Annotated in this window: 53 protein-coding genes and 1 tRNA gene; 47 read left to right on the top strand and 7 right to left on the bottom strand. The window is 65.2% G+C overall.

From position 1 onward, the window contains the following. The first annotated feature begins 15 nt into the window (after positions 1-15). The 27 genes from AB0305_RS10110 (at position 16) to tatC (ending at position 24,731) form a co-directional block, all read left to right on the top strand. Positions 16-4,293, top strand: a complete 4,278-nt coding sequence (locus AB0305_RS10110) for a glutamate synthase-related protein (protein WP_366172792.1) — start codon at positions 16-18, stop codon at positions 4,291-4,293. 142 nt (positions 4,294-4,435) lie between these two features. Beyond that, complete coding sequence (locus tag AB0305_RS10105) at positions 4,436-5,899, top strand: glutamate synthase subunit beta (RefSeq protein WP_366172790.1); 1,464 nt, start codon at positions 4,436-4,438, stop codon at positions 5,897-5,899. A 155-nt stretch (positions 5,900-6,054) separates the two neighbouring features. Continuing rightward, entirely contained in the window at positions 6,055-7,086 is a 1,032-nt protein-coding gene (locus tag AB0305_RS10100) for a tripartite tricarboxylate transporter substrate binding protein (protein WP_366172788.1), read from the top strand. 232 nt (positions 7,087-7,318) lie between these two features. Beyond that, positions 7,319-8,152: an ABC transporter ATP-binding protein gene (locus tag AB0305_RS10095; RefSeq protein WP_366172786.1), complete on the top strand. Its 834-nt coding sequence runs from the start codon at positions 7,319-7,321 to the stop codon at positions 8,150-8,152. Then, on the top strand, positions 8,149-8,916 hold the full coding sequence (gene mlaE / locus AB0305_RS10090) for a lipid asymmetry maintenance ABC transporter permease subunit MlaE (RefSeq protein ID WP_366172784.1): 768 nt from the start codon (positions 8,149-8,151) through the stop codon (positions 8,914-8,916). The genes AB0305_RS10095 and mlaE overlap by 4 nt, the downstream gene beginning before the upstream one ends. 38 nt (positions 8,917-8,954) lie before the next feature. Further along, a complete protein-coding gene (gene mlaD, locus AB0305_RS10085; RefSeq protein WP_366172782.1) occupies positions 8,955-9,479 on the top strand; it encodes an outer membrane lipid asymmetry maintenance protein MlaD in 525 nt (174 codons plus the stop codon). A gap of 3 nt (positions 9,480-9,482) precedes the next feature. Then, complete coding sequence (locus tag AB0305_RS10080) at positions 9,483-10,286, top strand: VacJ family lipoprotein (RefSeq protein WP_366172780.1); 804 nt, start codon at positions 9,483-9,485, stop codon at positions 10,284-10,286. Between the two features lie 155 nt (positions 10,287-10,441). Beyond that, on the top strand, positions 10,442-11,077 hold the full coding sequence (locus AB0305_RS10075) for a phospholipid-binding protein MlaC (RefSeq protein ID WP_366172778.1): 636 nt from the start codon (positions 10,442-10,444) through the stop codon (positions 11,075-11,077). A 74-nt stretch (positions 11,078-11,151) separates the two neighbouring features. After that, positions 11,152-11,466, top strand: a complete 315-nt coding sequence (locus tag AB0305_RS10070) for an STAS domain-containing protein (protein ID WP_366172776.1) — start codon at positions 11,152-11,154, stop codon at positions 11,464-11,466. Between the two features lie 218 nt (positions 11,467-11,684). Continuing rightward, a complete protein-coding gene (locus AB0305_RS10065) occupies positions 11,685-12,641 on the top strand; it encodes an ABC transporter ATP-binding protein (protein WP_366172774.1) in 957 nt (318 codons plus the stop codon). Then, a complete protein-coding gene (locus AB0305_RS10060) occupies positions 12,638-13,426 on the top strand; it encodes an ABC transporter permease (protein ID WP_039598747.1) in 789 nt (262 codons plus the stop codon). Before AB0305_RS10065 ends, AB0305_RS10060 begins: the two co-directional genes overlap by 4 nt. A 58-nt stretch (positions 13,427-13,484) precedes the next feature. Next, a complete protein-coding gene (locus AB0305_RS10055) occupies positions 13,485-13,721 on the top strand; it encodes a BolA family protein (protein ID WP_021197529.1) in 237 nt (78 codons plus the stop codon). Between the two features lie 110 nt (positions 13,722-13,831). After that, on the top strand, positions 13,832-15,097 hold the full coding sequence (gene murA, locus AB0305_RS10050; protein ID WP_366172796.1) for a UDP-N-acetylglucosamine 1-carboxyvinyltransferase: 1,266 nt from the start codon (positions 13,832-13,834) through the stop codon (positions 15,095-15,097). A 14-nt stretch (positions 15,098-15,111) separates the two neighbouring features. Further along, positions 15,112-15,801, top strand: coding sequence for an ATP phosphoribosyltransferase (gene hisG, locus AB0305_RS10045; protein ID WP_366172771.1), 690 nt, complete (start codon positions 15,112-15,114; stop codon positions 15,799-15,801). After that, positions 15,798-17,123, top strand: a complete 1,326-nt coding sequence (gene hisD / locus AB0305_RS10040) for a histidinol dehydrogenase (protein WP_366172769.1) — start codon at positions 15,798-15,800, stop codon at positions 17,121-17,123. Before hisG ends, hisD begins: the two co-directional genes overlap by 4 nt. 16 nt (positions 17,124-17,139) lie before the next feature. After that, on the top strand, positions 17,140-18,264 hold the full coding sequence (gene hisC / locus AB0305_RS10035; RefSeq protein ID WP_366172767.1) for a histidinol-phosphate transaminase: 1,125 nt from the start codon (positions 17,140-17,142) through the stop codon (positions 18,262-18,264). Further along, complete coding sequence (gene hisB, locus AB0305_RS10030) at positions 18,261-18,863, top strand: imidazoleglycerol-phosphate dehydratase HisB (RefSeq protein WP_366172765.1); 603 nt, start codon at positions 18,261-18,263, stop codon at positions 18,861-18,863. The genes hisC and hisB overlap by 4 nt, the downstream gene beginning before the upstream one ends. A gap of 55 nt (positions 18,864-18,918) precedes the next feature. Next, positions 18,919-19,542, top strand: a complete 624-nt coding sequence (locus AB0305_RS10025) for a MarC family protein (RefSeq protein WP_366172763.1) — start codon at positions 18,919-18,921, stop codon at positions 19,540-19,542. Between the two features lie 11 nt (positions 19,543-19,553). Next, positions 19,554-20,207, top strand: coding sequence for an imidazole glycerol phosphate synthase subunit HisH (gene hisH, locus AB0305_RS10020; protein ID WP_366172761.1), 654 nt, complete (start codon positions 19,554-19,556; stop codon positions 20,205-20,207). A 74-nt stretch (positions 20,208-20,281) separates the two neighbouring features. Beyond that, on the top strand, positions 20,282-21,025 hold the full coding sequence (gene hisA, locus AB0305_RS10015; RefSeq protein WP_004634607.1) for a 1-(5-phosphoribosyl)-5-[(5-phosphoribosylamino)methylideneamino]imidazole-4-carboxamide isomerase: 744 nt from the start codon (positions 20,282-20,284) through the stop codon (positions 21,023-21,025). 34 nt (positions 21,026-21,059) lie between these two features. Next, positions 21,060-21,833 (top strand): imidazole glycerol phosphate synthase subunit HisF, encoded by a 774-nt coding sequence (gene hisF / locus AB0305_RS10010; protein ID WP_366172794.1) that lies wholly within the window; start codon positions 21,060-21,062, stop codon positions 21,831-21,833. Positions 21,834-21,835: 2 nt separating this feature from the next. Continuing rightward, positions 21,836-22,258 (top strand): phosphoribosyl-AMP cyclohydrolase, encoded by a 423-nt coding sequence (gene hisI, locus AB0305_RS10005; RefSeq protein ID WP_366172758.1) that lies wholly within the window; start codon positions 21,836-21,838, stop codon positions 22,256-22,258. After that, the gene (locus AB0305_RS10000) at positions 22,251-22,625 is read left to right on the top strand and encodes a phosphoribosyl-ATP diphosphatase (RefSeq protein WP_169340178.1); all 375 of its coding nucleotides are present in this window, start codon (positions 22,251-22,253) and stop codon (positions 22,623-22,625) included. Before hisI ends, AB0305_RS10000 begins: the two co-directional genes overlap by 8 nt. 30 nt (positions 22,626-22,655) lie before the next feature. Next, the gene (locus AB0305_RS09995; RefSeq protein ID WP_366172756.1) at positions 22,656-23,027 is read left to right on the top strand and encodes a hypothetical protein; all 372 of its coding nucleotides are present in this window, start codon (positions 22,656-22,658) and stop codon (positions 23,025-23,027) included. Positions 23,028-23,090: 63 nt separating this feature from the next. Next, a complete protein-coding gene (gene tatA / locus AB0305_RS09990) occupies positions 23,091-23,342 on the top strand; it encodes a Sec-independent protein translocase subunit TatA (RefSeq protein ID WP_366172754.1) in 252 nt (83 codons plus the stop codon). A 20-nt stretch (positions 23,343-23,362) separates the two neighbouring features. Then, positions 23,363-23,878 carry a Sec-independent protein translocase protein TatB gene (gene tatB / locus AB0305_RS09985; protein WP_366172752.1) on the top strand — a complete coding sequence of 172 codons (516 nt, stop codon included), beginning with the start codon at positions 23,363-23,365 and terminating at the stop codon, positions 23,876-23,878. A gap of 52 nt (positions 23,879-23,930) precedes the next feature. After that, entirely contained in the window at positions 23,931-24,731 is an 801-nt protein-coding gene (gene tatC, locus AB0305_RS09980; protein ID WP_366172750.1) for a twin-arginine translocase subunit TatC, read from the top strand. 68 nt (positions 24,732-24,799) lie between these two features. Here the strand turns inward: tatC and AB0305_RS09975 are convergent, their stop codons facing one another. From AB0305_RS09975 to AB0305_RS09955, 5 genes are all read right to left on the bottom strand, one after another. Beyond that, entirely contained in the window at positions 24,800-25,876 is a 1,077-nt protein-coding gene (locus AB0305_RS09975) for an ABC transporter ATP-binding protein (RefSeq protein WP_366172748.1), read from the bottom strand. After that, complete coding sequence (locus tag AB0305_RS09970; protein WP_366172746.1) at positions 25,869-27,587, bottom strand: iron ABC transporter permease; 1,719 nt, start codon at positions 27,585-27,587, stop codon at positions 25,869-25,871. Before AB0305_RS09970 ends, AB0305_RS09975 begins: the two co-directional genes overlap by 8 nt. A gap of 180 nt (positions 27,588-27,767) precedes the next feature. Further along, positions 27,768-28,883: an ABC transporter substrate-binding protein gene (locus tag AB0305_RS09965; RefSeq protein ID WP_366172744.1), complete on the bottom strand. Its 1,116-nt coding sequence runs from the start codon at positions 28,881-28,883 to the stop codon at positions 27,768-27,770. Positions 28,884-28,998: 115 nt separating this feature from the next. Further along, positions 28,999-30,507 carry a sensor histidine kinase gene (locus tag AB0305_RS09960; protein ID WP_366172742.1) on the bottom strand — a complete coding sequence of 503 codons (1,509 nt, stop codon included), beginning with the start codon at positions 30,505-30,507 and terminating at the stop codon, positions 28,999-29,001. Further along, entirely contained in the window at positions 30,504-31,217 is a 714-nt protein-coding gene (locus AB0305_RS09955; RefSeq protein WP_366172740.1) for a response regulator, read from the bottom strand. The genes AB0305_RS09960 and AB0305_RS09955 overlap by 4 nt, the downstream gene beginning before the upstream one ends. Positions 31,218-31,312: 95 nt before the next feature. Between AB0305_RS09955 and AB0305_RS09950 the strand changes: the two genes are divergently transcribed. Together AB0305_RS09950 and AB0305_RS09945 are read left to right on the top strand one after the other, a co-directional pair. Then, positions 31,313-32,467, top strand: a complete 1,155-nt coding sequence (locus AB0305_RS09950) for an ABC transporter substrate-binding protein (RefSeq protein ID WP_366172738.1) — start codon at positions 31,313-31,315, stop codon at positions 32,465-32,467. A gap of 331 nt (positions 32,468-32,798) precedes the next feature. Next, on the top strand, positions 32,799-33,905 hold the full coding sequence (locus AB0305_RS09945) for a porin (RefSeq protein WP_366172736.1): 1,107 nt from the start codon (positions 32,799-32,801) through the stop codon (positions 33,903-33,905). Between the two features lie 420 nt (positions 33,906-34,325). Here the strand turns inward: AB0305_RS09945 and AB0305_RS09940 are convergent, their stop codons facing one another. Further along, the gene (locus tag AB0305_RS09940; RefSeq protein WP_366172734.1) at positions 34,326-35,537 is read right to left on the bottom strand and encodes a Do family serine endopeptidase; all 1,212 of its coding nucleotides are present in this window, start codon (positions 35,535-35,537) and stop codon (positions 34,326-34,328) included. 19 nt (positions 35,538-35,556) lie between these two features. Here AB0305_RS09940 and AB0305_RS09935 point away from each other — a divergent pair, with 19 nt between their 5' ends. Continuing rightward, entirely contained in the window at positions 35,557-36,303 is a 747-nt protein-coding gene (locus AB0305_RS09935; RefSeq protein ID WP_366172732.1) for a Nif3-like dinuclear metal center hexameric protein, read from the top strand. A 12-nt stretch (positions 36,304-36,315) separates the two neighbouring features. Here the strand turns inward: AB0305_RS09935 and mscL are convergent, their stop codons facing one another. Next, positions 36,316-36,747 (bottom strand): large conductance mechanosensitive channel protein MscL, encoded by a 432-nt coding sequence (gene mscL / locus AB0305_RS09930; protein ID WP_366172730.1) that lies wholly within the window; start codon positions 36,745-36,747, stop codon positions 36,316-36,318. A 253-nt stretch (positions 36,748-37,000) separates the two neighbouring features. On the opposite strand from mscL, the gene petA reads away from it, so the two are divergent. The 17 genes from petA to AB0305_RS09845 form a co-directional block, all read left to right on the top strand. Further along, positions 37,001-37,609 (top strand): ubiquinol-cytochrome c reductase iron-sulfur subunit, encoded by a 609-nt coding sequence (gene petA, locus AB0305_RS09925; protein WP_366172728.1) that lies wholly within the window; start codon positions 37,001-37,003, stop codon positions 37,607-37,609. 2 nt (positions 37,610-37,611) lie between these two features. Next, a complete protein-coding gene (locus AB0305_RS09920) occupies positions 37,612-39,012 on the top strand; it encodes a cytochrome bc complex cytochrome b subunit (protein ID WP_366172726.1) in 1,401 nt (466 codons plus the stop codon). 38 nt (positions 39,013-39,050) lie between these two features. After that, complete coding sequence (locus AB0305_RS09915) at positions 39,051-39,794, top strand: cytochrome c1 (RefSeq protein ID WP_366172724.1); 744 nt, start codon at positions 39,051-39,053, stop codon at positions 39,792-39,794. Between the two features lie 149 nt (positions 39,795-39,943). Beyond that, a complete protein-coding gene (locus AB0305_RS09910; protein WP_004634649.1) occupies positions 39,944-40,555 on the top strand; it encodes a glutathione S-transferase N-terminal domain-containing protein in 612 nt (203 codons plus the stop codon). Positions 40,556-40,624: 69 nt separating this feature from the next. Next, the gene (locus tag AB0305_RS09905) at positions 40,625-41,122 is read left to right on the top strand and encodes a ClpXP protease specificity-enhancing factor (RefSeq protein WP_366172721.1); all 498 of its coding nucleotides are present in this window, start codon (positions 40,625-40,627) and stop codon (positions 41,120-41,122) included. A gap of 29 nt (positions 41,123-41,151) precedes the next feature. Continuing rightward, positions 41,152-41,227: transfer RNA gene (locus AB0305_RS09900), tRNA-Thr, on the top strand. Between the two features lie 637 nt (positions 41,228-41,864). Then, a complete protein-coding gene (locus AB0305_RS09895; RefSeq protein ID WP_366172719.1) occupies positions 41,865-42,479 on the top strand; it encodes an acyl-homoserine-lactone synthase in 615 nt (204 codons plus the stop codon). Positions 42,480-42,543: 64 nt separating this feature from the next. Further along, positions 42,544-44,667: an AMP-binding protein gene (locus tag AB0305_RS09890; protein ID WP_366172717.1), complete on the top strand. Its 2,124-nt coding sequence runs from the start codon at positions 42,544-42,546 to the stop codon at positions 44,665-44,667. Beyond that, on the top strand, positions 44,654-44,932 hold the full coding sequence (locus AB0305_RS09885) for an acyl carrier protein (protein WP_366172715.1): 279 nt from the start codon (positions 44,654-44,656) through the stop codon (positions 44,930-44,932). The genes AB0305_RS09890 and AB0305_RS09885 overlap by 14 nt, the downstream gene beginning before the upstream one ends. Then, positions 44,929-46,023 (top strand): Rieske 2Fe-2S domain-containing protein, encoded by a 1,095-nt coding sequence (locus AB0305_RS09880; RefSeq protein WP_366172713.1) that lies wholly within the window; start codon positions 44,929-44,931, stop codon positions 46,021-46,023. Before AB0305_RS09885 ends, AB0305_RS09880 begins: the two co-directional genes overlap by 4 nt. 27 nt (positions 46,024-46,050) lie before the next feature. After that, the gene (locus AB0305_RS09875; RefSeq protein ID WP_366172712.1) at positions 46,051-47,646 is read left to right on the top strand and encodes an aminotransferase class I/II-fold pyridoxal phosphate-dependent enzyme; all 1,596 of its coding nucleotides are present in this window, start codon (positions 46,051-46,053) and stop codon (positions 47,644-47,646) included. Then, complete coding sequence (locus AB0305_RS09870) at positions 47,643-49,304, top strand: amino acid adenylation domain-containing protein (RefSeq protein ID WP_366172710.1); 1,662 nt, start codon at positions 47,643-47,645, stop codon at positions 49,302-49,304. The genes AB0305_RS09875 and AB0305_RS09870 overlap by 4 nt, the downstream gene beginning before the upstream one ends. After that, a complete protein-coding gene (locus AB0305_RS09865) occupies positions 49,301-51,772 on the top strand; it encodes a polyketide synthase (protein WP_366172708.1) in 2,472 nt (823 codons plus the stop codon). The genes AB0305_RS09870 and AB0305_RS09865 overlap by 4 nt, the downstream gene beginning before the upstream one ends. Positions 51,773-51,782: 10 nt before the next feature. Beyond that, on the top strand, positions 51,783-52,958 hold the full coding sequence (locus AB0305_RS09860) for an acyl-CoA dehydrogenase family protein (protein ID WP_366172706.1): 1,176 nt from the start codon (positions 51,783-51,785) through the stop codon (positions 52,956-52,958). Beyond that, entirely contained in the window at positions 52,955-55,798 is a 2,844-nt protein-coding gene (locus AB0305_RS09855; protein WP_366172704.1) for an aminotransferase class III-fold pyridoxal phosphate-dependent enzyme, read from the top strand. Before AB0305_RS09860 ends, AB0305_RS09855 begins: the two co-directional genes overlap by 4 nt. Then, positions 55,795-56,961 carry a nitroreductase family protein gene (locus AB0305_RS09850; RefSeq protein ID WP_366172702.1) on the top strand — a complete coding sequence of 389 codons (1,167 nt, stop codon included), beginning with the start codon at positions 55,795-55,797 and terminating at the stop codon, positions 56,959-56,961. The genes AB0305_RS09855 and AB0305_RS09850 overlap by 4 nt, the downstream gene beginning before the upstream one ends. Positions 56,962-56,972: 11 nt before the next feature. After that, the coding region (locus tag AB0305_RS09845; protein ID WP_366172700.1) for a hypothetical protein at positions 56,973-57,212 on the top strand (240 nt) is incomplete at its 3' end.

Below are 57,212 nucleotides of genomic sequence, written 5' to 3'. Positions count from 1 at the left end.
CCGATGTCGCCCTCGGTGCAGAAGACCGAGCCGGTGATCCGCCAGATCTTCATCGGGCGTGGCCGCGACATCATGACTACCGATGCGCTGGAGCGGAAGCTGTACGTGATCCGCAAGACCGCCAGTCACGCCATCCAGGCGCTCAAGCTCAAGCACGGCAAGGAATACTTCGTGCCGTCGATGTCGGCGCGCACGATCGTCTACAAGGGCCTGCTGCTGTGCGAACAGGTTGGCCGCTACTACCAAGACCTGGCGGACCCGCGCACGGTGTCGGCGCTGGCGCTGGTGCACCAGCGTTTCTCGACCAACACGTTCCCCGCCTGGGAGCTGGCGCACCCGTACCGCATGGTCGCGCACAACGGCGAAATCAACACCGTCAAGGGCAACGTCAACTGGATCAACGCCCGCACGGGCGGCATCTCGTCGCCGGTGCTGGGCGATGACCTGCCCAAGCTCTGGCCGCTGATCTATCCGGGCCAATCGGATACGGCATCGTTCGACAACTGCCTCGAACTGCTGACGATGGCCGGCTATCCGCTGGCCCAGGCGATGATGATGATGATTCCGGAAGCGTGGGAACAGCACACGCTGATGGATGACAACCGTCGCGCCTTCTACGAATACCACGCCGCGATGATGGAGCCGTGGGACGGCCCCGCCGCCATCTGCTTTACCGATGGCCGCCAGATCGGCGCGACGCTCGACCGTAACGGCCTGCGCCCCGCGCGCTACTACGTGACCGACGACGACATGGTCGTGATGGCTTCGGAAGCCGGCGTGCTGCCGATCCCCGAGTCGCGCATCGTCAAGAAGTGGCGCCTGCAGCCGGGCAAGATGTTCCTGATCGACATGGAGCAGGGCCGCATCATCGACGACAAGGAGCTCAAGGACAACCTGGCCAACGCCAAGCCGTACAAGAGCTGGATCGACGCCGTGCGCATCAAGCTCGACGAGCTGGACGCCAAGCCCGAAGACGTGGCTGCCGAGACCAAGCCGGCCGCCAAGCTGCTGGATCGCCAGCAGTCGTTCGGCTACACCCAGGAAGACGTCAAGTTCCTGATGGCGCCGATGGCTGCCAACGGCGAAGAAGCCGCCGGCTCGATGGGCAACGACAGCCCGCTGGCCGTGCTGTCCTCCAAGAACAAGACGCTCTACAACTACTTCAAGCAGCTGTTCGCGCAGGTCACGAACCCGCCGATCGACCCGATCCGCGAAAACGTGGTGATGTCGCTCGTCTCGTTCATCGGGCCGAAGCCGAACCTGCTCGAGTTGAACAACATCAACCCGCCGATGCGCTTGGAAGTCAGCCAGCCCGTGCTGGACTTCAAGGACATGGCGAAGATCCGCAACATCGAGCACTACACCGGCGGCAAGTTCATGGCTTACGAGCTGAACATCTGCTACCCGGTGGCCTGGGGCAAGGAGGGCATCGAAGCGCGCCTGGCCTCGCTGTGCGCCGAGGCTGTGGATGCGGTCAAGTCGGGCTACAACATCCTGATCGTGTCGGACCGTGCGGTCGACGAGAAGCAGGCGGCCATTCCGGCACTGCTGGCCACGTCCGCCATCCACCATCACCTGGTGGAGAAGGGTCTGCGCACGAGCACCGGTCTGGTGGTCGAAACCGGTTCCGCACGTGAAGTGCACCACTTCGCGCTGCTGGCGGGCTACGGTGCCGAAGCCGTGCACCCCTACCTGGCGATGGAAACGCTGGCCGAGCTGGCCCCGGGCCTGGGCGTGACGCCTGAAAAGGCGGTCTACAACTTCACCAAGGCGATCGGCAAGGGCCTGCACAAGGTGATGTCCAAGATGGGCATCTCGACGTACATGTCGTACACCGGCGCGCAGATCTTCGAGGCGATCGGCCTGTCGCGCGAGCTGGTGGACAAGTACTTCCACGGCACCGCGTCGAACGTGGGCGGCATCGGCATCTTCGAAGTGGCCGAAGAAGCCCTGCGCCTGCACCGCGACGCCTTTGGCGATGCGCCGGTGCTGGCCAACATGCTGGACGCCGGCGGTGAATACGCCTACCGCGTCCGCGGCGAAGAGCACATGTGGACCCCGGATTCGATCGCCAAGCTGCAACATGCCACGCGCGCGAATTCGTACCAGACGTACAAGGAATACGCCAACCTGATCAACGACCAGAGCCGCCGCCACATGACGCTGCGCGGCCTGTTCGAGTTCAAGGTGGACCCGGCACGCGCCATTCCGCTGGAAGAAGTGGAATCGGCCAAGGAGATCGTCAAGCGTTTCGCTACCGGCGCAATGTCGCTGGGCTCGATTTCGACCGAAGCCCACACCACGCTGGCTGTGGCGATGAACCGCATCGGCGGCAAGTCGAACACGGGTGAGGGCGGTGAAGACGAGCGCCGTTATCGCAACGAACTGCGCGGCATTCCTATCAAGCAGGGCACCAAGCTGTCGGACGTGATCGGCCGCGAAGTGGTTGAGCGTGACTTGGAGCTGCAAGAGGGCGATTCGCTGCGCTCGAAGATCAAGCAGGTGGCGTCGGGCCGCTTTGGCGTGACGGCCGAGTACCTGGCGTCTGCGGATCAAATTCAGATCAAGATGGCGCAGGGCGCCAAGCCTGGCGAAGGTGGTCAGCTGCCTGGTCACAAGGTCACGGACTACATCGGCAAGCTGCGTTACGCCGTGCCGGGCGTGGGCCTGATTTCGCCGCCGCCGCACCACGACATCTACTCGATTGAAGATCTGGCGCAGCTCATCCACGACCTGAAGAACGTGAACCCGCGTTCGGACGTGTCGGTCAAGCTGGTGTCGGAAGTGGGCGTGGGCACGGTGGCCGCGGGTGTCGCCAAGGCCAAGGCCGATCACGTGGTGATCGCCGGCCATGACGGTGGCACGGGCGCTTCGCCGTGGTCGTCGATCAAGCACGCAGGCACGCCGTGGGAACTGGGCCTGGCCGAGACGCAGCAGACGCTGATGCTCAACGGCTTGCGCAACCGCATCCGCGTTCAGGCCGATGGCCAGATGAAGACCGGCCGCGACGTCGTGATCGGCGCGCTGTTGGGCGCGGACGAATTCGGCTTCGCCACGGCACCGCTGGTGGTCGAGGGCTGCATCATGATGCGCAAGTGCCACCTGAACACCTGCCCGGTGGGCGTGGCGACGCAGGATCCGGTGCTGCGCAAGAAGTTCTCGGGCAAGCCCGAGCACGTGGTGAACTACTTCTTCTTCGTGGCCGAAGAAGTGCGCGAGATCATGGCGCAACTGGGTATCCGCTCGTTCAACGAGCTGATCGGCCGCGCTGATCTGCTCGACACCAAGGCCGGTATCGAACACTGGAAGGCTCGCGGTCTGGACTTCGCGCGCATCTTCTATCAGCCGGCCAAGAAGGAAGGCGAGCCGTGCTACCAGGTCGACGTGCAAGACCACGGCCTGGACCGCGCGCTGGATCACCAACTCATCGAGAAGGCCAAGGCTGCGATCGAGAAGGGCGAGCGCGTCTCGTTCATCCAGCCGGTGCGCAACGTCAACCGTACCGTGGGCGCGATGCTCTCCGGTGAAGTGGCGAAGCGCTATGGCCATGAAGGTCTGCCCGATGACTCGATCCATGTGCAGATGCAGGGCACGGCAGGTCAGTCGTTCGCGGCGTTCCTGGCGCACGGCGTGACGCTGGATCTGGTGGGCGATGGCAACGACTACGTGGGCAAGGGCCTGTCGGGCGGCCGCGTGATTGTGCGCCCGCCGCACGAGTTCCGCGGCGAGCCGACCAGCAACATCATCGTCGGCAACACCGTGCTGTACGGCGCGCTGGCCGGTGAAGCGTTCTTCAACGGCGTGGCCGGCGAGCGCTTTGCGGTGCGTAACTCTGGCGCCACCACGGTGGTGGAAGGCACCGGCGACCACGGTTGCGAGTACATGACCGGCGGCACCGTCGTCGTGCTGGGCGCGACTGGCCGCAACTTCGCGGCGGGCATGTCGGGCGGCGTGGCCTACGTCTATGACGAAGACGGCCTGTTCGACAAGCGCTGCAACACGGCGCAGGTCGCGCTGGAATCCGTGCTGTCGGCGGCAGACCAAGAGAAGGCGCACACGCAGGCGACATGGCACAAGGTCGATGGCGAGCGCGTGCTCGACGAGCAACTGCTCAAGGCGCTGGTGGAAAAGCACTTCCGCTACACCGGCTCCGAGCGTGCCAAGGAACTGCTGGCCGACTGGAGCAACGCGCGCCGCCGTTTCGTCAAGGTCTTCCCGACCGAGTACAAGCGCGCGCTGACCGAGATGTACGAGCGCGAACAGGAAGCCGCCCGCGAACAGATCGCGGCCTGAGCCAACTCCAAGCGACTAGGCGGGTGGTTGATCCCACAAGATCCATCACCCGCCGCCACTGAATAAACGCAACCTCACAAGACAGGCCCGAGCGCCCGGCAAGCGATGCTGTGCCGGAAGGAATCGGGTCAGGAAGGACATCATGGGCAAGGCGACCGGTTTTCTCGAATTTCCCCGCCAGAACGAGGCATACGAAGCGCCCGAAGCGCGCGTGAAGCATTACAAGGAGTTCGTGTTCGCGCTGGCGGACAACGAAGCCAAGATCCAGGGCGCACGCTGCATGGACTGCGGCATTCCGTTCTGCAATAACGGCTGCCCGGTCAACAACATCATCCCGGACTTCAACGACTTGGTGTATCGCCAGGATTGGAAGACCGCGATCGAAGTGCTGCACTCCACCAACAACTTCCCCGAGTTCACGGGCCGCATCTGCCCGGCACCGTGCGAAGCGGCGTGCACGTTGGGCATCAATGAACTGCCGGTCGGTATCAAGTCGATCGAGCACGCCATCATCGACAAGGCCTGGGAAGAGGGTTGGGTCGCACCGCAAGTGCCGAAGCACAAGACCGGCAAGACCGTGGCCGTGGTCGGCTCGGGCCCCGCTGGCATGGCCGCTGCGCAGCAACTGGCACGCGCCGGCCACGACGTGACGCTGTTCGAAAAGAACGACCGCATTGGCGGCCTGCTGCGCTACGGCATCCCCGACTTCAAGCTGGAAAAGGCCCAGATCGACCGCCGCATGCAGCAGATGGAAGCCGAAGGCGTGACGTTCCGCACCGGCGTGATGGTGGGCAACGCAACGATGCCCGCCGGCATCGTCAACGACGCACGCGAAACCATCGCTGCCGACGACATCCTCAAGCAGTTCGACGCTGTCGTGCTGACGGGCGGTTCGGAAGTGCCGCGCGATTTGCCAGTGCCGGGCCGTGATCTGGACGGCGTGCACTACGCGCTCGAATTCCTGATCCCGCAGAACAAGGAAGTGGCCGGCGACGCACCCAACCCGATCCGCGCGGATGGCAAGCACGTCATCGTGATCGGCGGCGGCGATACCGGTTCGGACTGCGTTGGCACGTCCAACCGCCATGGCGCTGCATCGGTCACGCAGTTCGAACTGCTGCCGCGCCCGCCCGAAGAAGAGAACAAGCCGCTGGTGTGGCCGTACTGGCCAATCAAGCTGCGCACGTCGTCGTCGCATGACGAAGGCTGCGAGCGCGACTGGTCGGTGGCCACCAAGGAACTCATCGGCGAGAACGGCCGTGTGACCGGTCTCAAGGCCGTGCGCCTGGAGTGGAAGGACGGCAAGATGAGCGAGGTCGAAGGTAGCGAATTCACGCTCAAGGCCGACCTCGTGCTGCTGGCGATGGGCTTTACCAACCCGGTCGGCGGCGTGCTGGATGCCTTCGGCGTGACCAAGGATGCACGCAACAACGCCCGTGCCGCCACCGAAGGCGACAACGCCTACGCCACCAACGTGCCGAAGGTGTTCGCCGCCGGCGACGTGCGCCGTGGCCAGTCGCTGGTCGTGTGGGCCATCCGCGAAGGCCGTCAGGCTGCGCGCTCGGTGGACGCGTTTCTCATGGGCCATACGGAACTGCCGCGCTGACCACGCGGTTGACTGTCTGACCCAGGGCTCGCTTCGGCGAGCCTTTTTCTTTGGGGCCGGTCGTCGCTTCATGGTTTACATCGACATGGTTTACATGGGTGCAGGGCGGATGGGCAGATTTCTAGAATGAGATTTCCCCGAGACCCCCCACCCCCATGCAAGCCTGCGCCAGCAATGTGCCCGCAGATGTTCCCGGCGCGCCGGACGTGCGCCGACGCCGCACCATGGTGTGGCTCGCAGCATTGCCGGTCGTGTTGGGGCTGCCAGCCCGCGCGGAGCTGCTGGGCTATTCGTCGCAGCCGCTGCGCCTCGTTGTGCCGGCAGCGGAGGGCAGCGTATTTGATGCCCTGGCTCGGGCGCTGGCCGTGCAGCTGCAGCAGCAACTCGGCCGCCCGGCCAATGTCGAGGATCGCCCTGCCGCCAATGGCATGGCGGCCGGCGAATCGGTTGCGCGCGCTCCGTCCGATGGTCACACTTGGTTGCTGCACCAAACCACTTTCGTCACACAGCCCGCGCTGGAGCCCGCGCCCTACGACCCGTTGCGCGACTTCTTGCCCGTCGCCATGGTGGCGACGCTGCCGCTTTTTCTGGCAGTCGACGCCCGCCTGCCGATTGGCTCCGTGGCCGATCTGGTTGCCCTGGCGCGCGCGGAATCGGTCAGCGTCAATTGCGGTTCGGAGGCGCTTGGCACGTGGTCGCACCTCGTAGCCGAGCAGTTCGTCCGCGATTACGCGATCCACGCGCCGCATGTCTCGCTCAAGGGCGAAGCCGCGGTCGTGCAACAGGTGTTGGCCGGACGCATGACGGCGTGCTTTGCGAGCTTTCCGAGCTTGGCGATGGGCATGGCGAGCGGGCAGTTGCGCTTGCTGGGGGTGACTGGCGCCGCGCGTTCTCCCTTCGCGCCGGATGTCCCGACCTTGCGCGAAGCCGGGCTGGTGGGGTTCGACCGCAGTGCCTGGGTGGGTGTGTTCATGCCGGCGCGCACGCCCAAGGTCCTATCGATCCGCGCGGCCGTCGAGCTCCGGCGCGCACTTACCGCAAGCGATGTTCGCGCCACTTTGCGCGCCGGTGGCTTCGAGCCAGAATGGGACGCCCCTGAGACCTTCGCCCAAGCCATCCGTCGAGATGCCAACCATTGGCAGACGCTGGTCCACCAAGCCGATCTGCGCCTGAGCCGCGGCGAATAGGTCGCCACGGAGTGCGCGCGTGCAGGCTTTTCAGCAGTTCGCAAGGCATGGCTCCAGCGGCGCAGCGCTTCAGCCACACAAACTGTAGGTAAGCATGGCGTGACTGACGGGCTACGCGGGTTTCCACCTATAATGGCGGCCCGTACCGAACCGGTACGGCTAGCGAACACAATAAGACGCGGCACGCATCCCCGCCGCGAGATAACCGAGCCTCCCGTACCCAAACGCCACCGTGTCCACCCAGCCTTCCACTGCCGTTGTCGAGCTCGACCAGGTCGATTTCGCCTACCAGCCGGGCGAACGGCGGATTCTGTCCGGCCTGTGCATGCGCGTGCCCAAGGGCAGCGTGGTGGCGGTCATGGGCGGTTCAGGCTGCGGCAAGACGACGATCCTGCGCTTGATCGGCGGGCAGGTCGGGGCTGCGGCAGGTACGGTCCGCGTACTGGGCCAGGATATTGGCGCCATGGACAAGCCCGCGCTGTATGCAGCGCGGCGCCAGATGGGCATGCTCTTCCAGTTCGGCGCGCTGTTTACCGACATGTCCGTGTTCGACAATGTCGCATTTCCGCTGCGCGAACATACCGAGCTGCCCGAGCCGCTGATCCGCGACCTCGTGCTGATGAAGCTCAACGCTGTTGGCCTGCGCGGCGCACGCGATCTCATGCCTTCGCAGATTTCCGGTGGCATGGCCCGACGCGTGGCACTGGCGCGTGCGATTGCGCTGGACCCCTCGCTCATCCTCTACGACGAGCCGTTTGCGGGGCTGGACCCGATTTCGCTGGGCCTCACCGCCTCACTCATCCGCAAGCTGAACGACGCGCTGGGCGCGACCAGCATCATCGTCTCGCACGATGTGCAGGAAACGTTCCACATTGCGGACTACGTCTACTTCATCGCCAACGGTGGTATCGCCGCCGAGGGCGCACCGGCAGATCTCATGGCCTCCACCGACCCGTTCGTGCGCCAGTTCGTGCACGGCGAGGCGGATGGCCCCGTGCCCTTCCACTACCCGGGCGCGTCCCTGGTCGATGATTTCGGTTTGGGCAAGAACGGGGGCGCGCAATGATCTCGACGATCGGCTCCCTGGTGCGCTCGCTCATCGGCCGCCTTGGCTATGGTGCGCGCATGCTGGCCACGCTGTTTGCGGCCTCGGGCGATGTGCTGCGCCGTCCGCGCCTGGTGATCGAGCAACTGCGTTTCATCGGCAACGATTCGTTCATCATCATCGCGGTGTCGGGCCTGTTCGTCGGCTTCGTGCTGGGCCTGCAGGGCTACTACACGCTCAATCGCTATGGTTCCGAGCAGGCGCTGGGCCTGCTGGTGGCGCTGTCGCTGGTGCGTGAACTGGGGCCGGTGGTGACTGCACTGCTCTTTGCTGGCCGCGCCGGCACGTCGCTCACCGCCGAGATTGGCCTGATGAAGGCTGGCGAACAATTGATCGCCATGGAAATGATGGCGGTCGACCCGCTGGCCCGCGTGTTGGCGCCGCGTTTCTGGGCGGGTTTGATCGCCATGCCGTTGCTGGCCGCCATCTTCAGCGCCGTCGGCATTCTGGGCGGATACTTCGTCGGTGTTGGCCTGATCGGGGTGGACCCCGGCGCGTTCTGGTCGCAGATGCAGGCAGGCGTGGACGTGATGGACGACGTCGTCAACGGCGTCATCAAGAGTGTGGTGTTTGGCGTGGCCGTGACCTTCATCGCGCTGTTTCAAGGCTATGAGGCCAAGGCGACGCCCGAGGGCGTGTCGCGCGCCACCACGCGCACGGTGGTGATTGCGTCGCTGGCCGTGCTGGCGCTGGATTTTGTGCTGACGGCGTTGATGTTCAGCTAAACATCATCCCTCTGGCTGTCGTTCAAAGAGAAAAGATCATGCGTAAGAGCCTCCTCGATTTCTGGGTCGGACTGTTCGTGCTGGTGGGCATCGTGGCGCTGCTGTTTCTGGCGCTCAAGGCCGGCAACATGAGCGCGTTCTCGTTTGCCAAGACCTATCAGGTGAAGGCCGCCTTCGACAACATCGGCGGCCTGAAGGTGCGTGCGCCGGTCAAGAGCGCCGGCGTGGTGGTCGGGCGCGTGTCGCAGATTCTGTTTGACGACAAGACCTACCAGGCGACCGTCGTGCTCGACATGGATCAGCGCTACCAGTTTCCGAAAGACAGCTCGGCCAAGATCCTGACGTCGGGTCTGTTGGGCGAGCAGTACGTTGGCCTGGAGCCGGGTGGCGATTCGGCCATGCTGGCCGGCGGCAGCAAGATCACCATGACGCAGTCGGCGGTGGTGCTGGAGAACTTGATCAGTCAGTTCCTCTACAGCAAGGCGGCCGATGCCGGCGCCGGCAGCAGCAATGGCGGCAGTGCCGGCGGCGCCAAGCCCGCTGGGGGCAGTGGGAGTCAATAAACCATGAAAACAACAACATCCATCCGAATGCTGCGCGGCATTGCGCTAGCAGTGGCCGCGGGCGCCTCGCTACTGGCAGGTTGCGCCACGGGGCCGAATGCCAATCCGGCCGACCCGATCGAACCATTCAACCGCGAAGTTTTCCGCATCAATGAAGACCTCGACAAGGGCGTGCTGAAGCCGGTTGCGCAAACCTATGTTGATGTCGTGCCGTCGCCGGCGCGCACGGCCGTGTCGAACTTCTTCTCCAACGCGGGCGATGTCTATTCGGCCGTCAACAACCTGCTGCAGCTGAAGGGCACCGCCGCGCTGGAAGACACCATGCGCGTGGCGATCAATACCGTGCTGGGCCTGGGTGGCCTGATCGACATCGCCTCGGACGCCGGTCTACCCAAGCACAAGGAAGATTTCGGCCAGACGCTGGGCGTGTGGGGTGTGCCGGCCGGTCCGTATGTTGTGTGGCCGCTGCTGGGCCCGAGCACCGTGCGTGATACCGCCGGCTTCCTGGTCGACTGGCAGATGGATCCGCTCACGTATTTCAACGACAGCGCGATCACGTATTCGCTGGCTGCCTTGCGGGTGGTGGACGTGCGTGCGAACCTGCTCGGCGCCAGCAATGTATTCGAGCAGGCTGCCGTCGATAAGTACACCTTCATGCGCGATGCGTATCTCCAGCGCCGCCGCTATCTGATCTATGACGGCAATCTGCCGGAAGACCAGGATGGTAAGTCCTCCCCGGACACGGGTGACGCGACGGTCTCGCCGTACCACCGCTTTACGCCCAACTGGCCGGTGTTCCGCCGCTGAGGGGGCGTTCGTAACAACGTTGCCTCAACGGTGACAAGGCGTAAAACGGGGCATGATTCGCGAACTTGAGCGCGGATGCCCCGTTCTAACAGCTACCCAATCATCGCAGCGGCTCAGCCGTATGCGAACCAAGAACCACATAAGAAGGACGCGATATGTTGAAGAGTTTTCTCCGTTCCGTGTTTGCTGGCCTAGCGCTGACGGCCGCAGTGTCTGCTGCTCCGGTCCATGCCCAGGAGGCTGATGCGCAATCGACCGTCAAGGCCGCGGTGGACGATGTGCTGTCCACCATCAAGGGTGACCCCGAGCTGCGCGGTGGCAACATGTCGAAGGTTTATCAACTGGTCGACCAGAAGATCGTGCCGCGTGCCGATTTCAAGCGCACCACGCAGATCGCCATGGGTCGCTTCTGGAGCCAGGCGACGCCCGAGCAGCAACAGCAGATTCAAGACGGTTTCAAGACGCTGTTGGTCCGCACCTACGCCGGCGCGCTGTCGAATGTGAAGAACCAGACTGTGTCGTACAAGCCGTTCCGTGCCGCAGCCGACGACACCGACGTGGTGGTCCGCTCGACCGTGAACAACAACGGTGAGCCGGTGGCGCTGGACTACCGCATGGAAAAGACGGGCAATGGCTGGAAGGTGTACGACATCAACATCAGCGGCCTGTGGCTGTCGGAGACGTACAAGAACCAGTTTGCCGACGTCATCAGCAAGCGCGGCGGTGTGGCCGGCTTGGTCAGCTTCCTGAACGAGCGCAACGCGCAGCTTGAGAAGGGCCCGGCAAAGTAAGCGGCCTTCCGGTAGAATCGAAACAGCGGTCGTCTCTGGCCGCTGTTTCTTTTTCTGATGCATCCACCTTCGCTATGTTGACCCTGTCCGGCCCGCTGACTCAGCTTGAAGCGCCGCGCGTGCTGCGCGAGGGCGAGGCGCAGCTTAGCCAAGCGCGTGGGGCGGGCGTTGCCACACTGCGCGTTGATTGCGCGGGCTTGTCGCGGGTCGATTCCTCGGCGCTGGCGGTGCTGCTGTCCTGGCAGCGCACGGCGCAGACGGTCGGTATTGCGCTTGATATTGCAGGCGCCCCGCAGGCGCTGTCCAATCTTGCCACGCTGTATGGCGTGGAATCCCTGCTGGCGATTGCGCCGGCGTCTTCCGCAGCTCTCCATCACGCACGACATTGAGGCGGCGTCCGGTGCAGGGCGGTTTGCCCCATATCGCCGCGATGCCGCGCTCACAGTGACATTGGCACGGCGCCACCAGCCGGGCCGACGTCGGTTGGTGCAGTTCCCCTATAATTCTGGGTTTGTCGCTCTGCCGTCGCCACGTGCGACGTCTGCGTCCGCGAGGATCATGTCGGTCTACAACCGCGAGATGCGCAGGGTAGTTCACTTTGTCGGCCATGAAAGCCATCGAAATCGCTGACGTCCGCAAGCGCTACAAGTCGTTGCAAGCGCTCAAGGGCGTGAGCCTGTCTGTCGAGCAGGGCGAGTTTTTTGGCCTGCTGGGCCCCAACGGCGCGGGCAAGACCACGCTGATCTCCATTCTCGCGGGCCTGAATCGTGCCGATTCCGGCAGCGTGCGCGTGCTCGGGCACGACGTCGTTTCCGATTACCGCACGGCGCGACGCAAGCTCGGCGTGGTGCCGCAGGAACTGGTGTTCGATCCGTTCTTTACGGTGCGCGAGACGCTGCGCCTGCAGTCGGGCTATTTCGGCCTGACCAACAATGACGACTGGATCGACGAAGTCATGGCCAATCTGGATCTCACCAGCAAGGCCGACGCCAACATGCGTGCGCTCTCCGGTGGCATGAAGCGCCGCGTGCTGGTGGCGCAGGCGCTGGTACACCGCCCGCCCGTGATCGTGCTGGACGAGCCGACCGCCGGTGTGGACGTCGAACTGCGCCAGACGCTGTGGAAGTTCATCTCGCGCCTGAACCGCGAAGGCCACACCGTCGTGCTGACCACGCACTATCTGGAAGAAGCCGAATCGCTGTGCGATCGCATCGCCATGCTGAAGTTTGGCGAGGTGGTGGCGCTCGATCGCACAGCCAATCTGCTGTCGCAATTTGCGGGGCTGCAGCTGGTGCTGAGCTTTGCGAATGGCGCGCTGCCGGCGTCGCTCGAAGGGTTGCGCCAGCCGGGCAACCACGGTGAGCGCAGCGTGCGCCTGCGTCTGTCGGGCTACGGCGAGGTCGAGCAGATTCTCTCCACCTGCCGCCAGGCCGGCTGCGAGATCGACGACATGGAAATCGCCAAGGCTGACCTAGAAGACGTGTTCGTGCAGATCATGCGCCGCGAAGGTGGCATTCCCGCCGTACCGCAAATACCCGAGACCGCACTGGAGCCTGCAGCATGAGCGCCATTCCCGAGAGCCTGCCGGGCCGCTGGGTCGGTTTCCGCACGCTGCTGTACAAGGAAGTACTGCGCTTCTGGAAGGTGAGCTTCCAGACCGTGGCTGCGCCGGTACTGACCGCGCTGCTGTACCTGCTGATCTTCGGCCACGTGCTGGAAGACCGCGTGAAGGTGTTCGATCAGCTGAGCTACACCGCCTTTCTGGTGCCTGGCCTGGTGATGATGAGCGTGCTGCAGAACGCGTTTGCCAACAGCTCGTCGTCGCTCATCCAGTCGAAGATCACCGGCAATCTGGTGTTCATCATGCTGCCGCCGTTGTCACACTGGGAGATGTTTGGCGCCTACGTGTGTGCCTCTGTCATCCGCGGCCTGGCCGTGGGAACGGGCGTGCTGGTGGTGACGACCCTGTTCGCGCATCTGCACTTCGCGCAGCCGCTGTGGATCATCGTGTTTGCTGTGCTGGGCGCCGCCGTGCTCGGCACGCTGGGGTTGATCGCCGGTATCTGGGCCGAGAAGTTCGACCAGCTCGCGGCGTTCCAGAATTTCTTGATCGTGCCGGCCACCTTCCTGGCGGGCGTGTTCTATTCGATCCATTCACTGCCGCCGTTTTGGCAGGCGGTGTCCCACGCCAACCCGTTCTTCTACATGATCGACGGCTTCCGCTATGGCTTCTTCGGCGTGTCCGATGTGCCGGTGGCGACGAGCCTCGGTGTGATGCTGATCGCGCTGGTCGTGGTGGGGGGGATTGCCCTGCAGATGCTGCGCACGGGCTACAAGCTGCGCCATTGATGCGTCCATAAAACCAACACGACGCACCACCCTAACGTTTTGCAGGAGAGGGAAGGCCATGTTGCCCACACCCGAACAAGTCAAGCAGTACATCGAAACCGGCCTGCCGTGCCAGCACCTCGAAGTCGAGGGCGACGGCCAGCACTTTTTTGCCACCATCGTCAGCGCGCAGTTTGAAGGCAAGCGGCTGATCCAGCGCCACCAGCTCGTCTATGCCGCATTGGGTGATCGCATGCGCGCGGAAATCCACGCGCTGTCCATGAAGACGCTCACCCCGGCGGAGTGGCAGTCCTGATGGCCGAGCTTGATCCCACTGTTGTTACCGCTGATACCGATTCCGCTGCTGTTTCCGATTCCGCGCTCGTTGAGTGCCCCTCCCAAAGTGATCGACGAGACGTCTCGCTCATGGACAAACTGCTGATCGAAGGCAATGGCCCGCTGTCGGGCGAAATCCGCGTGTCTGGCGCCAAGAATGCTGCACTGCCCATCCTGTGCGCCGCGCTGCTGACACCCGAGCCGCTGGTGCTGCACAACGTGCCCAACCTGCAGGACGTGCGCACGATGCTCAAGCTGCTGCGCCAGATGGGCGTGGAGGGCACGCTGAAGGGCCACGAAGTCACGCTCAACGCTGCCGTCATCCACTCGCCGGAAGCGTCGTACGACCTGGTGAAGACCATGCGCGCGTCGATCCTGGTGCTGGGGCCGTTGCTGGCGCGCTTTGGTCATGCACGTGTGTCGCTGCCGGGCGGTTGCGGCATCGGTGCGCGTCCGGTCGATCAGCACATCAAGGGCCTGCAGCTGATGGGCGCCGAGATCGTCATCGAGCACGGCTACATCGAAGCGAAGCTCGCCGATGGCGCCAAGCGCCTGCGCGGCGCGCGCATCGTCACCGACATGGTGACCGTCACGGGCACTGAAAACCTGCTGATGGCTGCTGCGCTGGCCGACGGCGAAACCGTGTTGGAAAACGCCGCACGCGAACCGGAGGTGACCGACCTCGCGAACCTGCTCGTGAAGATGGGCGCGCGCATCGAAGGCATCGGCACCGACCGCCTAGTGATCCAGGGTGTAGAAGCGCTGCACGGCGCCGAACACACCGTGATCGCCGATCGCATCGAAGCCGGCACCTTCCTGTGCGCGGTGGCTGCGGCCGGTGGCGACGTGACGCTGCGCGATGTGCCGCCGGGCATTCTCGACGCGGTGCTCGACAAGCTGCGCGAGGCCGGCGTCACGCTCACCACGGGCGACGACTGGATCCGCGTGCAGATGACGGGTCGCCCGAAGGCCGTCAGCTTCCGCACGTCGGAATACCCGGCCTTTCCGACCGACATGCAGGCGCAGTTCATGATGCTCAACGCCATTGCCGAGGGTTCTGCCACGGTGACGGAAACGATCTTCGAAAACCGCTTCATGCACGTGCAAGAACTCAACCGCCTGGGTGCCAACATCGTCATCGACGGCAAGACGGCGATGGTGACGGGCGTCGAGCAGCTCTCGGGTGCGACTGTCATGGCGACCGACCTGCGCGCTTCGGCCAGCCTGGTGATCGCCGGCCTGATTGCGCAGGGCGAAACGCTGGTCGATCGCATCTATCACCTCGACCGCGGCTATGACCGCATCGAAGACAAGCTCTCCGCCGTGGGCGCAAAAATCCGCCGCATCTCGGCATAAGGCAAAGGTCCGCCATGAACGCATTCCAGTCCGCCTCCAACCAGCTCACGCTGGCGCTCTCCAAGGGCCGCATCTTTGAAGAGACGCTGCCGCTCTTGAAGGCCGCCGGCATCGAGGTGACCGAAGACCCGGAAACCTCGCGCAAGCTGATTCTGCCGACGTCGGACCCGGCGCTGCGCGTGATCATCGTGCGTGCATCCGATGTGCCGACCTACGTGCAGTACGGCGCGGCGGACTTTGGCGTGGCCGGCCGCGACGTGCTGATGGAGCACGGCATGGCGGGCCTGTATGCGCCCATCGACTTGAACATCGCCCGCTGCCGCATGTCGGTGGCGGTGCCCAAGGGCTTCGACTACGCCAACGCGGTGCGCCAGGGTGCGCGCCTGTCGGTGGCGACGAAGTATCTGAATACCGCGCGCGAACACTTCGCCAAGAAGGGCGTGCACGTCGATCTGATCAAGCTGTACGGCTCGATGGAGCTGGGCCCGCTGGTGGGCCTGGCTGACGCCATCGTCGACCTTGTCAGCACCGGCGGCACACTGCGCGCGAACAACCTCGTCGAGGTGGAGGAGATCGTGCAGATCTCGTCCCGACTGGTCGTCAACCAGGCTGCGCTGAAGCTCAAGCGCGAGCGGCTGGCGCCGATCCTCGACGCTTTCGAGCGTGCCTCCGCCAAGGACGCGCTTGTTGGGGAACCCGCATGAGCTTGAGTATCCGTAAGCTGGATTCGGCCGAAGCCGGATTTGCGGCGCAACTGCGCCAGGTGCTCGCTTTCGAGGCGAGCGAAGACGAAGCCATCGATCGTGCCGCCGCGCAGATCCTGGCCGACGTGAAAGCGCGCGGTGACGCTGCCGTGCTGGAAGCCACGCAGCGCTTCGACCGCATCGAAGCTGACAGCGTGGCAGCCCTTGAGCTGTCGCCGACCGTGCTGCAAGCGGCACTGGACGGCCTGGAGCCCAAGCGCCGCGCGGCGCTGGAAGCCGCTGCCGCCCGTGTGCGTGCGTACCACGAGAAGCAGAAGATTGAGTGCGGCACACACAGCTGGGAATACGCGGAAGCCGATGGCACGGTGCTGGGCCAGAAGGTCACGCCGCTCGATCGCGTTGGCATCTATGTGCCGGGCGGCAAGGCGGCGTATCCGTCGTCGGTGCTGATGAATGCGATTCCGGCACGCGTGGCTGGCGTCAAGGAAATCATCATGGTGGTGCCCACGCCGGGTGGCGTGCGCAATGAGCTGGTGCTGGCCGCAGCATGCATCGCCGGGGTGGACCGCGTGTTCACCATTGGCGGCGCGCAGGCTGTGGGTGCGCTGGCTTATGGCACCCACACCGTCCCCCCCGTCGACAAGATCGTCGGCCCGGGCAACGCCTATGTGGCTGCCGCCAAGCGCCGCGTGTTCGGCACGGTGGGCATCGACATGATTGCAGGCCCGTCGGAAATCCTCGTCATTTGCGATGGCACCACCGACCCGGACTGGGTGGCGATGGACCTGTTCTCGCAAGCCGAGCACGACGAACTGGCCCAGTCGATTCTGCTGTGCCCGAACGCCGAGTTCATCGCGCAGGTGGAAGCCAGCATCAACCGCCAGCTTGAAGACATGCCGCGCCGGAACGTGATTGCCGAATCGCTGTCGGGCCGTGGCGCACTGGTCAAGGTGCGCGACATGGAAGAGGCGTGCGAGATCGCCAACGACATCGCCCCCGAGCACCTGGAGATTTCCGCAGAGAACCCGCGTCAGTGGGCCGAGCGCATCCGCCACGCGGGCGCGATCTTCCTTGGCAAGTACACCAGCGAATCGCTGGGCGACTACTGCGCGGGTCCGAACCACGTGCTGCCGACCTCGCGCACGGCGCGCTTCTCGTCGCCGCTGGGCGTGTACGACTTCATCAAGCGTTCGAGCCTGATCGAAGTGAGCGAAGCTGGCGCGCAGATGCTGGGCGAAATTGCGGCTGAACTGGCTTACGGCGAAGGCCTGCAAGCCCACGCCCGCAGCGCCGAGTACCGTCTGACCCCCAAATCCGAATAACGCCTGCCGCACCGTAATGACCGCCGCCGCTCCAGCCCAACCTTCGCTTGATGACCTGCTCGCCCGCATCGTGCGCGACGACGTGCGTGCCATGGGCGCGTACCACGTGCCCGACGCCACCGGCATGGTCAAGCTGGATGCGATGGAGAACCCGTACCCGCTGCCGGCGATGCTGCGCGACGCCTTGGGCAAGCGCCTGGCCGATGTCGCGCTCAACCGCTACCCGGTGCCGACCGCCGACGCGCTCAAGGCGCAGCTCAAACGCGTGATGCACGTGCCGGCCGGCGCCGAAGTGCTGCTCGGCAATGGCTCGGACGAGATCATCAGCCTGATCGCCATTGCCGCGGCCAAGCCGGGGGCGACCGTGCTGGCGCCGGTGCCGGGCTTTGTGATGTACGCGATGTCGGCGCAATTGCTGGGGCTGAAGTTCGTCGGCGTGCCGCTCAAGGCCGACCTGACGCTCGACCGCGAAGCGATGCTGGCCGCCATGGCTGAGCACCAACCCGCCGTCATCTACCTGGCGTATCCGAACAACCCGACCGGCAACCTGTTCGATGCCGCTGACATGGACGCGATCATCCGCGCCGCACGCGGCCCGGTGTGCCAGAGCTTGGTGGTGATCGACGAGGCCTACCAGCCGTTCGCGCAGCACAGTTGGATGCCACGCCTGCGCGACTTCGATCACCTGCTGGTGATGCGCACCGTCTCCAAGCTGGGCCTAGCCGGTATCCGTCTGGGCTACGTGGCCGGCCACCCCAAGTGGATCGCCGAGCTGGACAAGGTGCGCCCGCCGTACAACATCAATGTGCTGACCGAGGCCACCGCCCAGTTTGTGCTCGATCACGTCGATGTATTCGATGCCCAGGCAGCGACGCTACGCGCCGAGCGGACCAAGCTGATCGACGCGCTGGCTGCGCTGCGGGGTGTTGAAGTCTTCCCGAGCGCCGCCAACTTCATCCTATTGCGCGTACCCGATGCAGCGGCGCTGTTCGTTCGTCTGCTCAATCGGCGGGTTCTCATCAAAAACGTCAGTAAAATGCACCCATTGCTGGCCAACTGTCTGCGCGTGACGGTCAGCAATCCCGAAGAAAACGCGCAATTTCTCGATGCCTTTGCCGCATCGCTGCAGGAAGCCCCATGAGCCGCCCCACCAGTCGTCGCGTTGAGGTCACTCGCAACACCTCTGAAACGCAGATCCGCGTCGCCCTTGATTTGGACGGCACGGGCAAGCAGACGCTGAACACCGGCGTTCCGTTCCTTGACCACATGCTCGACCAGATTGCCCGCCACGGCCTGATCGATCTGGACGTCTCGGCCACCGGCGACACCCATATCGACGATCACCACACCGTGGAAGACGTCGGCATCACGCTCGGCCAAGCCGTTGCCAAGGCTGTCGGCGACAAGAAGGGCATCGTGCGCTACGGCCACAGTTATGTGCCGCTGGACGAAGCCCTGTCGCGCGTGGTGATCGACTTCTCCGGCCGTCCGGGCCTGGAGTTCCACGTGCCGTTCACGCGTGCGCGCGTGGGCAACTTTGACGTGGACCTGTCCATCGAATTCTTTCGCGGGTTCGTCAACCATGCGGGCGTGACGCTGCATATCGACAACCTGCGCGGCGTCAACGCGCATCACCAGATCGAAACCGTGTTCAAGGCCTTTGGCCGCGCACTGCGCATGGCGGTTGAGCTGGATCCGCGTGCCGCCGGCACGATTCCGTCGACCAAGGGCGCACTCTGATCCACCGCGTCGGCCTGGCCGCGCCTACCCGACTCCAAAAACGGCCACCGATCCGATGGATCTGACCAAGAGCTTTTTCTCGCTGCTCGCGCTGATCAACCCGATTGGTGCGATCCCGTTCTTCATCAGCCTGACCGAGAGCCAGACGGATGAGGAGAAGCGCCACACCATCCAGGTCGCGTCGATTTCGGTGGCGATCGTGATTGGCCTGTCCGCGTTGCTGGGCGAGCAGATCATCGGCTTTTTCGGATTCTCGGTCGGCTCGCTGCAGGTGGGCGGCGGGATCATCATGATCATGATCGCGCTGAACATGCTGAACGCGCAGACCAGCCGCACCAAGGCCACGCCCGAAGAAGAGGACGAGGCCGGCGCCAAGGCCAGCATTGCCGTTGTGCCGCTGGCGATCCCGCTGCTCACGGGCCCCGGCTCGATCAGCACGGTGATCGTCTATGCGGGCAAGACCAAGCACTGGTGGGAGCTGTTGCTCCTGGCAGGCGTGGGTGTGGCGATTGCCGCCGTAGTATGGATCGTGCTCCGCGCCGCCGAGCCGATCGCCCGGGTCATCGGTCGCACCGGGATCAACGTCGGCACGCGGTTGATGGGTTTGATCCTGGCGGCACTGGCCGTGGAATTCATTGTTGACGGGCTGAAAACCCTGTTGCCCGTCCTTCGGGCTTAATAAGTGAAGTCATGACTAAGATTGCAATCGTCGATTACGGCATGGGCAATCTGCGCTCGGTGGCGCAGGCCCTGATGGCCGTCGCTCCGCAGGCCGATGTGCGCATCAGTGCGCAAGCTGACGAGATCCGTGCGGCAGACCGCGTGGTGCTGCCGGGGCAGGGCGCCATGCCCGACTGCATGGCCGCCTTCGACCAATCCGGCCTGCGCGAAGCCGTGCTGGAGGCCTCCCGTACCAAGCCGATGCTGGGTGTTTGCGTGGGCGAGCAGATGCTGCTGGAGCGCAGCACCGAGGCGCGTGTTGGTCAGCAATACACCCCCGGCCTCGGCCTGATCAAGGGCGAGGTCATCCGTTTTGACCTCGACGGCCAGTTGCAACCGGACGGTTCCCGGTACAAAGTGCCTCAGATGGGCTGGAACCGCGTGCACCAGAGCCGGGCTCACGCCCTCTGGGAAGGCGTGCCCGATCAGAGCTACTTCTATTTCGTGCACAGTTACTACGCGCGGCCCGCCAATCCCGAAGAATCGGTTGGAGAGACCGAATACGGCGTGCGGTTTACCTGCGCCATCGCCCGGGATAATATTTTTGCCACACAGTTTCACCCGGAAAAAAGTGCGCAGGCCGGCCTGCAGATCTACCGGAATTTCGTGCACTGGAACCCGTGAACTCGGCCTCACAGTCGCAACAGAATTCTTTTTTGCCCGTTTAAACCCACCCCCTCAACTTTGTCGTTACGACTATGCTGCTCATCCCGGCCATCGACCTGAAGGACGGTCAGTGTGTGCGCCTCAAGCAAGGCGATATGGATCAAGCCACCGTGTTCTCGGAAGACCCCGCTGCCATGGCGCGGCATTGGGTCGAGCAGGGCGCGCGCCGCTTGCACCTCGTCGACCTGAATGGCGCTTTCGCGGGCAAGCCGCGTAACGAGGCGGCCGTCAAGGCCATCCTCGCTGAGGTGGGCGACGAGATTCCCGTGCAACTCGGCGGCGGCATCCGCGATCTGGGCACCATCGAGCGTTGGCTCGACGACGGCTTGTCGTACGTGATCATCGGCACGGCGGCGGTCAAGGACCCGGGCTTTCTGCGGGACGCATGCACGGCATTCGGCGGCCACATCATCGTCGGGCTTGATGCCAAGGATGGCAAGGTGGCGACCGACGGCTGGAGCAAGCTCTCCGGCCACGAAGTCGTGGACCTCGCTAAGAAGTACGAAGACTACGGCGTCGAAGGCATCATCTACACCGACATCGGCCGCGACGGCATGCTGCAGGGCATCAACATCGATGCCACCGTCAAGTTGGCACAGTCGGTGAAGATTCCGGTCATCGCCAGCGGCGGCTTGTCGAACCTGAAGGACATCGACCACCTGTGCGCGGTCGAAGAGCATGGCGTGGAAGGCGTGATCTGCGGCCGCGCCATCTATTCGGGCGACCTGAACTTCAAGGAAGCGCAAGCCCTCGCGGACAAACTCGGCGCGGCTTAACGCGGCGCTCAACGGGTGCTGCGGCACCCGACTCATCATGCTAGCCAAACGAATCATCCCCTGCCTGGACGTGACCAACGGCCGGGTGGTCAAGGGCGTCAACTTTGTCGAGTTGCGCGACGCGGGCGACCCTGTTGAAATCGCGCGCCGTTACGACGAGCAGGGCGCCGACGAAATCACTTTCCTCGATATCACCGCCACATCGGATGGCCGCGACCTGATGCTCGGCATCATTGAAGCGGTGGCGTCGCAGGTGTTCATTCCGCTGACGGTGGGTGGTGGCGTGCGTGCGCTGGAAGATGTGCGACGGCTGCTCAATGCGGGTGCGGACAAGATCAGCATGAACTCGTCGGCCGTGTCGAACCCTCAGCTTGTGTCGGACGCCAGCGCTCGCCACGGTGCGCAGTGCATCGTCGTCGCGATTGACGCCAAGAAGGTGTCGGCCGAAGGCGAAGCGCCGCGCTGGGAAGTCTTCACGCATGGCGGTCGCAAGGGCACGGGCCTGGACGCTGTGGCCTGGGCGCGCGAAATGGCGCAGCGCGGCGCCGGCGAAATCCTGCTCACCAGCATGGACCGCGACGGCACGAAAGCCGGCTTCGACCTCGAACTCACGCGTGCCGTGTCGGATGCCGTACCGGTGCCGGTGATCGCCTCCGGCGGCGTCGGCAACCTGCAGCACCTGGCGGACGGTATCAAGCTCGGCCACGCCGATGCGGTACTGGCTGCGAGCATCTTCCACTATGGCGAATACACCGTCGGCCAAGCCAAGCAGTTCATGGCCGAGCACGGTATTCCGGTACGGATCTGATCATGAGCAAGAAGTGGCTGAACAAGGTCCACTGGGACGACAACGGTCTCGTGCCGGTTATTGTGCAGGAGCAGGGCAGCAACGATGTGCTGATGTTCGCCTTCATGAACCGCGAGGCGCTGCAGAAGACCGTGGAAACCGGCGAGGCCGTCTTCTGGTCGCGCTCGCGCAAGCGTCTGTGGCACAAGGGTGAAGAATCCGGGCACATCCAGAAGGTGCACGAAATCCGCTTGGACTGCGACGAAGACGTGGTCTTGCTCCGTGTCACACAGATTGGCGGTATCGCCTGCCATACTGGGCGCCACGCATGTTTCTTCCAGAAATTTGAAGGCAACGTGGAAGACGGCAATTGGCACACCGTCGAGCCCGTGCTCAAGAACCCCGACGACATCTACGCTGGCAAGCCCGGCCACAACCATGAGTGACACCCTGCGCCGTCTGGGCGAGGTGCTCGAATCCCGCAAGCTCGCCAATGGCGGTGACCCGGACAAGAGCTACATCGCGCGTCTGTTCAACAAAGGCGACGACGCCATCCTCAAGAAAATCGGAGAAGAGGCCACCGAGACGGTCATGGCCGCCAAGGACGCCCGTGCCGCTGGCATGACGGATGAGGCGCGCAGTAAGGTTGTCTACGAAGTGGCCGACCTGTGGTTCCACACCATGGTGCTGCTGTCGCACTTCGACCTGACACCGGATGACGTCGTTAACGAACTGGCGCGCCGCGAAGGGCTCTCAGGATTGGAAGAAAAGGCGTTGCGTAAGTCGCAGGCACGCGACGCTGCGGGTGACTGATCGGCAACGCATCGTCGCAGGGAGGCCAGCGTGGACAAATACGGAGCGGCAATGGTGTTGACGGATGACGCGGAGCGCTTGGCCGGGCTGCGGCGCCTGACGCATATTTTGTATGCGCTGTACGCCATTTACTGGCTGACATTCGGCTGCACCGCCCTGGTGGCAATCATCATCAACTACGTGAAGCTCGATGATGTGCGTGGCACGCTGTATGAGTCGCACTTCCGCTGGCAGATCCGATCGTTCTGGTGGTCCGTATTATGGGGAGCTATCGGTCTTCTGCTGGCATTCTTCCTGATCGGCTTTGCCATCCTGTGGGTTCTGGGCATTTGGATGCTGTATCGTATTGTGAAAGGCTGGCTGTATTTGAACGACGGCAAGCCGATGTACGCCACCCAGTAACATCAACCAATGGTGCTGCCACCGCTGCGGCGCCGCTTGCTGTATTTCACGTGGGAGTAGGACATGGGTTCCTTTAGCATTTGGCACTGGCTGATCGTGCTGGTGATCGTCATGATGGTGTTCGGCACGAAGAAGCTGCGTAACATCGGTTCGGACCTCGGTGGTGCCGTGAAGGGCTTCAAGGACGGCATGAAGGAAGGCGCCGCGGACGACAAGCCGGCCGCCCCGCAACAGACCGCCGGCCAGCCGCCGCGCGAACTGCACGACTCGACGACGATCGACGTCGAGGCGCGCGACAAGTCCAAGCAAGGCTGAGCACCGCTGCACGCTGACCGATGATCGATCTCGGCATTTCCAAGCTGGCGTTGATTGGCATGGTGGCGCTCGTCGTCATCGGGCCGGAGCGCCTGCCCAAGGTGGCGCGCACGGCTGGCGCCTTGCTCGGCCGTGCGCAGCGCTACATCGCGGATGTGAAGGCCGAGGTGAGCCGCGAGATTGAACTCGAAGAGCTGCGCAAGATGCGCACCGACTTCGAGCAGGCCGCGCGCAATGTCGAGCAGACCATCCACCAAGAGGTCAGCAAGCACACGTCGGAAATCAACGAACGCCTGAACGAGGCACTCGGCGATCCGTCGCAGCAGACGACCACCTCCGCGCCCGACTGGCGCCCGGCACCGGGCAAGTCGCGCAACGGCCGCAACAGCTGGCGCAACAAGCAGCTCTCGATGCCCAAGTGGTACCGCCAAAAGCAGGGCGTGCGCATGTGGGCGCAATCGGGGGCGGCACGCGTCAAGCGCCATCGTCCGCCCATCGTTGCTGCGCAGTCGCGTGGGCGTTCCTTCTTCGAATGATTCTCCGAGCACCCACCGCCGGGTGCTCTGACCGCATCCCCTTCCAGCCGACATGAGTGCCGCTCCGCTCGATCCGCAATCGCCCGAGGACGGCGCGCAGGAAACCTTCATCTCGCACCTAGTCGAGTTGCGCGAGCGCATCGTCAAGGCCGGTGCGGGCGTGCTGCTAATCTTCCTGGGCCTGGTCTACTGGGCGCCGGACATCTTCAACCTGTTCTCGCGGCCGCTGATTCAGGCGCTGCCCAAGAACGGCCACATGATCGTGACGGATGTCACTGGCTCGTTCTTCGTGCCGATGAAGGTGACGCTGCTGGCGGCCTTCCTGATCGCGCTGCCGTGGGTGCTGTATCAGATCTGGCGCTTTGTGGCGCCGGGACTCTACGCGCATGAAAAGCGCATGATCATGCCGCTGGTGGTGAGCACCTACGTGCTGTTCCTGTGCGGTGTGGCGTTTGCGTATTTCCTCGTCTTCCCCACGGTGTTCAAGGTGATGGCGCACTACAACGCGCCATTGGGTGCCGAGATGTCGACCGACATCGACAAGTACTTGAGCTTTGCCATGACGACGTTCCTGGCCTTCGGTATCACTTTCGAGGTGCCGGTGGTGGTGATGGTGCTGGTGCGCTTTGGCATTGTCAGTCTGGATAAGCTGCGTCAGGCACGTCCGTATGTGGTGGTGGGCGCGTTCATCATTGCGGCCGTGGTGACGCCGCCGGACGTGATGTCGCAGTTGCTGCTGGCGGTGCCGCTGTGGCTGCTGTATGAGCTGGGGTTGATTTTGGCGGCGATCTTCCTGCGCAAGACGGTCGCGCCGGAGGAGACCCCGGAGCATCTACCTGTGGTGAAGGACTAACGGGCTGATTCAACGATCGCCCAATAAGAAAGGCAGCCTCGGCTGCCTTTCTCGTTTTCGCGCGAGGCTTACGCCGCGTACAACCAGAACTGCTCGCGAGGGAAGGTCAGCGCGTACTGACCGTCGGTCGGGGCACTGCTGGCGTAGGCGCGCAGGCCCGTGCCGGTGGCCCCGCTGGCACGGAACAGGCATTCCCAGCGATCCCCCAAATACATGCGGGTGGCCAGTGGCAGGTGGATCGTGTTGTCGGCGTTGTCCTGGCCGACGCGCACCTGCTCCAGGCGGATCACGCCATGCGCCGATGCGCCTGGCTTCAGGTCCCCACGCGCCACGCCCCACAGCGACCAGCCGCCAGCCTCGTCCACTAGGCGGGCCATGCCGTCGCGCACCTCGGCAATCTTGCCGTTGACGCGGTTGTTGCTGCCCATGAATTCGGCGGTGAAGAGCGTTTGCGGCGCACCGTACATCTCTTCGGGCGTACCTTGCTGCTCGATCACACCGTTGTTCAGCAGCAGGATGCGGTCGGACATGGCCATCGCTTCGCTCTGGTCGTGGGTGACCATCAGCGCGGACAGACCCAGGCGCACGATCAGCTCGCGCAGGAAGGCGCGGGCCTCTTCACGCAGCTTGGCGTCCAGGTTGGAGAGCGGTTCGTCGAGCAGGATCACGGGCGGGTTGTACACCAGCGCACGGGCGATTGCCACGCGCTGCTGCTGGCCGCCGGAAAGCTGGCTCGGGAAGCGCTCGCCCAGATGGCCGAGGCCCAGTTGTTGCAGCACGGCTTGCACGCGTTCCTTGATCTGCGCGGCGGGCGTCTTGCGCAGCTTGAGCGGGTAGGCGACGTTCTCGGCCACCGTCTTGTGCGGCCACAGGGCGTACGACTGGAACACCAAGCCCAGGTTGCGCCCTTCGGCGGGCACGTCGAGCTTCTTGGCGCCGTCGAACATGACGCGATCGCCGATCTGGACGGTGCCCTGGCTGGCTTGTTCCAGGCCGGCCACGGCGCGCAGCAGCGTGGTCTTGCCCGAACCGGACGGACCCAGCAGCGAGACGACCTCGCCCTTCTGCAACTGCATCGAGACACCCTTGAGGACCGGGTTGTTGCCGTATTGCAGGTGCAGGTCGTTGACAGTGAGTTCAATCATGGAGCTTTACTCCGAAACGCAGTGCAATGCCGAGGCCGACGGCCACCAGCACGATATTGACGAAGGACAGCGCGGCGACGATATCAATGGCGCCGCCCGCCCACAGGGAAACCAGCATCGAGCCGATGGTCTCGGTGCCCGGCGAGAGCAGGTACACACCGGTCGAGTACTCGCGCTCGAAAATCAGGAAGATCAGCAGCCAGGCGCCGAGCAGGCCGTAGCGCGTGAGCGGCACGGTCACGTCGCGCGTGGTGCGGGCGCGGCTGGCGCCGACCGAACGTGCGGCTTCTTCCAGTTCGGGGCCGACCTGCAGCAGTGCAGCCGAGATCAACCGCAGCCCGTAGGCCAGCCAAACGACGGTATAGGCGATCCACACGCTGAAGATCGTGCTGCGCAGGTCGCGCAGTTTTGGCACGACGTTCTCGATGATCCAGTTGGCGAAGGGCAGGCCGCTGTCGGTCAGACCGGTCTCGATCCAGTTCGGCACGAACAGGAACACCCACAGGAAGGCCAGACCCGCCAGCAGGCCCGGAATGGCGCGGGGCACCAGCACGCTGTAGTCGAGGAAACGCGTCCAGCCGTCGGGCTTGCGGTGCATGGCCAGGCCGATGCACGTGTAGCAAGCCACCGCGATGGCGCCGCCAATCACACCGATCAGCACCGTGTTGACCATCGCACGCAGGAACTGCGGCTGTTCGAAGATCTGGTGGAAGGCCGTGGTCGAGAATGCCTCCACCAGCGACACACCTTCCCCCCAGTTCGACACGAAGGCGCGCAGCGCGATGCCCGACAGCGGCACCACCACGGTGACAAAGAACCACAGCACCACCACCGCCCACGCCGGCCAGCGCCACGAGCCCAGCGGCAGCGGGCGGCTGCGCGTGACCTTGCCCTTGACGGTGACAAAGCGGTTGGCCGACTTCAGCATGTAGCGCTGCAGCAGCACCAGCGGGAAGGTCACCATCACCAGACAGACCGCCACGGCCGCCATCAGGTGATAGGCCGGCGTGCCGAGCTTGTTGGTCAGCTTGTACAGGTAGGTTGCCAGCACGAGGTGGCCTTCCGGATCACCCAGCACCAGCACCAGGCCGAATACCTCGAAGCCCAGGAACGTGACCAGCACGGCTGCATAGAGCAGGGCGGGGCGCACCATCGGCAGGCTCACGTTCAGCGCCACCGACAGCGGCGATGCGCCGGCAATGCGAGCAGCTTCTTCCACGTCCGAACCCAGGCTGCGCAGCGCCGACGACACATACAAATACACGTGCGGCACGTGCGTCAGGCCTGCGATGATGATGATGCTGGTGAACGAATACACGTTCCACGGCGCACCGCCAAACAGGTCCTTGAACCACACGGTATAGAAGCCCACCGGCCCCGCCGACACCACGTAGCCGAAGGCCAGCACCATCGGCGAGACGAAGACCGGGATCATCAACAGCGGTTCGAGAAGGCGGCGGCCGGGCAGGTCCGAACGCACCATCAGGAATGCCAGGATGCCGCCCAGCGGCACCGAGATGGCGGCCAGGCCGAATGCCAGCGCAGCCGACTTCTCAAAGGCGTGCCAGAAATCCGAATCCGTAAAGATGAAGCGATACGCGTCGAGTCCGGCCAGCGCGTCGGGCATGAAGAACGGCGCGGACAAAAAGCTCTGGTAGAAGATCAGCGCCAGCGGCGTGAAAATCGCCAGCGCGGTAAGCAGGATGACCACGCCGCGCGGCAAAGCCTGTCCCACACGCGTCCAGGGCGAGCGCTTGAGGGAAGCTTGCGAAGCGGCGGCACGGTCTTGCGCTAGGGAACGCATGGTGCCTCCAGGAGGGGCCGGCGCCTGATACGGACGGCGCCGGCAATTTGGTCAGATGAAGTGAGTCGTGATCAGCAAGTCAGCAGATCAACGGCCGGCGGCGGTGCGCCATTGCTTAATGAAGTCCAGGCGCTTCTTCGGCTCCAGGAAGGTCAGGATCGACTCATCCACCGGAATCGGCTTGATGGTGTTGCCGAGAATCTTCTTCAGGCCAGCGGCGGTGGCTTCACCCGTCACGTCTTCACGCAGCGAGTGCAAGTCCGACTTGTTGGCGAGGATGTCCTGGCCACGCTTGGACAGGATGTAGTCCAGCCACAACTTGGCCGCGTTCGGGTTCTTCGCCTTCTTGGCGATCATCGCCACGCGCGAGACCACCAGTGTGTAGTCCTTCGGATACACGATGCCGATCGACGGGTCCTTCTTGGCACGCGCCAGCGCATACGAGCCGAGGATGTTGTAGGCGATCAGGTTTTCGCCCGAGGCCACGCGCTCCATCATCGTGCCGGTGGACGACTGCAGCACGAGGTTCGGGCCCACGGCCTTGATGAAGTCGAAGTACTGCGGCGAATCCTGGTTGTCCTGCGCTGCCATCATGAAGCCCACGGCCGACTTCTCGATGTCGTACGTCGTGACCTTGTTCTTGAAGCGATCGCCCTGGCTGCCGACCAGCTTGGCGAGGTCGGCGTGGGTTTGCGGGACTTCCGCGTCCTTGATCAGGCGCTTGTTGTACAGGAACACGGCCGGCTCGTACGTCGTGCCATAGGCCAGGCCCTTGTAGACGGCCCACTTCGGCAGGTTCGGCACTTCGGGCGAGTCGTACTTCAGGGCGTACGTCTGCGCGAGCTTGAGCTGCGAGTCCATCGACGAGTTCCACATCATGTCAGCCGAGGCGCCGCCGGCGGCCTGCTCGCTGATGAAGCGGTTGTACAGCTCGCTGCTGTTCATGTCGTTGTACTCGACCTTCACGCCGGGGTAGAGCGACTCGAAATCCTTGATGAGCGGGTCGGCGGCTTTGGTATCGGTCGTCGCGTAGACCACCACCTTGCCTTCCTTCTTGGCGGCGGCGATGGTATCGGCGTAGTTGGCCGGGTAGCCGGCCGGAACTTGGGCGAAGGCGGCGTTGCTGAGGGTCAGCGCGGCGGCAGCAATGGAAGCGAGTGCGGTCTGCGCAATGGGCGCAGGCAGAAAGTGGCCACGAAGCATGGGTTTGTCTCCTGTTTGCTTGTGATGGTGTGGGGCCGACTGCTTATTGTGCGCAGTTCAGACGGAGGGCCCCAGGTGCGGCGCAGTATAGAAGTCGCGCGCTTTCGTCACGCTTTCATTGTGGCTGCTGCGTTGCAGCATGTTCAGCAGGTGCCGCGGCGGCCAGCGGCACGCGAATTCGTGCCGAAAGGCCAACGCTGCCGTGCTCGTTCGGTTCGCCATCCGCCAACTCGATCTGCCCGCCGCTGCGCGCAGCGTAAGCGCGTGCGATGGCCAACCCGAGGCCCGAACCTTCGGCGGCATAGCGGGCATCTTTGGGTTTACCCGTGCGACCTCCGCCCTCGTGCGTACGCCGGAAGCGCTGGAATGCGTGGGCGCGCTCATCTGCACTCATGCCGGGGCCGGTGTCGTCCACGCAGAGGAGGGCAGCATCGCCATCGGCCGTGGCGCGCACGGTGATGCGCCCGCCTGCCGGTGTGTAGCGGATCGCGTTATGCACGAGATTGGAGAGCGCCTCGCGCAGGAATGCCGGATAGCCCGTGACGGTGAGGCGCGCATCGTTGCCGCCGTCGTCCCAACCAAGGTCTTGCTGCTTCTCCCGCGCCAGGGGCAACGCGTCCAGCACCACATCGCGCGCCAGCTCGCCGACATCGAAGGTTTCGGGCGGCGTGTCCTGCCCCGCGTGGCGCGCACGGGCGAGCGCCAGCAATTGCGTGGTCAGCCGGTTGGTTGACTGCAGCCGCGCGATGATGGCGGAAAGGCTTTCGCGCACGCGCATCGGATCCGTCTCGCGCAGTGCGTATTCCGCCTGTGTGAGTAGCACCGCCAGCGGCGTGCGCAGTTGGTGCGAGGCATCGGCGAGGAACTGGCTTTGCGCCTCGGCAAGTTCCTCATAGCGATGGATGTGGTGGTTGATGGCCTCCACCAGCGGGCGGACTTCCGTAGGCACGTCGGTGGCATCGAGCGGGCGGAGGTCATCCGAGGCGCGCACGCCAATGCTGCGCGCCAGGCGATTGAGCGGCCGCAGCGCGACGGTCACGCCCAGCCACAGCAGCGCTGCACTCACTGCCACCAAGGCCGCATCGCGCAACAGCGTGCCGCGCCAGACCGCCTGCTGCAGCGCCCGCCGCGTTTCGATGGTCTCAGCCACTTGAATGACGATGCGCGCCGGTAGCCCCGGCTGGTACAGCGGCTTGGCCACGGCGGCAATGCGTACCGGCTCGCCGTGATACGTCGCGTCGTAGAAGAACTCGGTATCGTTCTCCAGGTGCGTAGCTGGCAGCGGCAGGTCGTCATAGCCAGTGAGCGCGGCTTCTGCGGGCTTACCCGGCACAGGTTCGAAAGCCACACGGTAATAGACGCTGCTCTGTGCCGTCGATTCGAACATGGAGAGCGCCACGTACGGCACGTTGACCTGTACCTGTCCGCGTTCGATCGTCACGCCGTTCTCGATAGCGCGTACCGAGCCGAGCAGGGCGCGGTCGTACGCGCGGTCAGTCGCACCGCGCAGCGCCTGGAATGCCGAAACGATATCGATGGCCAGCACGCCGACCAGCCCAGGCAGCAGTAGCCACAGCAGCGTCAGTTTCAGGCTGCGCGGTAGCCGAGCGAAGCGTCGCATCATGCGGGGGTGCTGTCGGCGGTGGCGCCGGCATCGCCCGCATCACTGGCGCCGGCTTCGAGCATGTAGCCCAGTCCGCGCACGGTGATGATCTGCACACCGGTGCCCGCCAGCTTCTTGCGCAGCCGGTGCACGACCACCTCGACCGCGTCGGGGCTCGAATCACTATCCAGATTGAAGACCTTGTCGAATAAGTGCACCTTGGCGATCGGCTGACCGGTCTTGTGCAGCAGCGCCGACAGCGCAGCGTGTTCGCGCGGCGTGAGCGACAGCGGCTCGCCTGACAGCAGAAATGCCTTGCGCCCGGTGTCGAACTCCAGCGGCCCGCAACGCAAGCGCGGGAAGGCCCGGCCGCGGCTGCGGCGGATCAGCGCCATCAGCCGCGCCTCCAACTCCGACAGCGCGAACGGCTTGGTGAGGAAGTCGTCCGCGCCGGCATTCAAGCCGCGCACACGCTCATCCAGCGCGCCCTGCGCGGTGAGGATCAGCACCGGCGTGCGATCGTCGCGCGCCCGCATGTCGGCCAACACCGCAAAGCCATCTTTGCGCGGCAGGCGCAGGTCCAGCACCACCGCATCAAATTCTCCGGAGCCGAGAAACGCTTCGGCCAACACACCGTCGGCCGCGCGCTCCACCACAAAGCCGCTTTGCGCCAGCGCGCGCGCGAGCCATGCCGCCAATTCTTCCTCGTCCTCCACCAGCAAAATCCGCATCGGGTGTCTCTCAATATCGTTCGATTCGCTTTTTCATGATAATGCGTGGCGCCCGCATCCCGATCACCCTTCCTATTCGATGCGGCCTGAGCTCCATGTCGTCCATTTCGAATTCCCGTCGCCGCTGGCTTGGTCAGACTGCCGCGTTGCTGGCCGCAAGCGGCGCCATATCGTTTGGCGCGCGGCAGGCGAGCGCACAGTGGTTGGGCCGTCCGGCGCCCGAATTGCCTTCGTACTATCCACATGACTACGGCGCCATGGTCGACGCCGCCCGCAAGGAAGGCCGCGTTACGGTCTACTCGACGACGGATTTTTCCGCCGCGCACCCGCTCATCCGCGCGTTCGAGACCCGCTACCCCGGCATCACCGTCGACTACCGCGAGCAGAACAGCGACGACATCTATCGCCGCTTCCTCGCTGAACTTGCCGCCAAATCACCGGGTGCCGATGTGGTCTGGAGTTCGGCGATGCCCGAGCAATTCAAGCTCGTGAACGACGGGCACGCGCTGCCATATGCCTCCCCGGAGCGCCCCTATCTGCCATCATGGGCGATCTGGAAGAACGAGGCGTACGGCACGAGCTACGAGCCCATCGTCTTCGTGTACAACGCGCGCCAATTGCCGGCGGAGTTGATTCCATCCACCCACGCCGACTTCGCCCGCATCCTCAATAGCCATCGCGACTTTCTGCGCGGCCGCGTGGCGTCGTACGACATCGAGCACTCCGGCTCCGCCTTCCTTTTCGCCGCCGAAGACGCGCGCACCACGCCCGTGTTCTGGGAGATTGCCAAGGCATTGGGTGGCGTCAACGTCAACCTCTACATCACCACGGCCGCCATGCTCGAGCGCGTCGCCTCCGGCGAAAGCCTGCTCGCCTACGACGTGATCGGCTCCTACGCGGCACGCTACGCCGATCGCAACCCGGCGCTCGCCGTCAAAATGCCGACCGACTACACCTTGGTCGCCACGCGCGTTGCCTTTATCGCGCGCAGAGCCGCCAGGCCGAACGCGGCGCGTCTGTGGCTCGACTTCATGCTCTCCCGCGACGGTCAAAGCGTGATGGCGGACCGGGCATTTCTATTCTCTCTGCGCCAAGACGTCGAAACCGGCCTGACCGCCAAGCGCCTGCTCGCCGAACTCGGCAATACGCACCGCCCGATTCCAGTTGGACCGGGTTTACTCGCCCATCAAGATCAGCTTCGCCGTGCCGATTTCCTAAAGCGATGGCACACGTCGCTCGGTCGCCAATAAAGAGAATTAATAATCACTTTTAACCGGCGGCGTGGTGGGGAGGCGACAATTTGGGACTGTCACGAAACGCCAAATTTGTTGCGCGCGAGCGCCCTGCAATCGCCCGCCAACCCCCGCGCCATCGCGCAAAAAGCCAGTCGGGACCCCCGCTCGAGGGGCCGTTTCGCGTGTTGCCCATGAGCAACAACTTGGCCGCAAATCGCGTCCCAGAGCCAAAAAGGGTTTCCAGAATCCGTCAACGCTGGCACATAATGCGGTCAGACGTGAGGTATCTGCGTCGTCCATAAGGACAGTCAAGATTTCCCAATCAGTTGACAAGGAAAGTGTCGATATGAAGATGAAACTGTTTGCAGCTGCTGTTGCAGCTCTGGCCGCCAGCGGCGCCTATGCACAATCCTCCGTGACCCTGTACGGCGTGGTCGACGCTGGTCTGACGTACGCAAACAAGGTGCCGAACACCACCGGTGGTGGTAGCTCGCGTTTTGGCCTGGATTCGGGCGGCCTGTCGGGCTCGCGTTGGGGCCTGCGTGGCGTTGAAGACCTGGGCGGTGGCCTGAAGGGTATCTTCAACCTGGAAAGCGGCTTCAGCATTGATACCGGTGCGTCGGCTCAAGGTGGTCGTCTGTTCGGTCGTAACGCTTACGTCGGTCTGCAAGGCCAGTGGGGTCAACTGACCCTGGGTCGCCAGCAAAACCTGCTGTACGACTTCTCGCTGATCTATGACCCGATGGCAATCGCCACGCGTTACTCGCTGGCTTCGCAAGACCAGTACTTCTCGGGTCGCGCTGACAATGCCGTTAAGTACGTTGGCACGTTCGGTGGCCTGGGCGTTTCGGCTCTGTACTCGTTCAACCGCGATGGCAACGAGCAAGCTGGCCTGAACAAGCTGGGTCGTGAGTGGAGCCTGGGTGCCAACTACGCTGGTGGCCCGTTCGGCGTGGGCGTTGTGTACGACCAATCGAACAACACGACGGCTGCTCTGGTTGACAACAAGGAACAACGCGCTACGGTTGCTCTGACGTACGCTTTCGGCCCGGCCAAGCTGTACGGTGGCTACCGTTGGTACAAGGCTAACTACGCACAAGCTGGTCAATCCGGCAACCTGCGTTCGAACCTGTACTGGGCAGGCGTTGGCTACCAAGCTACCCCGGCTCTGTCGCTCACCGGCACGGCTTACTACCAACAGTTCAAGAACAGCGCAACGGGCAACCCGTGGCTGTTCGTGGTCGGCACCGACTACGCTCTGTCGAAGCGCACCGACGCCTACTTCAACGTGGCCTATGCTAAGAACAGCGGCGGCTCGGGTCTGGGCGTGATGGGCCTGAACGACGCTAGCTACGCTGGCACGACGCTGACGAACGGCAACCAAGTGTTCTCGAACAGCGCCAACAGCAACAACCAGATCGGCGCTACCGTCGGTCTGCGTCACAAGTTCTAATTTGACGCGCTCGTAAGAGCGCATCGAATTAAACGGTTAAACGCCGATCCCGAAAGGGGTCGGCGTTTTTCTTTGCGCGTGTTATTCGAGATGTTTCTGCGGGGGGCGATCTGTGCTGCTGCTGCGTGCTGCTAAGAGTCCAGCCATCGCATGGCCGCAGCGGCAATGCGGAGGTAGGGATGATGTCGCTCGAGCGCCGCTTGCGGCTTCCGAGGTGTGCCGAGCGGAGTTAGATACGTTTGCCAGAGGGCGGAGGTTGCCCTGCGCTCAGAGTGCGCTGTGGCTGGCGTCCATTTGGCGGCGTTCCATGGCGGCTCCGACGGTCGCATTGTCCCCGAAGGCGCCGGCGTGGTTGCGTGTGCGCACCAATAAAAAACGGCGGCTCATCTGGCCGCCGTCTGTGTGTTCCGAATCGTGCGCTTACTGTTCTTCCTCGTCCGGAGAGGGCATCGGTACGTTGCGTCGCGTCGGCGGTGGGCGCTTGCCGACAAGGATCGTCAGTTCGACAGACTTGCCTTTGCGCGACACCGCTACCTTCGCTTCTGCACCCGGCTTGAGCTGCGCGATGCTATTGAGCAGCGCCGTCGTGTCGAGAATCGATTCGCCGTTGACGCTCGTCAGGATGTCGCCCGGGCGCAGGCCTGCGCGATCCGCTGGGCCGCCCTGGACCACTGCGGCAATCAGCGCGCCATCCTTGCGAGACAGGCCGAACGACTCCGCAATCTCCGGCGTTACGTCTTGCGGTTCGACGCCGATCCAGCCGCGCACCACGCTGCCGGTCGAGATGATGGACTCCATTACCTGCTTGGCCAGCGACACCGGAATCGCAAAGCCGATGCCAAGCGAGCCGCCAGAGCGCGAATAGATGGCCGTATTGATGCCCAGCAGGTTGCCGTCGGCGTCGACCAGCGCACCGCCCGAATTGCCGGGGTTGATGGCTGCATCTGTCTGGATGAAGTTCTCGAAGGTGTTGATGCCCAAGTGGCTGCGGCCCAGCGCGGAGACGATACCCATCGTCACGGTTTGGCCCACGCCGAACGGGTTGCCGATGGCGAGTACGACGTCACCGACGCGCACATTCTCAAGCCGGCCCAGTGTGATGGCCGGCAGGTTCGGCAGGTTGATCTTGAGGACGGCCAGGTCGGTTTCAGGGTCGGAGCCGACCACCTTGGCGTTGGCCTTGCGGCCGTCGGTCAGGGCGACTTCGATTTCGTCCGCGCCGTCGACCACATGGTGGTTCGTTAGAATGTAGCCTTCCGAGCTGACGATCACGCCGGAGCCGAGGCTGGCCGTGGGTTCCTGGCGCTGTTCAGGCGCACGATCGCCGAAAAAGAAGCGGAACCACGGATCTGCGCTGGCTTGTGGGTTGCTGCCGCGTTTCGGCGCATTCTTGCTGCTGAAGATGTTGACCACCGCTGGCATCGCCACCTTGGCGGCTTCCGCGTAGGAGTTGCTGGAAGTGCCGCCATGGCCGATCGGCGCGACCTCCTTGAGCGCGACGATGGGCGAGCCGGACTGCACTGCCAGCTTGCCGCGTTGCAGCCACTCGGGCTTGAGGGTGGCGATCACAAACCAGACGGCCAGCACGACCGTGACGGCTTGCGCGAAAAACAGCCAAAAGCGGCGCAACATAGGGCGAAATTGAGTCGAAATGGATCGAAAAGAACTTGAATTGTACTTGAACGACCTGTTGCAGGCGGCCCGTTTTCGGGACTACTGCCCCAACGGTCTGCAGGTGCAGGGGCGTGCAACCGTCGCCCATATCGTGACCGGTGTCACCGCCAGTCTCGCGTTGATCGAGGCGGCCATCGACGTGCATGCCGACGCCATTCTTGTGCATCACGGCTACTTCTGGAAGGGCGAGGACGGCCGCGTTGTGGGCCAGAAGCATGCGCGCCTGAAGCAGCTCCTCGCGCACGATGTGAATCTCTTTGCGTATCACTTGCCGCTGGACGCCCACCCGGAGCTGGGCAACAACGCGCAGCTGGGCGCCTTGCTGGGCATCGAGCCGCTGGGCCGGTTTGGTGATGACGATCTGGGCTGGATTGGCGTGCTGCCCGAGGCCACCACGTTGGGCGCATTTGCAGAAACCGTGACGGCTCGGCTGGATCGGGTGCCGCTGGTGATCGGGGAGTCGGATCGCCCGGTGCGCACGGTGGGCTGGTGCACGGGCGGCGCGCAAGGCTGGTTTGATGCGGCGGTGGCCGCTGGCGTGGACGTTTACCTGAGCGGTGAGGCCTCTGAGCAGACCACGCATCTGGCGCGCGAATCAGGCGTCGCCTACATCGGGGCCGGTCACCATGCCACCGAGCGTGGTGGCGTCCGGGCGCTCGGCAACCATCTCGCTGAGCGCTTTGGAGTGCGTCACACCTTCATCGACATTCCGAATCCGGTGTGAGTTGACGCCGGCTTACTGCTTGGTCTTCAGGCTGTCGCGGATCTCACGCAGCAGCACAATGTCTTCCGGCGTTGCAGGGGCGGCTTCGGGCGCCTTGTTGGACTCGGTCACGCGCGTGATGGCACGCACCATCAGAAACACGATAAACGCCAGGATTAGGAAATTGACCGCCACGGTAATGAAGTTGCCGTAGGCGAAGACCGGCACGCCCGCCTTCTTCAGGTCTGCCAGCGTGTTCGGCACCCCCGGCGGCGCGTCGGCCAGCGCGACAAACAGATTCGAGAAATCGAGCTTGCCGATCACGCGCCCGATCAGCGGCATGATCAAATCGTTGACCAGCGAATCGACGATCTTGCCGAATGCCGCGCCGATGATCACACCCACCGCCAGGTCGATCACGTTGCCGCGCATCGCAAACTTCTTGAAGTCTTCTATCAGTGCCATCGGTTTTCTCCGGATTGTTTGATTCGAGACAAACGATCAAGCTAGCGATCGGTTGACCTGAATTGTTGAAAGCGGACTTGCAAGAGAGATGCCGAAGCCTTGTCAGGACTGGGCTGGCGGGTGATCGGCGTGTCTACTATATCTGCAAGAAGCGCCGCCGGCGACCGCTATCGTCGGCTAGGTACGCTCGGGTATAATTTTTGGTTGACGCGAATCTATCTTGGTTTCTTGATTTCTCACCCTGGGGTCTTGAATGAGTGACCAGCAAAACGTGGACAAGGGTCGCCGCAATCTGTTGATTGCGACGTCCGTGGCTGGTGGTGTGGGAGGGGTTGCAGTTGCGGCCCCTTTCGTTTGCACATTCGCACCATCTGAAAAGGCCCGTGCAGCGGGCGCGCCCGTAGAGGCGGACGTGAGCGACCTGGCCCCCGGCCAGATGAAGGTGGTGGAATGGCGCGGCAAGCCGGTCTGGCTGCTCAAGCGTACGCCCGAGATGCTGGAATCGCTCAAGAAGACCGACCCCGAAGTCGCCGACCCCAAGTCCGACGTGCCCTTCACCATGAAGACGCCGGACTACTGCAAGAACGAAACCCGCTCCCGCGCCGAACACAAAGACCTGCTGGTCGTGGTCGGTATCTGCTCCCACCTCGGTTGCTCCCCATCTGGCCCGTTTCCCGCAGGCGCCAACGTGCAGCTGGCCGGCGACCCCGGCTTCGTCTGCCCGTGCCACGGCTCCACGTTTGACCTGGCCGGCCGCGTATTCAAGAACAAGCCCGCGCCGCAGAACCTGGACGTTCCGCCGTACATGTTCCTGTCGGACACAAAGCTGCTGATCGGTAAAGACGAGAAAGGAGAGGCTTGATCATGGCCGAGAAGAAGGTGGAGACAACCGGGCTGCTGGGCTGGATCGACGCGCGCTTCCCGGCATCGGAGCTGTGGAAGGCGCATCTGTCGGAGTACTACGCGCCGAAGAATTTCAACTTCTGGTATTTCTTTGGCTCACTGGCGCTGCTGGTGCTGGTGATCCAGATCGTCACGGGCATCTTCCTGGTGATGAACTACAAGCCGGACGGCACGCTCAACGCCGCCGGTATTCCCGTCGCCTATGCGAGCGTGGAGTTCATCATGCGCGAGGTGCCGTGGGGCTGGCTGGTGCGCTATATGCACTCGACCGGCGCGTCGGCGTTCTTCATCGTCGTGTATCTGCACATGTTCCGGGGCATGCTGTACGGCTCGTACCGCAAGCCGCGCGAGCTGGTCTGGATCTTCGGCTGCCTGATCTTCCTGTGCCTGATGGCCGAAGCCTTCATGGGCTATCTGCTGCCGTGGGGCCAGATGTCGTATTGGGGCGCGCAGGTGATCGTGAACCTGTTCTCCGCCATTCCGCTGATCGGCCCGGACCTGTCGCTGTGGATCCGCGGTGACTACGTGGTGTCGGACGCGACGCTGAACCGCTTCTTCTCGTTCCACGTGATTGCCGTGCCGCTGGTGCTGCTGGGCCTGGTGGTGGCGCACATCATCGCGCTGCACGAAGTGGGCTCGAACAACCCGGACGGCGTCGAGATCAAGGCCAAGAAGGATGCGCGCGGCATTCCGCTCGATGGGATTCCGTTTCACCCGTACTACTCGGTGCACGACATCGTGGGCGTGGCGGTGTTCCTGTTCATTTTCAGCGCGATCGTGTTCTTCGCGCCGGAAATGGGCGGCTACTTCCTGGAAGCCAACAACTTCATCCCGGCGGATTCGCTCAAGACGCCGCCGCACATCGCGCCGGTGTGGTACTTCACGCCGTTCTACTCGATGCTGCGTGCCACCACGTCGGACTTCCTGCCGTGGCTGTGGGGCTTCATCGCGATCATGCTGGGCCTGCTGTTCGTGCGCTCGAAGAGCATGACGGTGAAGGGCGTTGCGGTGGCCGTGGCCGTGATCCTGGCGCTGGGCTTTGCCTTCATCGACGCCAAGTTTTGGGGTGTGGTGGTGATGGGCGGCTCGGTGGTGATCTTCTTCTTCCTGCCGTGGCTGGATCAATCGCCGGTCAAGTCGATCCGCTATCGCCCGGGCTTCCACAAGGTGCTGCTGATTCTCTTCGTGATCGCCTTTGCCGTGCTGGGCTACCTGGGTATCCAGCCGCCGAGCCCGATCGGTTCGATCATTTCGCAAGTCGGCACCATTCTGTACTTCGCGTTCTTCCTCGCGATGCCGATCTGGAGCCAGATCGGGACGTTCAAGCCGGTGCCTGAGCGCGTCACGTTCACGCCGCACTGATTAGAGCCCGCGCACAAGGACCCATGAAGGACACAAGAATGAAAAAGCTGCTTGCGATTTTCGCCTTGGCCGGTCTCGTGTTTGCCGCGCCCGTGATGGCCAATGAAGGCGGCGTGCCGCTTGATTCGGCGCCCAACCAATCCAGCGACACGTCCGCGTTGCAGCGTGGCGCCAAGCTGTTCGTCAATTACTGTCTGAACTGCCATGGCGCCAGCGCCATGCGCTACAACCGCCTGCGTGACATCGGCCTGTCCGAAGAGCAGATCAAGCAGAACCTGCTCTTCACGTCGGACAAGGTCGGCGACACGATGCACATCGCCATGGACCGCGAAGACGCCAAGAAGTGGTTTGGCGCCGTCCCGCCGGACCTGTCGGTGATCGCCCGTGCGCGCGGCAGCGATTGGCTCTACACCTACCTGCGTACGTTCTACCGCGACGACACGCGTCCGACAGGCTGGAACAACCTGGTGTTTGACAAGGTGGGCATGCCGCACGTGCTGTGGGAGCTACAAGGCCAGCAAGTGCCGAAGTACGCCGAAGTGAAATCTGAGCACGGCGAAGCCGAGAAGAAGCTGGTCGGCTTTGACGTGGCGGTTCCAGGCAAGATGAACAAGGTCGAATACGACCAAGCCGTGGCTGATCTGGTCAGCTATCTGGACTGGATGGCCGAGCCCGCCGGCAACCTGCGCAAACGCCTGGGCGTGTGGGTGCTGTTGTTCATTGGCGTGTTCTTCGTGCTCGCCTGGCGCCTGAATGCGGCCTATTGGAAGGACATCAAGTAAAATCGCTGTTTTCCGGGCAAGGGCTAGGCCGGTGAAGAACTGGTCCTAGCCCTTTGCCTTTTCGCTTTTTTGCCGTGGCGGCGCCATTTGCTGCTGCGGTTGTACCGTCATCGGGCCGCCCGCGGCCCATGCGCCAAGGAACTACAACCATGATGGTCTTGTACTCGGGCACGACTTGCCCGTTCTCGCAGCGTTGCCGCCTCGTCCTGTTCGAAAAGGGCATGGATTTCGAGATCCGCGACGTCGATCTCTTCAACAAGCCGGAAGACATCGCGGTGATGAACCCGTACGGCCAGGTGCCCATTCTGGTTGAGCGCGATCTGATCCTGTACGAGTCGAACATCATCAACGAGTACATCGACGAGCGCTTCCCGCACCCGCAACTGATGCCGGCTGACCCGGTACAGCGTGCCCGTGCGCGCCTGTTCCTGTTCAACTTCGAAAAGGAACTCTTCACGCACGTGTCCGTGCTGGAGAACGAGAAGGGCAAGGCCGCCGAGAAGAATCACGAGAAGGCACGCGCTGCCATTCGTGACCGCCTCACGCAGCTCGCCCCGATCTTCCTGAAGAACAAGTACATGCTGGGTGAAGAGTTTTCGATGCTCGACGTGGCGATTGCGCCGCTGCTGTGGCGCCTGGACCACTACGGCATTGAGGTCTCGAAGAACGCTGCCCCGCTGATGAAATACGCCGAGCGTATCTTCAGCCGTCCGGCGTATATTGAAGCGCTGACGCCGTCGGAAAAGGTCATGCGCCGCTGATTGCCGTCGGGTCGTCGGCCGCGCGCGTTGAATCCGTGAGCGGCCGCACCCGCGGTTACTGATTTCATCATGTCGGAAACCTCCACCAAGCCCTATCTGATCCGGGCCATTTACGAATGGTGCACGGACAACGGCTTCACGCCGTACATCGCTGTCTTTGTCGACAACAGCACCAATGTGCCGCGCGAATTCGTCAAGAACGACGAGATCGTGCTGAACGTGAGCTTTGACGCGACCAGCCAGCTCGACATGGGCAACGAGTGGATTTCGTTCCACGCGCGCTTCTCGGGCGTGTCGCGCAAGATCGAGGTGCCTGTGGAAAACGTGCTCGCGGTGTATGCGCGCGAGAACGGGCAGGGCATGGCGTTCCCGGTCGAGCGCAGCGCGCCGACCACGCAGGCCGCCACGGAGCGCGAGAACAACCCGCCACCCAAGCTGGCAGCGGTGGATGCTGAATCGACACCGACGCCCGTTGCAGCAGAAGCAGAAGGCGGCCCAGACGACGAGCCGACGCCGCCGAATGTGCCACGAATTGGTGGCAAGCCCGCATTGAAGGTCGTCAAGTAACGCGTGTTAGGTTAGAATCGCGTTTCTTTGCCGGCTTAGCTCATCTGGTAGAGCAGTTGATTTGTAATCATCAGGTGGCGGGTTCGAGTCCTGCAGCCGGCACCAATAAAGACAAGGGGTTACGGGAAACCGTAGCCCCTTGTTCATTTCTGGGGTTCGGCATGGCTTCGGGCCTATACCGCAGTCACCCCGCGTAATTTACCCGCCGAACCTCTCCTCGCTTTGCGGATGCTGTCGCGCTGGGCCGCGAACTGCACCTGCCATCGCTGGCGAACATCTGGGTGTCGCTCGCCAAGGGTACCTCGCTCGCCTATATCGTCGGCGTGGTCGAACTGTCGACCGTCGCCACGCAAGTGAACGGACGCCACATCGGCTACGCGGCCGAGGTGTTCGCGACGGTGGTGGTGCTGTACTTCGCGATCTGCTTGCTGATCGATCGGTCGCGCTCGCGGCGCGAGGCATCACCCGCGCGGCCAGACGCCGCGATGCCGCCATCCTCCCCACATCAGCCAGCGCGGCGGAACATCGCACGCGCCCTGCGAGCTAACCGCTCTCGCGCCTGCGCATTACCACTCTTGCAGGGGGGGCGCGGCGTTCCTGCCCACGGCCTCGCGCGTGCGCCAACGCCGCAGCGGCCACGCCTGGCGGCCCCCGGGGCCACAGGTCCACCACTTCTGGTAGTTACCAGACCCCCAGTGCGCATTGTTCAATCTAGCCCTGCTTTCATCGAGAGGGGAATGACTTGGACATCGTTTCGGGAACCGCGCGGGAACTTGGGCCGGAGCTGATGCAGCGTATCGGCCGCTACCGGCACAAGGTCTTTGTCGAGCAGCTTGGCTGGCATCTGCCCGGCGGTACCGACGGCATGGAACTGGATCAGTTCGACCAGCCCGATACCCTCTACGTGGCGGTGCAGGTGCGCGGCGAGATGGCTGGCATTGCCCGCCTGTTGCCCACGACACGCCCCTACCTGCTCAGCGAGGTCTTTCCGCAGTTGCTCGATGGCGAAGCACCGCCGGCATCGGCGCACGTGTGGGAACTCTCCCGCTTCGCGGCCACGCCGCCGGACGTCGCGCAGGCCGGCAATGCGTTCGGCCACCTTTCCTCGCCCCTGGCCGTGCGCCTCCTCGCCGAGTCGCTCGCCGCCGCAGCCGGGCGCGGTGCCGCGCATGTGATCACGGTCTCGCCGCTCGGCGTCGAACGCCTGCTGCGCAAAGCCGGCTTCAGCGCACGGCGCGTTGGCGTGCCGGTGGTCTCGGGCAGCGACTGCCTGATCGCCTGCCAGATCGATGCTCACGCGCTGCCGGCCGCGTGGACCGCACACGAAGCGCTGTCCGAGCACCTCGAACCGGCCTGACACCCGCTTGCACGGCACACGCCGCAGCGATCCCTACGACCTCTTGCGCTTTCGCCTCCCGCCCATGGACCGCATACCGACCGAACTTCTGACCGCCGGCGCCGACATCCGGTATCCGGAGCACTGGACCTTCGTCGATGCCATCCGGCGCAACGCCGACGAACAGCCGGACGCGCTGGCCTATCACTTCCTGCACGCCGAGGACGGCGACGAGGAGCTTGTCACCCACGGTGAACTCGCACGCTGCGTGGCCCGCTACGCGCAGGCGTTCCGCGCACTGGCGCCGCACGCCAACGCGCAGCAGAAGATCGTGATCGCGGTGCCGCAGGGCAAGGCGTTCGCGGCCGCGTTCTACGGCTGTCTCGCGGCTGGCGCAATCGCGGTGCCGACCTTCCCGCCCGCCAACACGCTCCAGGCCGACCGCATCCGCCTCATCCTGCAGGACCTGCGCGATTGCACGGTGCTGGCCGACCGCGAGTGCCTCGACACCGCGCTCGCCCCGCTGCGGCAAGACAGCGCGCTCGCGCATGTGCGTTGGTGCGCGCTCTCCGATCTCGACACGGCGCCCGACGCGAGCCTCGATACGTGCACGCCCAATGCGTCCGATATCGCGATGCTGCAGTACACGTCCGGCTCTACCGGCCGGCCCAAGGGCGTGATGGTCAGCCACCGCAATCTCGTCGAGAACTCGACGCTGATCGCGGAGTGCTTCAACCACCGCCGGGGCGAGAGCCGCTCGGTGATCTGGCTGCCGCCCTATCACGACATGGGGCTCGTCGGCGGCGTGCTGCAGCCCACCCACGTCGGCTTTCCCGCGCTCCTGATGCCCACCAGCCTGCTCGTGCGCAATCCGTTCCGCTGGCTCGACGCCATCAGCCGCTTCCGCGGCACGAGCAGCGGCGGGCCGAACTTCGCGTTCCAGCTGTGCGTGAACTATGTGCGCGAGCGCGACCTGGCGAAGCTCGACCTGTCGAGCTGGAACATCGCGTTCTGCGGCGCGGAGCCGATCAGCCACCGCACGATGACCGAGTTCTCCACCCGCTTCGCGGCCGCGGGCTTCCGGCCCGAGGCCATCTATCCGTGCTACGGCATGGCGGAAACCACGCTGATGGTCTCGGGCAAACCGCATGCCGAGGCGCCGCGCGCGATGCACGTCGATGCGCGCGCGCTGGCCCGCGGTCTCGTGCGCGAGCAGGATGCCGAGGCGACCGGCACGCAATCGGTCGTCAGCTGCGGCAGGGTGCATCCGAGTCTCGACCTGCGCATCGTCGAACCCGAAGCGGGCCGCGAGCGCATGCCGCGCGAGATCGGCGAGATCTGGATCAGCGGCCCGAGCGTCGCGCAGGGCTACCTCGGCGACCCCGACAGCACGCAGCAGACGTTCCACCGGACGCTCGCCGGCAGCGACCGCCGCTACCTGCGCACGGGCGACCTCGGCTTCGTCGACGGCGGCGAACTCTACGTGACCGGCCGCGTGAAGGAACTGCTGATCATCCGCGGCGCCAACTACTACCCGCAGGACATCGAGCAGACCGCGGCGCTCGCAGCGCCGGAACTCGTCAACTGCCGCTTCGCCGCGTTTCCGCTGACGGTGGATGGCGCCGAGGTGGCCGCCATCGCGGCCGAATGCCCGCGCACGCTTGCCAACCACAACGACGTGGCGCGCCGTATCAACGCCAGCCTCATCGATCGTTTCGGCATCAAGGCCGAGGTCATCCTGTTCGTGCCGCGCAAGACGATCCGTGTCACGTCCTCGGGCAAGCTCCAGCGCATGGCGATTCGCCGCGATTTCCTGGCCGGCGACCTGCCCGTCTGGCACCGCTGCGACGACCGGCGCGACGTGAACGCGGCGCCCGCGCCGGAGGCCGCCGCCGTGCTTGGCGCAGGAGCCTGGACCGTTGCCGATGTGCGCGCCTGGCTCGTCTCCCGGATCGGCCGCATCACGCGCTCAGACCCCGCGCAGATCCGGCCCGACGACAGCTTTGCGGCGCTGGCGCTCGATTCGGTCGCCTCGCTCGAGATCCTCTCTGAACTCGACCAGACGCACGGCATCGGCGTGGCTCCCGATTCGCTCTACCTCCACAACACGCCAGAGCTGCTCGCACGCGAGGTTCACCGGCTCTGGCACCTGAAGCAAACCTCGCAAAACTCGCAAACCTCGCAGGGAGTCTGCCATGGCATCGCCTGACAACGTGTGCGCGGCGCTGATCGCGTTCATCAGCGACAGCTTTCTCGGCGACGGCACACGCATCGCTGCCGACACGCCGCTGCTGGAACTCAACATCCTGGACTCGGCCGCGCTGTTCGACGTGGTCGACTTCGTTCACCGCCGGTTCGATATCGCCATCCCGGTCACGGAGGTCCATCCGGACAACTTCGCGAACGTCTCGATGCTCGCGCACCTGGTCGGGCGCCTGCAGGCCGGCCTTCAACCTGTCGAGGTCATCCAATGATCCCAAACCAGTGGTACGCCATCCTGCGCAGCGAGGACGTGCGCAAGAAGCCCGTCGGCATCACCCGCTTCTCGAAGCGTCTGGTGGTCTATCGCGACACCAGCGGCAAGGCGGTCTGCCTGGACGACCGCTGCCCGCACAAGGGCATTCCGCTCTCCCATGGCAAGCAGCACGGCGATCTCATCGCCTGCCCCTACCACGGCTTCCAGTTCAATCAGCAGGGTAAGTGCGTGCACATGCCGGTGCTGGGCCGCAACGGCACGGTGCCCAAGGCGATGTGCGTGCGCGCCTATACGCTGCGCGAGCAGCACGGGCTGATCTGGTTCTGGACGGGCACCGCCGAAGACCCGCAGGCGTTGCCCGAGGTGCCGATGTTCGAGAACTTCAGCCAGTACAAGGGTTTTACGTCTCGCTACGGCTGGGAGGCGCCCGTGCACTACACGCGCTACGTGGAGAGCGTGTGCGAGGTCTATCACGTGCCGTTCGTGCACAAGGGCTCCGCCCTCAACATCTGGGACCCGAAGGGGGGCCGCATCGACGACTTCCGCTGCGAGGTCAACGGCACGCTGATCAGCAGCAACTTCGTGCTGCGCGCGGACGACGAACGCACGGCGGAGGAGACGCTGCACGCGATGCTGCCGTGGAAGCGCGGCTGGCGCATCGGCGTGGACGTGCAGATGCCGAACATGGTGCAGATCCGTAACGACGTGTTCGACGTGTACCTGATCGCCACGCCCGTGGACGACGACAACTGCTGGGTCTGCGTCTGCTACCAGGAACCCAAGCGCGACCTGCTGCTGCCGATGATCAAGCCGCTGCCGATTCCCGGGTGGCGCCGCGTGCGGCCCTGGCTCATGTGCCGCATGGAGCGATACATCCAGCAGGCCAAGGACATGAAGGCGATCCGCGGCCAGGAACCCCGCATCTCGCACCTGCAGGCCAACAAGCTGATTCCGCTCGACAAGGTCAACGCCTACTACCTGAAGATGCGCGACAGCCTGACCCGCGAAGCAATGCGCACGAATCCCGGACACGCCGTCATCCGCCCCGTCGTCGAGACGGCCATGCCGGCCCCCGTCATCGTCGATTGACGTCACCACCGATCCGCGAAAGGCCCCATGAATAACGCCGAATTGCTTGATAGCGACCGCAAAGCCGCCGTGGTGCGCGATGTGGTGCGCACGCACTCGCAGTATGCCGAGTCCGATCTCGATCCCGATGCGCTGCTGCAGGAGGAACTTGGCATCGACTCGATCATGCTGGCCGAGATCGTCGCCGACCTGAAGAAAGTGTTCCGCGGCGCTGGCCATGTCAGCGCGGACCAGTTCGACACGCTCGGTGCGCTGCTGCACGGGTTCGCCGCGTTCGAGCTCGACGCGGCGGCGCCTGCCCCGCGCGAAACCAACGGCGCGCACGTGGATGCCGCGCAGCCGCAGGCGTGCAACGGGCGTGCACCGGAGGCGGCGAGCCTCACGATGCGCGACTTCATCGCCTCGGGCGAGTCCGACCTCTTTGCCAAGACACGCCGCTTCGGACGCTTCCTGCGCGAGCGCGAGACGGCCGGCGAATTCTGGTACGGCATGGCGTCGAGCGGCCTCTGTACGAACCGCGCGCGCATCTTCGACCGCCTGGCGGGCCGCGAGCGCGAGTTCCTGCTGTTCGCCTCCAACAACTACCTGAGTCTCGCCAACGATCCGCGCGTGCTGGACGCGATGGCGCAAGCCGTGCGCGAATATGGCGCCACCAACACCGGCAGCCGGTTGATCGGCGGCACCACGGACTTGCACCTGCAACTCGAGCAGCGCCTCGCGCGCTTTAAGGGCCGCGAGGACTGCATCGTGTTCCCGTCCGGCTACTCGGCCAACCTTGGCACGATCTCCGCGCTGCTCGGCGCCAACGATGTCGCGGTCACCGACGCGTACAACCATATGAGCATCCAGGACGGCTGCAAGCTGTCCGGCGCCGCGCGCAAGATCTACGCGCACAACGACATGGAGGCGCTTGAGGCCGTGTTGCGGCGCTGCGACGACCGCCCGGGCGGCCGGCTCATCGTGGCCGATGGCGTCTTCAGCATGCATGGCGACGTGGTCGACCTGCCCGGCATCGCGGCGCTTGCGCGCAAGTACGGCGCCCGGCTGCTGATCGACGACGCGCACTCAACCGGCGTGCTCGGCGCCACGGGATCGGGCACGGCCGAGCATTTCGGCATGAAGGGCGCCGTCGATCTCGAGGTCGGCACGATGAGCAAGGCGCTCGGGGGGCAGGGCGGCTTCGTTGTCGGCGACAAGGAGGTGATCGACTACCTGCGCTTCTACGCCAACGCCTACGTCTTCGCGGCGACGATTCCCGCAGCCATCGCCGCGGGCTTGATCGCGGCGCTGGATGTGCTCGAGGCCGAGCCGCAACGGCTTACACGGCTGTGGGACAACGTCCGCTATCTCAAGGCGTCGCTGGACGCGCTCGGCTTCGACACCGAGCACTCGGCGAGCGCGATCGTGCCGATCGTGATCGGCGACGAGCGCCGCGCGATGGCGATGGGGCGCTCTGTACGCCGGCGTGGCATGTTCTGCCAGACCGTCGTGTTCCCGGGCGTGGCGGTCGGCGACGCGCGCCTGCGCATCAGCGTGCTCGAATCGCATACGCGCGCGGACCTCGACGAGGCGATCGGGATCCTCACGGAATCCGCGCACGAGAACGGCCTGCTCCCGCAATGACCGCCGCAATGACCGCACCACGCATCGCGACGGCCATGACCGCGCCCGATCCCGACCGCTTCGTGCATCACGCGCTGCTGCGCCACGCTGGCGAGCGCCCCGACGCGCCGTTTCTGCTCGGCGGCGCGGGCGTGCGCTATGGCGAGGCCGCGCGCTGGGTCGCGCGGCTGGCCGCGAGCGGCCTGCTGCCGGCGCCGGGCGAGCCCGTGGCGATCTGGATGGACAAGGGCAACGGCTACGCGCTGGCGATCCTCGCGGCGCTCTTTGCCGGCAACCGCTACGTGCCGCTCGACGGCGCGCAGCCCGTGGAGCGCGCGGACACGATCGTCGGCGATGCGGGTGCCACGGTGCTGATCACCGACAGTGCGCACGCGGCGCGCTGGCTCTCCCATACCGTAACGGCACAGCTCTCGCGCCTGCTCGTCGTCGACGATGCGCCGCTCGAGATCCCGCCGCACGCCATGAGCGCCGCGCGCGGTCTCGTGCTGCAGCTCAGGGCGGACCTCGCGGACCTGTCGGACCTGCGCGACGAGGCGGATCACCCCGCGGCCGTCGCCGTCCCGTGCGAGGACGACGACGTGGCGGCCATGCTGTACACGTCCGGCTCCACGGGCCTGCCCAAGGGCGTGCAACTCAGTCACCGCAACCTCGCGAACTTCGTTGGCTGGAGCGCGGACACGCTCGGCCTCACGGCCGCCGACCGCCTGCTGAATTTCGCGAGCTTCAACTTCGACCTCAGCACGTTCGATCTCTTCGCGAGCCTGCGGGCGGGCGCGGCGCTCTACGTGACCAGCGAAGCGCAGACGCGCCAGGTAGCGCAGGTGGCCGGGCTGATTGCGCGGCACGGTATCACCACGATGTACAGCGTGCCGTCGATGCTCGCGCTGCTCAACCGGGCGGATGCGTGGCGCGGCATCGCGCCGTGCGCGCTACGCAATGTCGTGTTCGCGGGCGAGGTCATGCCCAAGCCGCAGCTGCGCACGATGGCGGCGCAGTTGCCGGCCGACTGCGCGTTCTACAACTTCTACGGGCCGACCGAGACGAACGTCTGCCTGTACCACCGCGTTACGGAGGCCGACCTCCACAATGACGCGCCGCTGCCGGTCGGCACGCCGATCCGCGCAACCGAGGTCTGGCTGCGCGACGACAACGGGCAGCCGGTGACCGCCCCCGGCGAGATCGGCGAGATCTGGGTACGCGGTGCGTGCGTAACGCCCGGCTACTGGCGGCGCGACACCGATCCCAATACGGCCAACCACCGCGCGGGCATGCATGCGACCGGCGACCACGGCGAGATCGTCGATGGCGTGCTCGTCTACCGTGGCCGCAAGGACCGCATGCTCAAGCTCAGCGGTTATCGCGTGGAGCTCGGCGAGATCGAAGCCGCGCTCGCACGTCACCCGTCCGTGCATGAGGTAGCAGTGCTCGCCCATGCGGACGAGCCGGGCGCGGCCGCGCGCCTCTTCGCCTGGTACGTGCCGCGCGGCACGGGCGAGGCCGTCGCGCCGCTCGCGCTACGGCGCTTCTGCGCGGACCTGCTGCCGGCCTACATGATTCCGAACCACATCGCGCAACGCGACGCGCTGCCGCGCACGCCCAACGGCAAGATCGACTATCGCGCGCTGCAGCGGGGAGTGTCGCAGGAAGGCGGGCAATGAACGCTGCCACGCGTGCGTGCACCGCACTGGCGATTACCGGCATGGCCTGCCGCTATCCGCATGCGGACGGTATCGAGGCGCTGTGGCAGTGCATGCGGGGGCCGCAGGGGCCCATGTCGTCGCGCCGGCTTGGGCCATCGTCGGCCGATCCGGGCGCCTTCGGCATTCCGCCGATCTACCGCCATTCCATCAACGACGTGCAGCTCGATCTGCTGGCGCTGTCGCGCGATGCGCTGGCGCAGGCCGGGCTCGATGCCGATGCGATCGATCGCGAGCGCACAGACGTGATTTTCTGCCACGCGCTCGGTATGAACCGGCAGTACGAGAACTACGCGCGCATTGCCGCGGTCGCGTGGGCAGAGCCGGTCTGGGCCAATGCTGGTGGCGGTGCCGATGCCGAGCGGGCGCGTGCGGCGTGGAAGCGCAAGCTCGACGCGCTGTTCCGTGCCACCAGCCACGACAAGGTTGGCGAGATGGCGAGCACCATGCCGGCGCGCGTGGCGTCGCACTTTCGGCTGCGTGGCCGGGCGCTCGCGCTTGAAGCACAAGAGCGCAGCGCCATCGAGGGACTGCTCGCCGCCTGGGATGCGATCGCCACCGGCCGCGCTCAGACGGTGCTGCTGCTCGGCGCCCAGAGCCTGGCCTCGCCGTCGCTCGAGGCATTGCTGCGCGAGCGCCTGCCTGCGCCACTCGCGGATGCGCTGTGCGAAGGCGCCTGCGCGCTCGTGTTGCAGGATGCCGATCTTGCCGGTGCGCGCGCCATCGCATGCATCGATGCGATCGGCCTCGAGGGCAACGCCGGTGGCGGGCCGCAAGCGCCGGTACGGGTGCAGGTGCTCGACGGTGTGGACCCCGTTGCTGGTGAGGCGGCGCCGGACGTGGTCGTGCCGGCGCATCAGGCGTGTGGCTACGGCTATGCGATGCAGCCGCTGACGGCGCTGCTGCAGGCCGCGCTGTTCCAGCAGCGCGGCGGGCCATCCTGCACGCCGCCGGTCGCGCCGGACGGACTGAGCGTGACGGTGCGGGGTGCGGCAACGGACGGAAACCCATACCGGATTGACCTGCGCGCGGCAAACGTGGCGAACGCGGCGCACGAGGTGCACGAGGAGAAGCGTCCGTACGACGACGCCATGCCGGCACCCGTTGCCCCCGTTGCGGTCGTCGCGATGGGCACGCGCTTCGGCGACGGCCGGGACATGGCGGACTACTGGGAGGCACTGCGCGCCCCCACGCACCGCTTCCGTCCGCTCCCGGCCACGCGCCCGGGCCACGCGGCCTACTACAGCGCCGATCCCCAGGCGCCGCTCAGCTACTACATCGATCAGGCGAGCTACTGCGAGCCTGCGGAACCATCGCGCGCGCAGGCGTTCGATCTCGCATGCGCGGCCGGCCGGGAGGCCATCGGCAGCCTGCCGCAAGGGCTGGCCGGCGAGGCGGGCCCGGTGCTCGTCGTCACCGCCTCGAACCTTACCCCGGCGCCGCTGCGCCGCGTGGCGGTGCGCCATGAATTGCCGCGCATCGAGGCCGCGCTCGCGGCGCTGGCGCGCGAATTCGGCATGGACGAGGCCGCCGCCGTGGCAAAACTGCGCGAGCAGGCGCACCACGAGCAACCCGCCACTGCCGCATGGGATGCCTTGAGCGCCAGTGGCATCAGCCGCGCGCTGGCCGGCATGCTGCAAGCCCCGGCGCGCTGCGTTGCCGTCGAGGCCGCGTGCGCGGGCTCGCTCGCGGCGCTCGACCTGGCCGTGAACAGCCTGCGCAGCGGACGCTGCCGGATCGCCGTGGTGGCGGGCGTGGAAACCCCGGTCAACACCGCCGATCTCGTGCTCTGCGCGTCGCAACGGATGCTTGCCACGGGCCTCATCGCGAGTTTCACCGAGGCTGCCACGGGCTTCACGCCCGGCGACGGCGCAGGCGTGCTCGTGCTGTGTGCCGGCGAAGACGCCGCGCGTTGGGGGCTGCCCGTACTGGCGCTGATCCGTGCCTCGGCGTCGTGCACACAGAGCAAGTCGATGGTGGCGCCAAACGCGGACGGGCAGGTCAAGTCGATGCGGCGTGCATTCGAGCAGGTCGAATTCGGCCCCGATGCCGTGGACTTCGTCGAGACCCACGGCACCGGCACGCTGATCGGCGACGAGGTCGAGATCAGCTCGCTCGCGCAGGTCTACGGCCCGCGCACGCGGCCGCTTCGCCTGGGGGCACTGAAGTCGCGCTTTGGTCATTGCTTCGCGGCCGCGGGCATCGCGGGGGTCATCAAGACGGTGCTCGCACTGCGCGCCGGGTCGATGCCCGCCAACTATTTCGGCGCGCCGGTCAAGGCCGGCCTGCGGCTGGACGAACACGGCTTCGATCCGCTCGCGCAGGCCGCGGACTGGCCAGCCGGCCCGCTGACTCGCCGCGCCGCCGTCAATGCATTCGGCACGGGCGGCGTCAATTACCACGTATTGCTCGAAGAGAGCAGGACCTGAACCTGAATCCATGGACTTTTCCACCAGTGCCCGACACCGGGACATCGCCGTGCGCATGGCCGCCCTCGGGCGCGACCTGCACGATTCCGGACTCGCCGCGCGCGACCGCGAGGGCCGCTTCTGCACCGAGCGCTGGAAGATGCTGGCGTCGCAGCGCGTGCATGCGCTGACAGTACCGCCCGCCCAGGGCGGCGCGGGTTACGGCGCGCTCGATCTCGTCTACGCGCTCGAAGCGCTCTCCGAGCATTGCGAGGACACGGGGCTGCTGTTCGCGCTCGCCGCGCACCTGTGCGCATGCGTGCATCCGCTGGCGGCGTTCGGCGACGCCGCGCTGCGCGAGCGCTGGCTGACGGCCATCGTGGAGGAAGGCCGGATCGGCGCGCACGCGATCACCGAGGCGCAGGCCGGCTCCGATATCAGCGCGATGCAATGCACCGCCACGCGCGAAGGCGACGGCTACCGGCTGCACGGCGAGAAGCGCTACATCACCAACGCGCCCGTGTGCGACTTCATTGTCGTGCACGCGCGCACCGGCAATAGCGGCGGCTTTCTCGACTACAGCGCGTTCGTGCTCGACAGCCGCAGCGTCGGCGTGCAGATCAGCGCGAAGCCGCACGAGAAGGTCGGCCTGCGCACCACGGCGATGGGCGACATCCGCTTCGACGGCACGTGGGTGGCCGCCTCGCAGCGGATCGGCGCAGAAGGCTCGGGCGGCCCGATCTTCCAGGCCAGCATGGAATGGGAGCGCAGCTGCCTGTTCGCGATCTACCTCGGCGCGATGCGGCGGCAGTTGCGCCGCACGTGGCAGCACGCGCGTACGCGCGTGCAGTTCGGCCAACCGCTCGTTGCCCACCAGGCGCTCGCGCACCGGATCGCGGACATGCACGTGCGGCTCGAAAGCGCGCGTCTCGCGTGCCTGCACGCGGCATGGAAGCTGGACGAGAAACTGCCCGCGCAGGATACGGCGGCTATCGCCAAGCTGCTGGTGTCTGAGGCAAGCGTGAAGAATGGCCTGGACGCCCTGCATATCCATGGCGCGAGCGGCGTGATCGAGGGCGACATCGAGCGGCAGTTGCGCAACGCGCTGCCATCGACGCTGTTCTCGGGCGGCAACGAGGTGCTCAAGGATCAACTACTGCGGCAGCTCGGCCGCGTACTCCAATCATCGGCAGGACAAGCATCATGAAGACGCAAGCCAGCGTGGGACAAGCCGGGCTCGGCAAGGAAGACCTGCTCGCTGCCGCGGGCGTGTACGTGGAGTACACGCGCGCCGAGGGCGACTACCTCTACATGCGCGACGAGGACGATGAGGAAGTGCCGGTGCTCGACATGGTCGGCGGGTTCGGCGCATCGCTGCTCGGCCACTATCACCCCGAGATCACGGCGGTGCAGCAGGACTGCATCGCACACCGGCGGCCGTTCCTCGCGCAGGGCTCGTGCCGACAGCGCTCGCTCGACCTCAAGGAAGCGCTGGCCGACTACCTGCACCGGCATACCGGCACGGACTTCAGCGTCGCGCTCTATAGCACGGGCACCGAGGCCGTGGAGGCCGCGCTCAAGCACGCGCGCTACGCGTTCGGGCAGCGCGTGGGCGCGCTCGCCGATGCGTGCAACGCCAACGTGCGCGAGCTGCTGACGCGGCTCGAGCGCGGCGAGGTGCGCATCGAGGCGGCGTTCCTGCATGATTGCGAGCGCCTGCTGGGCCAGGAGCCGCTGGAAGGACTCGACGATCTGCTGGCCGCCGTGGCGGCCGCCAACCGGCAGGCGTTCAACGCGCAGCCCGTGATCGCGGCCTTTCCGCGCGCGTTTCACGGCAAGACCATGGGCTCGCTCGCGCATACCTGGAACCGCGACGCGCGCCTGCCGTTTATCCGCAATCACGGCGCGGCGGTCTTCATCGAGTCGCCGCAGGACTTTCTGGAGGAGGTGGAGCGCCGCAGCCTCGCGTACTTCCGCTTCGAGTTTGCGCCGTTGCGGCTCGTCCGCTGCACGATGCCGACGCTCGCAGCCGTGATTTACGAACCGTTGCGCGGGGAGGGCGGCGTGCTCGAACTCGGGGCCGCCGACAAGACGCTGCTACGCGAGTTGCGCGCGCGTCATCCGCAGGTGGCGCTGATCGCAGACGAGATCCAGTGCGGGCTCGGCCGGACCGGGCACGCGGTGGAGAGTCTCGCTTGCGAGCTGCCGGCCGACTACCTGACGTTTGCCAAGTCGCTCGGCGGCGGACTGGCCAAGATCTCGGCGCTCGCCGTGCGCAAGGATCTCTACTACGCCGAATTCAGCATGCTGCACAGCTCGACCTTCGCCGAGGACGACATGTCTTCGATGATCGCAAAGCGCAGCCTGGAAATCATCGAGCGCGACGACCTGGCCGGCCGCAGCGCGCAGCTCGGCCAGACGCTGCTCGGCGAGCTGCGCGCGCTGCAAAAGCGCTGGCCGCGCGTGATCGCCGACGTGCGCGGCCGCGGCTGCATGCTGGGGATCGAACTGCAGGACTATGCCGATCACCCGTCGGCCGTGCTCTCGAGCCTCGCGCAGCAGCAGATGCTCGGCATGCTCGCCGCGGGCTACCTGCTGCATCGCCATCGCGTGCGCGTGCTGCCGTCGCTCGGGCGCCGTCGTGTGCTGAGGCTGCAGCCGTCCGCGTATCTCGGCAGCGCCGAGGTCGGGCGCGTTTGCGAGGCGCTCGACCAGCTGTGCGCGGTGCTCGACGCAGGCGATGCCGCCACGTTGCTGCGCCACTTGTCGGGGCCCGGTGAGGCCGACGCCGACGCCGACGCCCGCGCAGCGGCCGCATGGGCCGACGCAGCCGCGTCGCAAGCCGGTGCCGCTGCCGCCACGAACGCCTGCGAGCGTGTCGGCTTCATCGCGCACCTGGTCGATACGGAAAGCATGCGCGCGTGGGACCCCGCCGTGGCGGCGCTCTCCGACGACCAGCTCGGCGAGCTGCGCGGACACATGCAGCGCGCGCTTGAGCCGCAGCGCGTGGCCCGCCGCCGCGTGCGCTCGGCGCTCGGGCACGAGGTGGAACTGCTGCTCTACGCGATCCTGATGGACGCCGAGGCCATCGAGCAGGACATGCGCTTCAACAAGTCCGGGCAGATCCGCGCGCAGGTCCATCACGCGTACCGGCAGGCGCGCGAGGACGGTTGCAGCCTCGTGGGATTCGGTGGCTATACGTCGATCGTCACGGCCAACTGCACGGACTTCGACCACGACCACCCGGCGGTGACCACGGGCAACGCGCTGACCGTGGCCACGAGCATGTCCGCGCTGCGCGACGCCGCGCGCGCGTCGAACATCCGGCTCGCATCCGCGCACGTGGCCGTGGTCGGCGCGGCCGGCAACATTGGGCAGACGCACGCGGCCTTGCTCGCGCGCGAGTGCGGCAGCTTGCTGTTGCTTGGCCGCCCGGGCTCGCTTGGACGGCTGCGCGCCGCCGCCACGGCGGTGGCCGCCGAATTGCGCGAAGCGCTGCGCAGCCCCTGGGGCGTGGTGGATACCGCGGACCACCAGGCTGGCGAAGGCGAGCTGATGGTCCGCGTGCGGCGCGCATGGGGCGGTGAGTCGCCGCCCGACGCCGAGTCGCTCGCCGCATGGCTGCTGGACGAAGGACTGATCCGCCTGGGTGACGCCGTGGAGCTGTGCCGGCTCGCGGACATCGTCGTGAGCGCATCGAACAGCGCGCACGCGGTGCTCGATGCCGCGTGCTTCGCCACCGACCGACCGGTGCTCGTCTGCGACGTGGCGGTGCCCGGCGACGTCGACGCGGCGTCGCTCGCCGTGCATGACAACGTGCGCGTGATCCGTGGCGGCATTGTCAACTTGCCGATGGCGCCGGACTTCGGCCTGCCCGGCATGCGGCTCGCGCCGGGCAAGGTCTATGCGTGTGCCGGCGAGACGCTGCTGCTCGGGCTCGCGGGCGTGCGGCGCGACTTCAGCAAGGCGGCCATCACGACCGCGCAGGTGCGCGAGATCGGCGCACTCGCGCGTCTGCATGGCTTCGAGCTGGTGCAGAAACAATGAGCGACGCGCAGGCGCATACGCCGGATAAGCGCACGCCGCCCCCGCCGGCATCGCTTGCCGATCTGCTGGCGCTCGCCGCGCTGGCACCGTCGTCGCACAATTGCCAGCCGTGGCACGTGAGCCTGCTGGATGCCGAAGGACGTCCTGTGAGCGGGCCCGATGCGCCGCGCCGGCTGGTGATCAGCATCGACCGGCGCCGTGCGCTGGACGCGCTGCCCGCGCTGCACACGGAGATGTCGATCAGCGCCGGCGGCTTTGCAGCGATCCTGCTGAACCTGCTGCGCCTCGCTGGCTGGCAGGCGGAAGCGGCACTGTTGCCCGCGCCTCGCGATGTGCCGGGCGGCAGCCTGTCGCCGCTTGTCCGCATCGACCTCGGCGGCTTCCAGTCCGGGCGGGTATCCCCGCAGCTGGCGCGGCTCGCTGCAGCCCTGCGCCGCCGCCACACCGATCGTGGGGAATACGGCGGCACGTTCGATCTCTACGCGCTCGCACGCTGCAACCTGCTGCCGCACAGCCTCGGGGGCGCGGCGGACGGCCTGCGCTGGCGCGTGGTGCAGTCGGGCAAGCGCTACGAGCGCCTGTGCGAGTTCTACCGGCGTCACGCGGCGCGCGACTTCGTGCATCGGGCCGCGTGGCGCGAGACGTATCGCCACCTCGTGTTCAGCGACGCACAGTCGGTGCCGGACGGCATCGGCATCAACATCCAGAGCCTGTTTGGCCCGATGCCCGCATGGCGCCGCCAGCTGCATCGCGTGCTGCTGCATCCGGCGCTGCTCGCGGCGTTCGGTCCCGTGGGCGCGTCGGCGCGCATCGGCGTGCATCTCGAACGTCTGATTCGCGGCAGTCCGGCCGTGGTGGTGCTGAGCGCGGCGCCGAACAGCCGGCTCGCGAGCCGCGACGTGCTCGCGGGTGAGGCCATCGTTCGCCTGTGGCTCGCCGCCACCGAGCACGGACTCAGCCTGCATCCGCTCTCGGTCGCGCTGCAGCACCCGGACCTGCGCGCGGCGCTCGGCCGGTTGCTCGGCTGCGAAGAGCCGCTGCTGTTCATCGCCCGTGTGGGCACGCCGCTGCAGGCGAGCGGCCCGAGCCGCCGCTACCGGCGCGCGCCCGCGCTGTTCTGTTCGCCGCCGCCGGCAGCGGACGCCCCTGTTCTTACGCAATGACCGGAATGCCCATGCCTCAGACATCGATCCTAACCCTCGGCCTTGTGGCCGTGTGCCTCGCATGCGCCGCGCCCGTCGTGGCCTCCGCCGCCCAGCCACCCTCGTCCTCGCAGGCAGCTGCGCCCGCGCGCGTCCAGCCCGGTATGCAGCCCGACACGCAGATGCTCGCGCAGTGGATCCACGGCGCCGAGCACATCCTGCGCGGCCAAACCTCGGCCGCCGTCATGAGCATGAAGATCAAGAAGACGAGC

Source organism: Arthrobacter sp. NPDC080086 (genome assembly GCF_040702285.1).
This window is presented reverse-complemented; position numbering and strand designations above follow the sequence as displayed.

Bases quoted from the DNA above. Each gene is read 5' to 3' on its own strand.
- AB0305_RS09870 (WP_366172710.1), top strand. From the start codon at position 47,643: ATGACCGCCGCAATGACCGCACCACGCATCGCGACGGCCATGACCGCG.
- hisH (WP_366172761.1), top strand. From the start codon at position 19,554: ATGACTAAGATTGCAATCGTCGATTACGGCATGGGCAATCTGCGCTCG.
- AB0305_RS09955 (WP_366172740.1), bottom strand. From the start codon at position 31,217: ATGCGGATTTTGCTGGTGGAGGACGAGGAAGAATTGGCGGCATGGCTC.
- AB0305_RS10000 (WP_169340178.1), top strand. From the start codon at position 22,251: ATGAGTGACACCCTGCGCCGTCTGGGCGAGGTGCTCGAATCCCGCAAG.
- AB0305_RS09915 (WP_366172724.1), top strand. From the start codon at position 39,051: ATGAAAAAGCTGCTTGCGATTTTCGCCTTGGCCGGTCTCGTGTTTGCC.
- AB0305_RS10105 (WP_366172790.1), top strand. From the start codon at position 4,436: ATGGGCAAGGCGACCGGTTTTCTCGAATTTCCCCGCCAGAACGAGGCA.
- AB0305_RS09855 (WP_366172704.1), top strand. From the start codon at position 52,955: ATGAAGACGCAAGCCAGCGTGGGACAAGCCGGGCTCGGCAAGGAAGAC.
- AB0305_RS09875 (WP_366172712.1), top strand. From the start codon at position 46,051: ATGAATAACGCCGAATTGCTTGATAGCGACCGCAAAGCCGCCGTGGTG.
- AB0305_RS10060 (WP_039598747.1), top strand. From the start codon at position 12,638: ATGAGCGCCATTCCCGAGAGCCTGCCGGGCCGCTGGGTCGGTTTCCGC.
- AB0305_RS09935 (WP_366172732.1), top strand. From the start codon at position 35,557: ATGGATCGAAAAGAACTTGAATTGTACTTGAACGACCTGTTGCAGGCG.
- mscL (WP_366172730.1), bottom strand. From the start codon at position 36,747: ATGGCACTGATAGAAGACTTCAAGAAGTTTGCGATGCGCGGCAACGTG.
- AB0305_RS10100 (WP_366172788.1), top strand. From the start codon at position 6,055: ATGCAAGCCTGCGCCAGCAATGTGCCCGCAGATGTTCCCGGCGCGCCG.
- tatA (WP_366172754.1), top strand. From the start codon at position 23,091: ATGGGTTCCTTTAGCATTTGGCACTGGCTGATCGTGCTGGTGATCGTC.
- tatB (WP_366172752.1), top strand. From the start codon at position 23,363: ATGATCGATCTCGGCATTTCCAAGCTGGCGTTGATTGGCATGGTGGCG.
- AB0305_RS10065 (WP_366172774.1), top strand. From the start codon at position 11,685: ATGAAAGCCATCGAAATCGCTGACGTCCGCAAGCGCTACAAGTCGTTG.
- AB0305_RS09885 (WP_366172715.1), top strand. From the start codon at position 44,654: ATGGCATCGCCTGACAACGTGTGCGCGGCGCTGATCGCGTTCATCAGC.
- AB0305_RS09890 (WP_366172717.1), top strand. From the start codon at position 42,544: ATGGACCGCATACCGACCGAACTTCTGACCGCCGGCGCCGACATCCGG.
- AB0305_RS09910 (WP_004634649.1), top strand. From the start codon at position 39,944: ATGATGGTCTTGTACTCGGGCACGACTTGCCCGTTCTCGCAGCGTTGC.
- AB0305_RS09950 (WP_366172738.1), top strand. From the start codon at position 31,313: ATGTCGTCCATTTCGAATTCCCGTCGCCGCTGGCTTGGTCAGACTGCC.
- AB0305_RS09965 (WP_366172744.1), bottom strand. From the start codon at position 28,883: ATGCTTCGTGGCCACTTTCTGCCTGCGCCCATTGCGCAGACCGCACTC.
- AB0305_RS10055 (WP_021197529.1), top strand. From the start codon at position 13,485: ATGTTGCCCACACCCGAACAAGTCAAGCAGTACATCGAAACCGGCCTG.
- hisD (WP_366172769.1), top strand. From the start codon at position 15,798: ATGAGCTTGAGTATCCGTAAGCTGGATTCGGCCGAAGCCGGATTTGCG.
- AB0305_RS09960 (WP_366172742.1), bottom strand. From the start codon at position 30,507: ATGATGCGACGCTTCGCTCGGCTACCGCGCAGCCTGAAACTGACGCTG.
- AB0305_RS09940 (WP_366172734.1), bottom strand. From the start codon at position 35,537: ATGTTGCGCCGCTTTTGGCTGTTTTTCGCGCAAGCCGTCACGGTCGTG.
- hisA (WP_004634607.1), top strand. From the start codon at position 20,282: ATGCTGCTCATCCCGGCCATCGACCTGAAGGACGGTCAGTGTGTGCGC.
- AB0305_RS09905 (WP_366172721.1), top strand. From the start codon at position 40,625: ATGTCGGAAACCTCCACCAAGCCCTATCTGATCCGGGCCATTTACGAA.
- petA (WP_366172728.1), top strand. From the start codon at position 37,001: ATGAGTGACCAGCAAAACGTGGACAAGGGTCGCCGCAATCTGTTGATT.
- mlaE (WP_366172784.1), top strand. From the start codon at position 8,149: ATGATCTCGACGATCGGCTCCCTGGTGCGCTCGCTCATCGGCCGCCTT.
- AB0305_RS09920 (WP_366172726.1), top strand. From the start codon at position 37,612: ATGGCCGAGAAGAAGGTGGAGACAACCGGGCTGCTGGGCTGGATCGAC.
- AB0305_RS10075 (WP_366172778.1), top strand. From the start codon at position 10,442: ATGTTGAAGAGTTTTCTCCGTTCCGTGTTTGCTGGCCTAGCGCTGACG.
- AB0305_RS10080 (WP_366172780.1), top strand. From the start codon at position 9,483: ATGAAAACAACAACATCCATCCGAATGCTGCGCGGCATTGCGCTAGCA.
- hisI (WP_366172758.1), top strand. From the start codon at position 21,836: ATGAGCAAGAAGTGGCTGAACAAGGTCCACTGGGACGACAACGGTCTC.
- tatC (WP_366172750.1), top strand. From the start codon at position 23,931: ATGAGTGCCGCTCCGCTCGATCCGCAATCGCCCGAGGACGGCGCGCAG.
- AB0305_RS09975 (WP_366172748.1), bottom strand. From the start codon at position 25,876: ATGATTGAACTCACTGTCAACGACCTGCACCTGCAATACGGCAACAAC.
- AB0305_RS09860 (WP_366172706.1), top strand. From the start codon at position 51,783: ATGGACTTTTCCACCAGTGCCCGACACCGGGACATCGCCGTGCGCATG.
- mlaD (WP_366172782.1), top strand. From the start codon at position 8,955: ATGCGTAAGAGCCTCCTCGATTTCTGGGTCGGACTGTTCGTGCTGGTG.
- hisG (WP_366172771.1), top strand. From the start codon at position 15,112: ATGAACGCATTCCAGTCCGCCTCCAACCAGCTCACGCTGGCGCTCTCC.
- AB0305_RS09880 (WP_366172713.1), top strand. From the start codon at position 44,929: ATGATCCCAAACCAGTGGTACGCCATCCTGCGCAGCGAGGACGTGCGC.
- AB0305_RS09850 (WP_366172702.1), top strand. From the start codon at position 55,795: ATGAGCGACGCGCAGGCGCATACGCCGGATAAGCGCACGCCGCCCCCG.
- AB0305_RS10025 (WP_366172763.1), top strand. From the start codon at position 18,919: ATGGATCTGACCAAGAGCTTTTTCTCGCTGCTCGCGCTGATCAACCCG.
- hisC (WP_366172767.1), top strand. From the start codon at position 17,140: ATGACCGCCGCCGCTCCAGCCCAACCTTCGCTTGATGACCTGCTCGCC.
- AB0305_RS09865 (WP_366172708.1), top strand. From the start codon at position 49,301: ATGAACGCTGCCACGCGTGCGTGCACCGCACTGGCGATTACCGGCATG.
- murA (WP_366172796.1), top strand. From the start codon at position 13,832: ATGGACAAACTGCTGATCGAAGGCAATGGCCCGCTGTCGGGCGAAATC.
- AB0305_RS10070 (WP_366172776.1), top strand. From the start codon at position 11,152: ATGTTGACCCTGTCCGGCCCGCTGACTCAGCTTGAAGCGCCGCGCGTG.
- AB0305_RS09945 (WP_366172736.1), top strand. From the start codon at position 32,799: ATGAAGATGAAACTGTTTGCAGCTGCTGTTGCAGCTCTGGCCGCCAGC.
- hisB (WP_366172765.1), top strand. From the start codon at position 18,261: ATGAGCCGCCCCACCAGTCGTCGCGTTGAGGTCACTCGCAACACCTCT.